The organism is Polyangium sp. 6x1 (genome assembly GCF_029946515.1).
Lineage (GTDB): Bacteria > Myxococcota_A > Polyangia > Polyangiales > Polyangiaceae > Polyangium.
The window spans coordinates 57,165-99,399 of the sequence record NZ_JARZHH010000044.1 but is presented as its reverse complement, the minus strand read 5'-3'; the positions used below and the strand labels follow the sequence as shown (position 1 = coordinate 99,399).

Annotated in this window: 39 protein-coding genes and 1 rRNA gene (1 of these 40 running past the window's edge); 23 read left to right on the top strand and 17 right to left on the bottom strand. The window is 69.5% G+C overall.

Annotated elements, in window-relative coordinates; translation table 11 throughout:
- Positions 1–125, bottom strand: a 16S ribosomal RNA gene (locus QHF85_RS32820); the annotation flags it as partial.
- A 727-nt stretch (positions 126–852) separates the two neighbouring features.
- Between QHF85_RS32820 and QHF85_RS32815 the strand changes: the two genes are divergently transcribed.
- Positions 853–1,986, top strand: coding sequence for a trypsin-like peptidase domain-containing protein (locus QHF85_RS32815; RefSeq protein WP_281331334.1), 1,134 nt, complete (start codon positions 853–855; stop codon positions 1,984–1,986).
- Between the two features lie 90 nt (positions 1,987–2,076).
- Here the strand turns inward: QHF85_RS32815 and QHF85_RS32810 are convergent, their stop codons facing one another.
- Both QHF85_RS32810 and QHF85_RS32805 read right to left on the bottom strand, forming a co-directional pair.
- Positions 2,077–3,186, bottom strand: a complete 1,110-nt coding sequence (locus QHF85_RS32810; RefSeq protein ID WP_281331333.1) for a POTRA domain-containing protein — start codon at positions 3,184–3,186, stop codon at positions 2,077–2,079.
- Positions 3,183–3,770: a SurA N-terminal domain-containing protein gene (locus QHF85_RS32805; protein ID WP_281331332.1), complete on the bottom strand. Its 588-nt coding sequence runs from the start codon at positions 3,768–3,770 to the stop codon at positions 3,183–3,185. Before QHF85_RS32805 ends, QHF85_RS32810 begins: the two co-directional genes overlap by 4 nt.
- Positions 3,771–3,801: 31 nt before the next feature.
- Here QHF85_RS32805 and QHF85_RS32800 point away from each other — a divergent pair, with 31 nt between their 5' ends.
- The 3 genes from QHF85_RS32800 (at position 3,802) to QHF85_RS32790 (ending at position 8,076) form a co-directional block, all read left to right on the top strand.
- The gene (locus QHF85_RS32800) at positions 3,802–4,572 is read left to right on the top strand and encodes a fumarylacetoacetate hydrolase family protein (RefSeq protein WP_281331331.1); all 771 of its coding nucleotides are present in this window, start codon (positions 3,802–3,804) and stop codon (positions 4,570–4,572) included.
- A gap of 70 nt (positions 4,573–4,642) precedes the next feature.
- The gene (locus QHF85_RS32795) at positions 4,643–5,800 is read left to right on the top strand and encodes an SUMF1/EgtB/PvdO family nonheme iron enzyme (RefSeq protein ID WP_281331330.1); all 1,158 of its coding nucleotides are present in this window, start codon (positions 4,643–4,645) and stop codon (positions 5,798–5,800) included.
- 176 nt (positions 5,801–5,976) lie between these two features.
- Positions 5,977–8,076, top strand: a complete 2,100-nt coding sequence (locus tag QHF85_RS32790) for an ATP-binding protein (protein WP_281331329.1) — start codon at positions 5,977–5,979, stop codon at positions 8,074–8,076.
- Here QHF85_RS32790 and QHF85_RS32785 read toward each other — a convergent pair.
- From QHF85_RS32785 to QHF85_RS32775, 3 genes are read right to left on the bottom strand one after another with little or no spacing between them, the layout of a single operon-like run.
- Positions 8,073–9,794, bottom strand: coding sequence for a hypothetical protein (locus QHF85_RS32785; RefSeq protein ID WP_281331328.1), 1,722 nt, complete (start codon positions 9,792–9,794; stop codon positions 8,073–8,075). The two genes, QHF85_RS32790 and QHF85_RS32785, sit on opposite strands and share 4 nt — an antisense overlap.
- Before the next feature lie 13 nt (positions 9,795–9,807).
- A complete protein-coding gene (locus tag QHF85_RS32780) occupies positions 9,808–10,632 on the bottom strand; it encodes a hypothetical protein (RefSeq protein ID WP_281331327.1) in 825 nt (274 codons plus the stop codon).
- Positions 10,629–11,231 (bottom strand): RNA polymerase sigma factor, encoded by a 603-nt coding sequence (locus QHF85_RS32775; protein ID WP_281331326.1) that lies wholly within the window; start codon positions 11,229–11,231, stop codon positions 10,629–10,631. The genes QHF85_RS32780 and QHF85_RS32775 overlap by 4 nt, the downstream gene beginning before the upstream one ends.
- 238 nt (positions 11,232–11,469) lie before the next feature.
- Here QHF85_RS32775 and QHF85_RS32770 point away from each other — a divergent pair, with 238 nt between their 5' ends.
- Positions 11,470–12,159: a hypothetical protein gene (locus tag QHF85_RS32770; protein WP_281331325.1), complete on the top strand. Its 690-nt coding sequence runs from the start codon at positions 11,470–11,472 to the stop codon at positions 12,157–12,159.
- Between the two features lie 389 nt (positions 12,160–12,548).
- Here the strand turns inward: QHF85_RS32770 and QHF85_RS32765 are convergent, their stop codons facing one another.
- A complete protein-coding gene (locus QHF85_RS32765) occupies positions 12,549–12,815 on the bottom strand; it encodes a hypothetical protein (RefSeq protein WP_281331324.1) in 267 nt (88 codons plus the stop codon).
- 92 nt (positions 12,816–12,907) lie between these two features.
- On the opposite strand from QHF85_RS32765, the gene QHF85_RS32760 reads away from it, so the two are divergent.
- The 3 genes from QHF85_RS32760 to QHF85_RS32750 are packed head-to-tail and all read left to right on the top strand — an operon-like array spanning position 12,908 to position 15,911.
- Positions 12,908–14,188 (top strand): radical SAM protein, encoded by a 1,281-nt coding sequence (locus QHF85_RS32760; protein WP_281331323.1) that lies wholly within the window; start codon positions 12,908–12,910, stop codon positions 14,186–14,188.
- A 44-nt stretch (positions 14,189–14,232) separates the two neighbouring features.
- Complete coding sequence (locus QHF85_RS32755; RefSeq protein WP_281331322.1) at positions 14,233–14,610, top strand: hypothetical protein; 378 nt, start codon at positions 14,233–14,235, stop codon at positions 14,608–14,610.
- Between the two features lie 53 nt (positions 14,611–14,663).
- Positions 14,664–15,911 carry a radical SAM protein gene (locus QHF85_RS32750; RefSeq protein WP_281331321.1) on the top strand — a complete coding sequence of 416 codons (1,248 nt, stop codon included), beginning with the start codon at positions 14,664–14,666 and terminating at the stop codon, positions 15,909–15,911.
- On the opposite strand, the gene QHF85_RS32745 is transcribed toward QHF85_RS32750, so the two are convergent.
- Positions 15,912–17,192, bottom strand: a complete 1,281-nt coding sequence (locus QHF85_RS32745; protein WP_281331320.1) for an alpha/beta hydrolase — start codon at positions 17,190–17,192, stop codon at positions 15,912–15,914. It lies immediately after the preceding gene.
- Positions 17,193–17,203: 11 nt separating this feature from the next.
- Here QHF85_RS32745 and QHF85_RS32740 point away from each other — a divergent pair, with 11 nt between their 5' ends.
- The 3 genes from QHF85_RS32740 to QHF85_RS32730 all read left to right on the top strand — a co-directional run bounded on the left by QHF85_RS32740 (position 17,204) and on the right by QHF85_RS32730 (position 20,620).
- On the top strand, positions 17,204–17,764 hold the full coding sequence (locus tag QHF85_RS32740) for a hypothetical protein (protein ID WP_281331319.1): 561 nt from the start codon (positions 17,204–17,206) through the stop codon (positions 17,762–17,764).
- A 159-nt stretch (positions 17,765–17,923) separates the two neighbouring features.
- On the top strand, positions 17,924–19,759 hold the full coding sequence (locus QHF85_RS32735; RefSeq protein ID WP_281331318.1) for a VWA domain-containing protein: 1,836 nt from the start codon (positions 17,924–17,926) through the stop codon (positions 19,757–19,759).
- 12 nt (positions 19,760–19,771) lie between these two features.
- On the top strand, positions 19,772–20,620 hold the full coding sequence (locus QHF85_RS32730) for a hypothetical protein (protein WP_281331317.1): 849 nt from the start codon (positions 19,772–19,774) through the stop codon (positions 20,618–20,620).
- Here QHF85_RS32730 and QHF85_RS32725 read toward each other — a convergent pair.
- From QHF85_RS32725 to QHF85_RS32710, 4 genes are all read right to left on the bottom strand, one after another.
- Positions 20,617–21,609 carry a Rieske 2Fe-2S domain-containing protein gene (locus QHF85_RS32725; protein ID WP_281331316.1) on the bottom strand — a complete coding sequence of 331 codons (993 nt, stop codon included), beginning with the start codon at positions 21,607–21,609 and terminating at the stop codon, positions 20,617–20,619. The two genes, QHF85_RS32730 and QHF85_RS32725, sit on opposite strands and share 4 nt — an antisense overlap.
- 1 nt (position 21,610) lies before the next feature.
- Complete coding sequence (locus QHF85_RS32720) at positions 21,611–22,744, bottom strand: NAD(P)/FAD-dependent oxidoreductase (protein WP_281331315.1); 1,134 nt, start codon at positions 22,742–22,744, stop codon at positions 21,611–21,613.
- 179 nt (positions 22,745–22,923) lie between these two features.
- Positions 22,924–24,177, bottom strand: a complete 1,254-nt coding sequence (locus QHF85_RS32715) for a pyridoxal phosphate-dependent aminotransferase (RefSeq protein WP_281331314.1) — start codon at positions 24,175–24,177, stop codon at positions 22,924–22,926.
- Between the two features lie 124 nt (positions 24,178–24,301).
- Positions 24,302–24,841, bottom strand: coding sequence for a chalcone isomerase family protein (locus QHF85_RS32710; RefSeq protein ID WP_281331313.1), 540 nt, complete (start codon positions 24,839–24,841; stop codon positions 24,302–24,304).
- A gap of 240 nt (positions 24,842–25,081) precedes the next feature.
- Here QHF85_RS32710 and QHF85_RS32705 point away from each other — a divergent pair, with 240 nt between their 5' ends.
- The 3 genes from QHF85_RS32705 to QHF85_RS32695 are packed head-to-tail and all read left to right on the top strand — an operon-like array spanning position 25,082 to position 28,650.
- The gene (locus QHF85_RS32705; RefSeq protein ID WP_281331312.1) at positions 25,082–25,342 is read left to right on the top strand and encodes a MoaD/ThiS family protein; all 261 of its coding nucleotides are present in this window, start codon (positions 25,082–25,084) and stop codon (positions 25,340–25,342) included.
- 9 nt (positions 25,343–25,351) lie between these two features.
- Positions 25,352–27,190: an aldehyde ferredoxin oxidoreductase family protein gene (locus QHF85_RS32700; protein WP_281331311.1), complete on the top strand. Its 1,839-nt coding sequence runs from the start codon at positions 25,352–25,354 to the stop codon at positions 27,188–27,190.
- Complete coding sequence (locus tag QHF85_RS32695; RefSeq protein ID WP_281331310.1) at positions 27,187–28,650, top strand: alpha-amylase family glycosyl hydrolase; 1,464 nt, start codon at positions 27,187–27,189, stop codon at positions 28,648–28,650. Before QHF85_RS32700 ends, QHF85_RS32695 begins: the two co-directional genes overlap by 4 nt.
- A gap of 59 nt (positions 28,651–28,709) precedes the next feature.
- Here QHF85_RS32695 and QHF85_RS32690 read toward each other — a convergent pair whose 3' ends face one another.
- From QHF85_RS32690 to QHF85_RS32675, 4 genes are read right to left on the bottom strand one after another with little or no spacing between them, the layout of a single operon-like run.
- A complete protein-coding gene (locus QHF85_RS32690; RefSeq protein ID WP_281331309.1) occupies positions 28,710–29,516 on the bottom strand; it encodes a hypothetical protein in 807 nt (268 codons plus the stop codon).
- A gap of 48 nt (positions 29,517–29,564) precedes the next feature.
- On the bottom strand, positions 29,565–30,956 hold the full coding sequence (locus tag QHF85_RS32685; protein ID WP_281331308.1) for an ABC transporter permease: 1,392 nt from the start codon (positions 30,954–30,956) through the stop codon (positions 29,565–29,567).
- Positions 30,953–31,651 (bottom strand): ABC transporter ATP-binding protein, encoded by a 699-nt coding sequence (locus tag QHF85_RS32680; RefSeq protein WP_281331307.1) that lies wholly within the window; start codon positions 31,649–31,651, stop codon positions 30,953–30,955. Before QHF85_RS32680 ends, QHF85_RS32685 begins: the two co-directional genes overlap by 4 nt.
- Positions 31,648–32,538: a ferritin-like domain-containing protein gene (locus tag QHF85_RS32675; protein WP_281331306.1), complete on the bottom strand. Its 891-nt coding sequence runs from the start codon at positions 32,536–32,538 to the stop codon at positions 31,648–31,650. Before QHF85_RS32675 ends, QHF85_RS32680 begins: the two co-directional genes overlap by 4 nt.
- A 179-nt stretch (positions 32,539–32,717) precedes the next feature.
- Between QHF85_RS32675 and QHF85_RS32670 the strand changes: the two genes are divergently transcribed.
- The gene (locus QHF85_RS32670; RefSeq protein ID WP_281331305.1) at positions 32,718–34,232 is read left to right on the top strand and encodes an HAD-IG family 5'-nucleotidase; all 1,515 of its coding nucleotides are present in this window, start codon (positions 32,718–32,720) and stop codon (positions 34,230–34,232) included.
- 57 nt (positions 34,233–34,289) lie between these two features.
- Here QHF85_RS32670 and QHF85_RS32665 read toward each other — a convergent pair whose 3' ends face one another.
- The gene (locus QHF85_RS32665) at positions 34,290–35,084 is read right to left on the bottom strand and encodes an SUMF1/EgtB/PvdO family nonheme iron enzyme (RefSeq protein ID WP_281331304.1); all 795 of its coding nucleotides are present in this window, start codon (positions 35,082–35,084) and stop codon (positions 34,290–34,292) included.
- Between the two features lie 77 nt (positions 35,085–35,161).
- Between QHF85_RS32665 and QHF85_RS32660 the strand changes: the two genes are divergently transcribed.
- From QHF85_RS32660 to QHF85_RS32625, 8 genes are all read left to right on the top strand, one after another.
- A complete protein-coding gene (locus QHF85_RS32660) occupies positions 35,162–36,265 on the top strand; it encodes a tRNA pseudouridine(13) synthase TruD (protein ID WP_281331303.1) in 1,104 nt (367 codons plus the stop codon).
- 99 nt (positions 36,266–36,364) lie between these two features.
- Complete coding sequence (locus QHF85_RS32655) at positions 36,365–37,174, top strand: MotA/TolQ/ExbB proton channel family protein (RefSeq protein WP_281331302.1); 810 nt, start codon at positions 36,365–36,367, stop codon at positions 37,172–37,174.
- Positions 37,174–37,635 carry a biopolymer transporter ExbD gene (locus QHF85_RS32650; RefSeq protein WP_281331301.1) on the top strand — a complete coding sequence of 154 codons (462 nt, stop codon included), beginning with the start codon at positions 37,174–37,176 and terminating at the stop codon, positions 37,633–37,635. The genes QHF85_RS32655 and QHF85_RS32650 overlap by 1 nt, the downstream gene beginning before the upstream one ends.
- Positions 37,636–37,710: 75 nt before the next feature.
- Positions 37,711–38,640, top strand: coding sequence for an energy transducer TonB (locus QHF85_RS32645; RefSeq protein WP_281331300.1), 930 nt, complete (start codon positions 37,711–37,713; stop codon positions 38,638–38,640).
- A 106-nt stretch (positions 38,641–38,746) separates the two neighbouring features.
- Positions 38,747–39,217 (top strand): cyclic nucleotide-binding domain-containing protein, encoded by a 471-nt coding sequence (locus QHF85_RS32640; RefSeq protein WP_136933370.1) that lies wholly within the window; start codon positions 38,747–38,749, stop codon positions 39,215–39,217.
- Positions 39,218–39,291: 74 nt separating this feature from the next.
- Positions 39,292–40,017 (top strand): hypothetical protein, encoded by a 726-nt coding sequence (locus QHF85_RS32635; protein WP_281331299.1) that lies wholly within the window; start codon positions 39,292–39,294, stop codon positions 40,015–40,017.
- Positions 40,018–40,131: 114 nt separating this feature from the next.
- Positions 40,132–41,595, top strand: coding sequence for an amidophosphoribosyltransferase (gene purF, locus QHF85_RS32630; RefSeq protein WP_281331298.1), 1,464 nt, complete (start codon positions 40,132–40,134; stop codon positions 41,593–41,595).
- A 52-nt stretch (positions 41,596–41,647) separates the two neighbouring features.
- On the top strand, positions 41,648–42,235 hold the 5' portion of the coding sequence (locus QHF85_RS32625; protein WP_281331297.1) for a hydroxymethylglutaryl-CoA lyase. It continues 372 nt past the right edge of the window; the window shows 588 of its 960 coding nt (coding positions 1–588); it begins with the start codon at positions 41,648–41,650; the stop codon falls past the right edge of the window.

Sequence of the window (42,235 nt, the reverse complement as noted above, 5' to 3'; positions counted from 1 at the left end):
AGGTTACCTACGTGTTACTCACCCGTGCGCCGCTTTACCGGGGCCGAAGCCCTTTCTCGCACGACTTGCATGTGTTAGGCGCGCCGCTAACGTTCGTTCTGAGCCAGGATCAAACTCTCCAGTTAAACTTGCTGGAGGTCACCTCGGTCCGGCTAAAGACCGGGCGACGGCTCATGCCTTATTGGCATGACGTGTTGCCTGAACCGTGCTTGCGCAGGTTCGAGGCGAGGGCCACGTCACCACACGTTATTGCGTGTTGCGTACAATCCAGTTTTCAAGGACCGAGCCGAAGGCTTTCGGCAGACAGTTCTGCCATTCCTTCGTTCTGTCATCTCGCCGTTCGTCCAGGTCGCTTTCGCGACGCCGTTCCTTGCGGCGAGGTCGGTTGTTTTAGAGCGTCTCGTTCGCCCTGTCAACCTTTTTTTTGCTTCGGCTACGCTGGATCTTCCATCCAGCTTTGCTTCGGCGACCCCTCTCGCTCGGTTTCGCTCACCTTATCGGCTTGCGATTTTCCTCGCGATCCAGCGCCTTCAGGGTTTGCCCTCCAGCGCGTCGGGGAGGCGGACTTTACTTACTGCGTTCCGCCTGTCAAGCACCCCGTTTCTTTTTTTTTCGTCCTGCCGTTCTCTCTAAGGAGGGACCGGCTGAGACGTTTGGCCCGGGGAGCCTGCCCCGTCTCGCCCTGGATCCGTCGTCCCGGGCGCGTCGGGGAGGCGGAACATACTCCCCCCCTCATGCCTGTCAAGGAAATCGTCCGGACGACCTTCAATCCCTGCTGCTCGGTTGCCCGCCACACCGGGCAGAGCCAGGATCTCGACCTCCCGCTCACCTCATCGCTTCCGCGAAGACCGCATGAAAACCGCATCCAAAGCCCTCGGAATCCTGCTCCTCGTCGCCTTTGTCTTCGGGATCGGTTTCTTCGTCGGGCGCTCGCGTCAGAGCCCGCCGCCTCCTCCTTACGAGCTCGGACCGCCCGCCGAACCCGCGCCTCCACAGCTTCCCATCCCCGAGGAGCTCACGGGCGACGAGCGCCGCGACATCGACGTCTTCCGCCGCGCTTCCTCGTCCGTCGTGTTCATCACGAGCATCGCCGTGCAGCGCAACCTCTTCTCCTTCGACGTCATGCAGATCCCGCAGGGCACCGGCACCGGCTTCGTCTGGGATGACGCCGGGCACGTCGTCACGAACTTCCACGTGATCCAGCAAGGCGACCGCTTCTCCGTGACGCTCGCCGATCAGTCGGAGTGGGACGCGAAGGTCGTCGGCACGGCGCCCGAAAAGGACCTCGCCGTTCTCCAGATCGAAGCGCCCAAGCAAAAGCTCGCTCCCCTGCCCGTCGGCAAGTCACGCGATCTGCTCGTCGGTCAGCGCGTCCTCGCCGTCGGCAACCCCTTCGGCCTCGATCACTCGCTCACCGTCGGTGTCGTCAGCGCGCTCGGCCGCGAGCTCACCTCGCCGATCGGTCGAAAGATCCGCGACGTCATCCAGACGGACGCGGCCATCAACCCCGGAAACTCCGGCGGCCCGCTGCTCGACTCGAGCGGCCGCCTCATCGGCGTGAACACCGCGATCTACAGCCCGAGCGGCGCGTCCTCGGGCATCGGCTTCGCGATCCCCGTCGACACGGTGGCCCGGCTCATCCCCCAGCTCATCGAGAAGGGCCGCGCTTCGGTCGCCGGGATCGGCGTGCAGGTGAGCCCGACGCTGGATCGCGCTGCGCGGCGCGCCGGGATCGAAGGCGTCGTCATCTACGACGTGGCCGAGGGCTCGCCCGCAGAGAAGGCCGGGCTCGAAGGCGTACGCGTGACCCGTGGCAAGCGCGTGGTGCTCGGCGACGTGATCGTGGCGATCGACGGCAAGCGCGTGCGCACGAACGAGGAGCTGCTCGACGCGTTCGATCACGTCGGGCCAGGCCGCCAGGTGAAGCTCTCCGTGATCCGAGAAGGAAAGGAGCGGGACGTGTCGGTGGAGGTCGTCGCGATGTGAGGAGCGATCAAGCCGAGGCGCGACGGCGTCGGCGACGAGGAGGCCGAGGAGGCCGAGCCATGAGGGCGCCAGAGGTCCACTGCGTCATCGCTAACGCCGCTGCTCGATCCGGACCTTCACGTCGACGGTCCCACGCGCCGCGTCGAGCTCGACCGAGGGGTTCACGTCGACGACGCTGCCGCGTGTCTCGTGGAAGGCGCGGATCCGCTCGATGTCCGTGGCGACGACCGTGCGCGAGAAGATCGCGCCCGACTTGAGGGTCCAGAAGTCGCGCTCGTAGGTCTTCACCGGGCCGATGAGGTCGCCCTCGAACGTGACCTTTCCGAGCCGAAACACCGGGCCCTCGGTCACGCGGAGGACGATCTCCACGGCGGCGCCGCCGTCGGACTCGATGATCTCGGGCTCTGCGACCGTCGTCGTGAGCCGACCCTTGTCGTAGCCGTCGGCCTGGAGCACGAGGACGTCTCGTTCGAGCGCTGGACGCTCGAGGGGCTTGCCCGCGGCCGTTCGCATCGCGGCGGAGAGCTCGCGCGCGCGCTCGGACGAAGGCCCCTCGAAGCGCACGGCGCGCACGATCGCGCGGGGCCCGGGCGCGGCTCGAAGGACGAGGGCCACGCCTCCATCACGCGGTGTCATCTCGAAGTCGACCGTGGCGTGCAGGTAGCCCGCGTCCTGCATCTCGCGGGTCGCGTCGGACGTCATGACACGGACGATCGCGGGATCGGCGACCTCGGGTCGTTCGAGCACCACGCCGGCCGGAAGAGCGCCCGAGGGATCCGCGCCCTGGATCTCGAAGGAGACGATGGGGGGCCGCATCCGCACCGCGTAGACGAGCACCGTGCGCGGGCCTTCTTCGCGAAAGACGATCAGGTCCTCGACGCGGCCGTCCGCGTAGAGCGCGCGGACGTCGTCGTCGACGCGTTGCTCGTCGAGTGATCTTCCGATCCCATGTTTCACGCGAGCGCAGAGCTCCGGAGGCACACGGGCGCCGTGGATCTCGATCCGCGCGATCTGATCGGCGGGCACGCTCTCGCGCGTCTCCGCGCAGACGAGTACGGGCTCCTGCGCGCGAGCAGGCTCGCTCTTCGCGCGTTCGACGCGGGCCGGCGTCGCCGCACGCGCCCCCTCGCCCGCGCCACCGCATGCTGGCGTGCCCAGAACGACGAGCGCCGCGAGGACCAAACCGGCGCGCGTGATCACAGCCTCACCTCGACGTACACCCCGCGCCGCATCTCGTCGATCATCGCGCGCGTCGCCTCCTGCATTTGCGCGTTGCTCATCTCCCCGCTCGTCTTCTCCTTCCCCTTCCCCGCGAGGTACACACGCAGGCATTTGAAGGAGAGGAGCTGGCTGTGGACCTCGTCCCGGTAGTCGGCCTCGGAGAAGCCGGCCGTGCGGGCCTCGGCGAGCAGCGCTTCCCGCGAGAGGTGGTTCGCCTGAGCGATCGAGTCGAGCGCGGTGTCGATCTCGCTCGCCGTCACGACGATCGAAGCCATCCGCGCGCGCCGCGCGATCAGCCGCCCGTCGATGAGCTGGTCCATGACCTCCCGGTACATGCGCGCTTCCGCGACGGGCCGGGTCGCCTCGTCGAGCGAGGCGAGCTTCAGCAGATGCGGCGCGGCGCGGCGGCGCAGCTCGACGAGCGTGATCACCTCGCGATCCACGACAGCGACGATCCGATCGACCACGACACGACGGACGGGCTCGGCCTGGACGGGCGTCGATCCCGAGAGCGCCACACCGAACACGAGGACGAGCGCAGAGGTGATCCGGGCGAGCGACATCACCTGCCATGCTACGCTCGACGGAGACACGATGACCACGTTTGCACGCATCGATCGAGGCCAAGGACGCGCGGCCTTCGCGCGTCTCGACGGGGACGGGCTCCGCTTGCTCGCAGGCGCGCCCTGGGAGCGAGCATCCGAGACGGGAGAAGAGGTGCCGCTCGCCGGCGCGCGCCTGCTCGCGCCGGTCACGCCCACCAAGATCGTGTGTGTGGGTCGGAATTACCGCGCGCACGCCGCCGAGCTCGGCAACGACGTCCCGGCCGAGCCGCTCCTCTTCTTCAAGCCGCCCTCGTCGATCGTCGCCGCGGACGAGGGGATCGAGCTGCCCGAGGAGAGCAGCCGCGTCGATCACGAGGCCGAGCTCGGCGTGGTGATCGGCGCGCGCTGCCGTCGCGTCTCGGCGGAGCGCGCGCTCGACTTCGTCTTCGGGTACACGTGCGTCGACGACGTCACGGCGCGCGATCTGCAGAAAAAGGACGGCCAGTGGACGCGGGCGAAGGGCTTCGACACCTTCTGCCCCACGGGCCCGCTCCTCGTCACGGGGCTCGACCCGAGCGCGCTCGCCGTGCGTTGCCGCGTGAACGGGGAGATCCGGCAGGACGGCAGCACGCGCGACATGATCTTCTCGGTCGCAGAGCTCATCGCGTACATCAGCGGCATCATGACGCTCGAGCCCGGGGACCTGATCGCGACCGGGACGCCGCACGGCGTGGGCCCCATCGCGGCCGGCGACATCGTGGAGGTCGAGGTCGAGGGCGTGGGCACTTTACGAAATCCGGTCCGCGCACGGCGAAGCTAGGCGCAGAACCGGCCGCCGCTCTCTTGGCCACGCGGCGGAGGCGTGGACACAATGAGCGCCGCGATCCGCGATGCCCCTCGATCCTCCCCGCCCCGACTCCGTGCCGCCGCTCGCCTCGACGCTCGTCGAGGTCCCGAGAGCGCCGCGCCCCGGACGGCGCGTGCAGGGCGAGGCGACGCTCGTGCTCCTCGCGCTCGGGACCGCCGCGACGCTCGTCCTCTCCGTCACCCTCCCTCCCGAGCGACGCCTCGAAGCGCGCCGGCTCGCCACGCTCGTCCCCGCGCCTCCGCCGCCCCGCACGCTCGCCCCGGACGATCTCGACCAGGAGCCCGAGACCCTCGACGAGCAACGCGCGCGCCTGCTCGACCGCATGCGGACCGGCCTTCGTTTGTCCGAAACGCAGATAGACGCCGTACGGACCCTCTTCGACGCCTCGCCCGTGCTCGGCCAGGGCAACCCTGCGATCTCGCGCCACCCGATGTCGCGCTCGGAGTGCCGGCGCGTCCGCCTCGAGGCCGGGGTCACGGAGGCGAACGTGCCCGCGTGCGGAGCGCCTTCCATGGTGCCGCTCTACGACCCTTCGTCCGGCCAAACCGAGCAAGACGCGCGGGTTTGCATCGACCAGCTCGAATTCCCGAACCTGCCGTGTGAATACCCGGTCGTGCACGTGCGCGCGAGCGAGGCGGCGGCGCTCTGCCGGGCCGTCGGCAAGCGCATCTGCGACACGCACGAATGGGAGGGCGCCTGCGCGGGCGCGGTCCGGACGCCGGAGGCCGAGTACGAATGGGGTCGGCCGCGCGCCGAGGCGACCTGGTACCACAACTACAAACGCGAAAAAGTCTGGGCCTACGGCGCCGCGAAGAACCACGCGCTCTGCGGCACGTCGAGCAGCCGCACCCCCGGTTGTCCGGGCGGCGGCTACGATCAGTGCGGTTCGAACACCTATCCCGCCGGCGCTTTCCCGGCTTGCAGGAGCCCGCTCGGCGTCTTCGACATGCACGGCAATGCCGCCGAGCACATGAACCTGCCCACGTTGCCCGAGGAGCTCGCCGCGAGCGGCGGGCTCGGCTTCACCGAAATGAAGGGGAGCTGGTTCGTGTTCGCCTCGATCGAGGCGCACGAGGACGATTGCCGCTGGCGCGCGCCGAGCTGGCACGAGACGCGCCTCGGCAGCGAGAACAGCCACGCGAATTACCACCTCGGTTTCCGCTGCTGCAAGGACCTCTGAAAAGCCGACAGCCTGCCGAACGAAGAATCTCCCGAATCGCGGCATTCCACTCCGATCCGATCCGGATCGCCCGCCTCGAGCGTCGACGTGGCGCAGGGCCCGCTCCCGAGTACACTCGACGGCACAGGGAACGGGACCGTTCCGAGGGATCCCTCGGCGCCGCCTGATCGGTTCAATTGCCGCCTCACAGGAAATTCGCTCTTGCAGCCGAGACGCCCGGGCGCGCGCGCGCCGAGCACACGCATCTGCGCATCCTGGCGAAAGCGGCAAGTCGGCTGGTCCTCTGCGACGAGCCGGCGGAGCTGCTCGAGTCGCTCTTCGAGGAGCTGGCGAACGATCTCGGCGTCGAGCTTTACTTCAATTACATGCTCGGCGACGCGCCGGACACCCTCCTCCTCGAGTCGGCCGGGGGGATCTCGTCCGAGGACAAGCTCCGATATCGGAAAATCGTGTTCGGCCAGTACATGTGCGGGACCGTCGCCGCGACCCGAAAACCCCTCATCGCCTTCGACCTCCAGCGCTCGAACCTCTGCAGCGGGACGGAGTTGAAAAAATCCGGCGTGCAGTCGTATGCGGGATATCCGCTCATGTCGCACGGCCGGCTGCTCGGCACGTTGGCGTTCGCCAGCACGAAGCGCCCGCGCCTCCGCGCCGACGAGCTCCAGCTCATGCAGCTGCTCAGCGATCAGGTCGCGGCGGTGCTCGAACGCAATCGCCTTGTCCGGAGCCTGCGGAGGAGCGAGGAGGCCACGCAGCGACACCTCGCGCTCCTGCAAAACGTCTATTCCACCGCCCCGGTGGGCCTCTGCTTTCTCGACCGGGACCTCCGGTACGTGCACGTCAACGAGACGCTCGCGCGCATCACGGGCAGGCCCGTCTCGGAGCACCTCGGACGCACGCTCGGCGACTTCATTCCGGACGCCACGCCGTTCAAGGAGCTCTGCCAGCGGGTCCTCGAATCGGGGCAGGCCGTCACGAATTGCGAGCTCCGCCATGCGCGGCCCGAGGGGGATCGGCATTGGCTGGTCAGCGTCCACCCCGTGCGGGACGAGGCGTCGACGATGCTCGGCATCAACGTGGTGGTGCAGGAGGTCACGGACCGAAAGCGGGCCGAGCAAGCCCTCCGCGAGAGCGAGCAGGCCCTCCGGGAGGCCGATCGCCGCAAGGACGAGTTCCTCGTGATGCTCGCCCACGAATTGCGCAATCCCCTCGCGCCGATTCGGACGGCCATTCAGGTGCTCGACATCACGGGGAGCGAGGCGCCGCACGCCGTCCGCACGCGCGAGATGATCCAGCGCCAGGTGGCGCACATGGCCCGGATGATCGACGACCTGCTCGACGTGTCGCGCGTGGCCCACGGCAAGATCGAGCTGCGCAAGGAGCCCTGCAACCTCGCGCGGATCGTCCGCCAGGTGGCCGACGATTACGGACCGGCCTTCCATGGCAATGGCATCGAGCTCCTGGTCTCCTTGCCGGACGAGCCCATCTGGGCGCTCGGCGATCCCACGCGATTGGCGCAGGTCATCGGCAACCTCCTGCACAACGCGCTCAAATTCACGGACGCGGGCGGGCAGGTGCTCGCTTGCCTCGTGACGGATCCGGCGACGAACAGCGCGACGATCGTGGTGCAGGATTCGGGGATCGGCATGGAGCCCTCGATGATCCCGCGCGTGTTCGAGACCTTCAGCCAGGCCGACAGCAGCCTCGATCGAAAGCGCGGCGGCCTCGGCCTCGGCCTCTCCCTGGTGCGGAGCTTGATCACGCTGCACGGCGGATCCGTCGAGGCGCACAGCGAAGGGCCGGGCCGTGGATCGACCTTCCACGTGCACCTGCCGCTCTCGTCCGCGCCGCCGGGTTTCATGGGACAATCGGTGCCCGCCCGGCTCGTCGCTCCTCCGCGGGAGGAGGCCTTGCGGGTCCTCGTCGTCGAGGACAACCGCGACACGGCGGACATCCTCAAGGAATTGCTCGTCCTCCTCGGCTATCGCGCCGAGGTCGCGTACACCGGCCCTTCGGGGCTCGACGCTGGCCGCAGGCTCGCGCCGGACGTCGTGCTCTGCGACCTCGGTTTGCCGGGGATGGACGGGTATGCGCTGGCGCGGGCGCTCCGGGCCGATCCGGCGACGGCGCGGGCGTACCTCATCGCGCAAACGGGATACGGCCACGCGGAGGATCGCCGCCGCGCGCGGGAAGCAGGCTTCGATCTGCACATGACGAAGCCAATCGACCCGACCGAGCTCGAGCGCGTCTTGTCCGCGGTCGCGACGCGCGCTTAGAACGTCCGCAATCCAATCGTAAAACCCGGCCAGCCGAGCACGGGGCTCGGGTCCGTCGGGTCCACGCTGGAGCTGTCGTACGGAGCGAGCAGGGCATCTTCCAGCGAACGCGCATTGACGAGGGTGTAACTCGGTCCCGCGAACACGCCGAGACGCGCGCCGATCTCCAGGGCGCCGACGACACGCGCCTGCGCGAGGAACGCGGTGGTCGAGAGGTTCGACGTCTCGTGCAGCGAATAGCCGAGGAGGTCGACGTCGACGGAGAACCGCTTCGAGACGTTCACGTGACCGCCGAGGCCCAAGCTGAGCACGAGGCGCCGCTCGGAGCCCACGACACGCGTACCGATGCCGTAGATGTTGTGGATGTAATCGCCGCCGTGCTCGATCCCGGCCATCACGATGCCCGTCTCCTGCCCCCAGAGATCGATGTGCAGGCGGCCGCGACGGACGATGTTGAGCAGGCCAAACGACAACGAGGATCGGTCCGCGTAATTGACGACCCCCAACTGCACGCCTTTCACCGGGCCCGTGGCCACGTTGACGACGCCGAGCTGGACGCCCGAAACCGCTCCCGCCGCGATGTTCAACGCGCCGAGCTGCGCGCCGACCACGTCGCCGGCGATGTCGAGGGCGCCCATCTGCACGCCGAAGACCGGACCCGCGGCGATGTCGATGCCGCCGATCTGCACGCCCCGCAGCGAGGTGGCGAGATTCAATCCGCCTGCCGCTTGCACGCCGCGCACGGGGCCGGCCACGATGTTCGCGACGGTGGTGAGCTGCACGCCGCAGGCGAATTCGCGCTCGATGTTCAACCCCAAGCCGACTTCGAGGCCGTCGAGGCCCGCGGCATACCCGGCGAACAAGTTCGCCGACACATTGTGCACGACGTTCGCTCCTCGGCTCGTCGACGTACCAAGCCAAAAAAGCACGTTCGCGCCGGCAAAGAACTGCGTGGCGTCGCGACGCCAGCAAGGCGCGAGCTCTTCGAGCGAAGGCGTCCGCGTGGGCGTCTCCGGAGGCCCGACCGCGGGCGCGGGAGGCGATGCCGACGCTGCCTTTTGCGGCGCGGGGGCGTTTTTGGGCGGCGCTGCCTTTGCGGGTGGTTCCTGCGCCGGAGGCTCGCTTTTCTCCACGACGGGAGGAGGCTCGGGCTCGACGGGCGCTTCCCTCGGCACCTCACTCGGAGCTTCATTCGGCGCGGCCGCGGGTTTGTCCTCGGGCCGTTTGCCAAGCAACACCGCGAGCTCGGCGGCCTCGTCACGTGCGAGGTTCCCCGCCAGCAACGCCAGCGTATCCGCCGCGCGCTCGGGGTCGTCCGGGAGATCGATCGTGCGGCCGACGATCGATCCCTCGCCATCGGCGTGGTACGTCAGCGTCACGCGCCGCCCGCCCTCGCCGCGCAACACGAACGAAGCCTTCCCGGCGGGCGCCGCGCCCGAAAGCACGACGGACTTGCCAATCTCGCGGCCGATCGCCGCGCGCACGACCTCCGGATCGACATCCCAGGGCAAACCTTCCACGACGAGGACGACCGCGCTCGCCGCCGGCTCCTCGGCGAGCGCCGCGCCGGTGACCGTCGAAATGGCGAGCGGGCCCGCGGCGAGCAAGGAGACGCGGAGCGCGAGGAGAATGGCGCGCGAGGCCCTCGAGGCGGCGTCGTTTCGGTTCATCGCGGACTTCGTGCCCGGAGGCGGCTCGTTCGTTCTTTCAGCACGCACGATTCGAAGGGAATCACGGCGTGGGGCCGCGCATCGCGTCGAGCAGCGCTTTCGCCTCGGCCTTGCGATAGCCGCCGAAGGAGCCCGATGCGAAAAGATCGAGCGTCCGCTCGGCCTCGACCGTTCGTCCGAGCCGCACGAGGCAAAGCGCGCGGTTGTAATGCGCCTCCGGCGCGAAGCGGCCGCGCGGCGCCGCCCGCAAATACGCGTCCCATGCCGCGAGCGCGGCGGCCGGATCCCGCGTGACGAAATGGGCCTGATGCGCGGCGCGATACAGCGCGTCGTCCGCGTCGACCTGCGGCGCAGGAGCCGCGGCGGCGGGCGCTGGGGCCGCCTCGCTCGGCTTCGGAGCCGGCGCCGCCGCAACCTTTGGAGCTGCAACCATCGGAGCTCCCACGATTTCACCGGCCACGACCTGCGGCCCGCTCGGCTGCGGAGCCTCGGGCGCGGGCTCGGTCGGCTCCTCCGCGGGCGCCTCGGCCTTGGCCGCAGGTGCCTCCGCTGGAGCCGCGTGCGCCATGTTTTTCGCGACAGACCTCGGCGCCGGCGGACTCGCGGGCGCCTCCGCAGGCGCCTCCTCCTCGTCTCGACCAAACCCCAAATCCTGTTTGAGCTCGTACCAGACGCTCGGCAATCGGTGCGTCGCCTCGGCCCACGCGACCGAGCCCACGAGCACGGCCGCGAGCGGCACCACCACGCGGATCACCGCGAGCTTGCGCGCGCGACGCGATTTCAGCGTGGCGAGGACACGCGCGCGCGTCTCGGCTTCACGGCCCTTCGATGCATCGGCCTCTTCGCGGAGCGCGCGGGTGGCGGCGCGGAGCACGTCGTCCTTCATCGGCTCTCCTCCTCGTCGAGCAGGGCCCTGAGCTTCTGCTTCGCGTGGAACAGGCGCGTACGCGCCGTGGCCTCGGGCACGCCCATGATCTCGGCGGCCTCGCGCGCGCTGCGATCCTCGACCTCGCAGAGCACGAACGCCACACGTTGCTGTACAGGAAGCTGATCGAGGGCGCGGTCGAGCGCGCGGGCCAGCGCGGCGCGGCTCACGTCCCGCTCCGGGTTCGGCGCGTCCGGCAAAGGCTCGCGACCGAGCCGCTCCAGAGCCACGCGGCGGCGCGACGCCGAGCGCAGGTGATGGCGGGCGTGGTTCACGGCGATCGAAACGAGGAACGTCTTCAGCGACGACTCGCCGCGGAACCGCTGCGCCGCGCTGGGCAGGCTGACGAACACGTCGTGGACGAGGTCCTCGGCGGCCGCGTCGTCGCCGGTGAGGCGGCGGGCGAAGGCGCGCACGGTGGCGTAGTGCTCGTCGTACACCTCGGCGATCGCGGAGCTCTCGCCGCGACGCAGCCGCTCCACGAGCTCTTCCTCCACCCGTGCGGCGCTGGCCGTGGGGCGCGAGAAGAAGAGAGGCGCAAGCAGATCGAGGGCCCTCATCGCCCCTCTTCGTGCCCAGAAAGATGGCGTTCGTTCAAGGCCCAACGTCGATTTCGTGCCCCCCCGAGCCGACCGGCACCGGGGACGGACCGGGCCGAGCTCCGGCCCGTGTTCTCTCGTACAAACGGAAAAACGATTGAACGAACGGCGCGGGACGGGGCACCCATGGACGAATCGACGGGAGGCGCGCGGGTGGCGAGCCTTCGTCGGACAAACCTACCACCGTTCGAGGTGACGAATGATGACGCGTCGCGCGGCCCACGCATGGGCTATCGGGTTGTTCTTGTCGATGGTGACGGTGACGGGCGGGTGCTACATCGAGCACGGAAACGGCCCGTGGGACGACGATTGGTCCGATGGGTCGGGCGAGTACGGGCCCGCCGGGATCTGCGCCGACATGTGTGGTCACCTCGCCGGCTGCGGGACCATCGACCCGAGCGCGCTGGATGCGTGCATCGATGGCTGCAATACCCAGCACGCGTTGACGCCTTATCTGGTGGAGACGGGCAGCATGTGCGTGATCGAGACGGGCTGCGTGGCGCTCAACGCCTACGATTGTCCGGGCGCGCCGCTGTCCATTGTCCCCGGCAACGACGGCGCCGGCGGCTACAGCAGCGTCGGCGTCGGCGCCGGCGGGTACGGCACCGGCGGCAACCCTGATCCGGGCGGCGTCGGCGGCAATGGCGCCGGCGGCGAAGGCGGCTGGGAGGCGGTCGAATGCGTGGCCGATTGTGATTGCCCGAGCGGCTCGTCCTGCATCGACGGCGCGTGCAAGGTCGCCTGCGCGGCGTCGTGCGAATGTCCGACGGGGCAGAGCTGCGTCGGCGGGCATTGCGAGGCGCCGCCCGCGCCGCAGATCCCTTGCCAGGTGGATTGTGATTGCCCGAGCGGCCAGGCGTGCAGCGCGGGGGTTTGCGCGGGGGACTGAATTACGAGTTTTTCTTGTCCTCGTCGTCCGGGATGACCCAATCGGGTGGCGGGGGGAACGCGGGACGCTGCGGCGGGACCGCATTCGCTGGCAGAGGCGGCGCGCCATAGCCCGGGGCGGGCGGCGGCGCGCCGCTCGATGGATCCCATGGAAAGGTCGGCGGGGGTTGCCAGGGCGCGGGCCCTTGCCCCGGCGGGGGCGGCGGGCTGAACTGATAGGGCGCCTGAGGGACGAATGCCGGCGGAGGCACGGGCGCAGGACGCGGCGCCTGTGCAACGGGCGCGGGCTGTCGAAAGTGACAATGCCTGCACACCTCGTCGGTCGGTAGATTGAGCCCACCGCACAGGGCACACGGCCTGGTCATCGACGACATCGCCTCCCCTCCTCCCTCAATCGGTCCCGGCGTCCTGGCCGCCCTCGGTGCCGCTCGCGGCGGCGCCATTCGACGCGTCGACCGGCGGACCGCCGTACGCGGGGCTCGGCGTGCAGCCCTCGGCCGCCGCGGACGCGATGCTCAGCCCGAGCAGGATCGCGGCCGCGCTGCGGAGCTGTGCGCCGCCCTCGGCCCGCAGACGCTCACCACAATGAGGGCAATCGATCTCGGTCGATCGGGCGTGGCACCGACAGGCCGAACACACGATGAGCTTGGAAGACATGGGCCTGATGGTTGCAGCGCACCGGCGGCTTCGTCAAGCGCGGGTTCGCGCCCCGCGACACGAAACCACGAAACGTGTACGTTCGGGCGCCCATGGCCGAGCTCCCGACCCCCACGACCCCCGCCCCCCGCGCGCGCAGGCCCGAGGACGGCGACGTGCCCATCCCGCTCTACGCTGTCTGGGAGCTGACGATGAAATGCGATCAGCCCTGCCAGCATTGCGGGTCCCGCGCCGGCCACGCCCGCGATGCCGAGCTCTCCACCGCCGAGGTGCTCGCGGTCGCCGACGGCCTCGCGCGCCTCGGCTGCCGCGAGGTCGTGCTCATCGGCGGCGAGGCGTATCTCCGCGAGGACATCCACGCCGTCGTCGGTCACCTCGCCGGCCACGGCCTCCGCGTCACCATGCAGACGGGCGGCCGCGCGATGACGGCCGAACGCGCGCGAAAGCTCCGCGACGCCGGCCTCGCGGTGCTCGGGGTCTCCGTCGACGGGACGGCGCCGATCCACGACGAGCTCCGCGGCAATCGTGGCAGCCACGCCGCCGCGATGCGCGCGCTCGACGCGGGCGCCGCCGCCGGGCTGCTCCTCACCGCGAATACGCAGATCAATCGCCTGAACATGGGCGTCCTGCGCGAGATCGCCGCCGAGATCCGCGCCCGCGGCGCGCTCGCGTGGCAAGTGCAGCTCACGGTACCCATGGGCCGCGCGGCCGATCGGCCCGAATGGATCGTCGAGCCGTGGCACGTCGTGCAGATCATCGACACGCTCGCGGACATCCAGCGCGAGGCGGCGAGCGAGGCGCAGGGCAATGGGTGGATCTTCGACGTCGTGGCGGGCAACAACCTCGGGTATTACGGCCCGCACGAGGCCCTGCTCCGCTCGCGGCCGGGCGGCGTGGAGGCCTACTGGACCGGCTGCCGCGCGGGGATCTCCACCATCGGCATCGAATCCGACGGGACCGTGAAGGGCTGCCCCTCGCTGCCCACGGCGCCCTACGCGGGCGGCAACGTGCGCGCGCTCTCGCTCGACGCCATCTGGGAGCACGGCGAGGCGCTGCGCTTCACCCGCGAGCGGACGGAGGACGAGCTCTGGGGCTTCTGCCGGACCTGTTATTTCGCCCCGTATTGCCGTGCCGGCTGCTCGTGGACGACCCATTGCACGCTCGGACGGCGCGGGAACAACCCGTTCTGTTATCACCGGGTGAAGGAGCTCGAAAAACGCGGCGTGCGCGAGCGGATCGAGAAACGAAAAAACGCGCCGCAGGCGCCCTACGACTTCGGCCTGTTCGAGCTCGTCGAGGAGCCGCTCGGCGCAGAGCCCGCCGGCCCGCCGGGCGACGCGCCGCGGCGCAGGTTGCCGATCGCTTCCGATTGACACGCGCTGCCCGCTGCGTTGTCCTTTCCCGAGGAGCACGCGCGATGCCTTCCATGGTCCTCTGCCCGTCCTGCAAGCGTCACGTCTTCCCGCGCGAGACCGCATGCCCCTTCTGCGGCCTCGGCATTTCCACCGAGCCCGGCGCGCCTCCGCCCGCCGTCGCGCCCGAGACGTCCCGCGCGCAGCGTTACCTCGTGGGCGCCGCGATCGCCGCGACCGTCGCCGTCGCCGCGGGGTGCACCTCGAAGCCCGCGCAGGATCCGAACGACGTCCAGGCGCAGGAGGAGCTCGCGAGGCAACGCCAGAGAGAGATCGAACAGAGGGAAGAGCGCCACCAGGGGGGCGGCCCCTGCATCGACAACAACTGCCCGCCTTATGGTTGCGTCTTCCCGGACGAGGCGTGCGACATCCTGCGCGTCTGACGGTGGAAGATCGTCCAAACGACCCGCTCGACCCCGAGAAACGCTCCGCCGTCATGCAAGCGTCGCGGCCCCGGGGTTTGCCGCTCTTGCCGCGCGCCGGGCAGATGGCGAGCGAGGCGCGTGGCAAGCACCTCCCGCTCGCGAGCGAGGTCCGCGACGTCGATCTCGAATGCCGCCCCATTTATGCGGTCTGGGAGCTGACGCTCGCCTGTGACCTCGCCTGCCGCCATTGCGGATCGCGCGCGGGCGCGCCGCGCCCGGACGAGCTCACGGCCGCGGAGGCCACCGATCTCGTCCGGCAAATGGCCGCGCTCGGCGTGCGCGAGGTCGCGCTCATCGGCGGCGAAGTGTACCTGCACGAGGCGTGGATCGAGGTTGTCCGAGAAATACGCCGCATGGGCATGCAAAGCACGCTCGTCACAGGCGGCCGCGGCATGACGCCGGAGCGCGCGCGCATGGCGAAGGAGGCCGGCGTCCAGAGCATCGCCGTCTCCATCGACGGCACCGAGCCCACGCACGACCGGCTGCGCGGGCTCTCGGGCTCCTACGCGGCGGCCGTGCAGGCGCTCCGCAATTGCCGCGCAGCCGGGATCCCGGTCGCCGTCAATACGCAGGTGAACCGCCTGAACCTCTGCGAGCTCCCGCAGATCTTCGATTTGATCCTCGACGTCTCGGCGCACGGCTGGCAAGTGCAGCTCACGGTCCCGGTCGGCCGCGCCGCCGACGAGCCGGACGTCCTTTTGCAGCCGTACGATCTCCTGGAGCTCTTCCCGCGGCTCGCCTCGCTCAAGGAGCGCGCCGACGCCGCGCGCGTCAAGATGCTCGCCGGCAACAACATCGGGTATTACGGGCCGTTCGAGCACCTCCTGCGCAGCTACACCACCGAAAAACACGCCGAATCGTGCAGCGCGGGGCGCTCCACGCTCGGCATCGAGTCGAACGGCGACGTCAAGGGCTGCCCCTCGCTGCCCACCGAGTCCTGGGTCGGCGGCAACGTGCGAAAGGCCTCGCTTCGCGACATCTGGGAGCGCTCGTCCGCGCTCCGCCACATGCGGGATCGCACGGAGGAGGAGCGCTGGGGGTATTGCCGCGGCTGTTATTACGGCGAGGTTTGTCGCGGCGGCTGCACCTGGATGGCCACGGCCCTCTTCGGCAAGCCGGGGAACAACCCGTATTGCCACCACCGCGCCCTCGAAATGCAGCGCATGGGCAAACAGGAGCGCGTCCACCGCGTCGCGCCGGCCGAGGGGATGCCCTTCGACCGCGCGTCGTGGGCCCTCGTCGAAGAGGACCTTCGCTGATCAGGCGGGCGCGAGCCCCTCGTGCGAGAGCCATTCGAGCATCGCGCGGAGGAGACCGTCGTCCCACACGCCGGCGCGGGGGTTCTTGAAGCTCTCTGCGTAACTGTCGTGCCTGCGCATGTCGTGCCCGACCTTGTCGAGGAGCACGAAACGCGACCGCCCCGGCGACGCGGCCGCGATCTCGTCCGCGATCATGCGCCCCTCGTCGGGCCCGGCGGCGTAATCGAAACCGCCGTGCAGCACGAGCACGGGCACGTTCGTCGTCCGCCAGAGCGCGGGGAGATCGAGCCGCTCGAGCTCCTGGAACAACGAGACATGCCGGCCGAACATCGTCTCGCCGTGGCACGACGTCCCTTCGAGCCACGCGAGCTCGGGCCGCCGCGCGAAGACGTCCCGCGGGAACATGCCTTCCCGACAAACGCTCGCGTGCATCTCGCTCCACGCGGCGACGTACCTTTCGAGCTCCTCGCCTTCCATCCCGGCGAGAATGCGCTGCCGCCGCGTCGCGCGCGCCATGCAATCGACCCATTTGAGCGAGGACGTGCCGAACACGGCGACGCCACGCGCCGCCGTCCCCTCCCCCGCGAGCAGCGGCGCGATCATGCCCCCGAGGCTATGACCGAAGATCACGATCCGCCCCACGAGCGGGTCGTTCGCGAGCGCTTCGAGCGCGGACCGATACGCATCCACCTCGAGGAAAAAACCCGTGGTTTGGCAGGGCGGACCCTCGCTGTCGCCCACGCCGCTCCGCTCGACGCGCATCGTGGCGATCCCCGCGGCAGCGAGGCCTTCGAGGAGCCGTCGCGTCGGGTCCTCCGGGTCCTGCGAGAGCTCGCAGGACGCCGTACCCAGGCCCGAGAGAAAAAGCACCACTGGGAAGGGCGGCTTTCCGGACGTCGGGACCGCCAAAAAGGTCCTTTGCCGCCACGATCCCCGCACGGTCACGTGTCCCAGACGAACCTCCGCGCCCGCGATACGCTCGACCGGCAGCGGCGTCGCCTTGCCGGGGAGCGTCACGCGCGCGCCGTCGCGCACGATCTCGAAATGGAGCGGCGCGCCGGGCACGAGGCCTCGCACCAGCGCGACGAGCGCGCGCGGCTCGGACACCGTCGCGTCGCCGAGCGCCACCAGGCGATCGCCCGCACGCACGCCCGCGAGCGCGGCGGCCCCGCCCTCGGCCACCCGCACGACCTCGAGGCCCTCCGAGGCGCCCTCCGCGGGCCGCGCCCGCAGTTCGAGGCCGAGGAAGGGTCTTCGGGGGAGCGCTTCGTCTTGGTACATTCCAAACCACGATGCCACGACGCGCCCTCGGGATCCACGCCCTCACCTTGCTCCTCGCGCCTGCGCTCGCGCGCGCGGAGCCGCCCGTCCCCGCGCTCGCGCCCGCGCCCCTGCCTGCGCCGAAAGCGCCCGATCCCGCGGCCATCGCCGCGCGCGAGGCGCACCTCGAAACGCAGACGCGCGCGATGACCGTGCTCACGAGCTGGGCCGTCGCGAGCATCGCCACGGGCGCCGCGCTCTGGGCCACGGCGGGCGACGACTACACCCGCTCGATCGGCATTCAGAACGTCGCGTGGGGCGCGGTCGACGGCGTCATCGCCGGGTTCGGCTACCGCGGCCTCACGAAGCTTCGTGGCCTCGACAAACCCGTTTCGTACTGGCAGGCCGAGGACCGCAAGATGCGCACGATCTTCCTCGTGAATGCGGGGCTCGACGTCCTCTACGTGACGGCCGGGGCCTTGATGGTCGGGTTTGGCAAGAACGACTGGGTCCGCGGCGCTGGCGCGGGCGTCGCCCTGCAGGGCAGCTTCCTCTTTGCCTTCGACACGGCCATGGGCCTCGGCGCCCGCTGACACACGTCGCGGCAGCACCGACAACGGCCGAGCCCGCGAGTTCCCGCTCCCCTTGCGTTCGAAAATCGGCGAAGATCATGGGCGCCGCTGTAGATCGTCCGCGGCCCTGCCTCGTCGAACCGCACCGGACACGACGTCTCGAGCCTGAGGGATATGACCATGTCGCGCATGTCGAAGAGCGGTACCTCGATGATCCTTACCGGCCTCTGCCTCGCAAGCGCCCTCGGCGGAGGTTGCAGCCTGCAGGAACGCAAGCACAACGCCAAGGCCTCGGAGGAGCCGCCCGCGGAGCCGAACACCCGCGCCAAGGGCGAACAAGGCGTCATGGCCCCCGTGGCCCCGGAGGCCCCCAAACTCGACATCCGCGGCGGCGACGGCGCGGGCTCCACGCGTGGACCGGGCGAGGCCGCCGCGGCCGACAAGAAGGCCGGCGGCGGCGCCGTGTCCCCGACCGAGACCGCGCTGATCCCGCCCGCCGCGAGCGACGCGCCCACGATCGACCCGAACGGCCGGTTTGCCACGACGTACCGCCCCGGCGGTGGTCACCTCGCCGCATTCGAATCCGCCGTCGCGCGCGGAATCATCCCCCCGGGCGAGCGCGAGCTCGTCTCGGACGTCGGCGCCCGTTACGTCACGGGCTTCGAGGTCCCGAAGGGCAAGGCGCTCGGCATCCAGTCCGGCCTCGAGCGCGGAAAGCTCCCGCCCTCGGGCAGCCCGTTCCACCTCCGCCTCACGCTGAAATCGAGCCCCGACAAACCCGCCGAGCGCCCGCACCTCTCCGTGCACCTCGTCCTCGACGTGAGCGGCTCGATGCAGGGCGAGTCGATCAAGCAGGCCCGCGAGGCCGCGAGCGCGCTCGTCGACAAGCTCGCTCCGACCGACGACTTTTCCCTCGTGACGTTCTCGACCGACGCCGAGGTCAAGATCCCCGACGGCCCCGTCGGCGCGCGCCGCGAGGCCATCAAGAAGGTGATCGCCGAGATCAAAGAGGGCGGCGGCACGAACATTTCGAGTGGCCTCGAGCTCGGGTATGCGCAGGCCGAGACGAAGACCATTCCCGAGGACGCGGTGAAGGTCGTCCTTCTGCTCTCCGACGGCCGCGCGAACAGCGGCATCAAGTCGGCGGGCGGCATCTCGAAGCTCGCGCTCGACGCGTTCCAGAAGGGCATTCAAACGAGCACGTTTGGCCTCGGCGCCGACTACGACGGCGCGCTCATGAGCGCGATCGCCGAGGACGGCGCGGGCGGTTATTATTACCTGCGCGACGCGGCGCAGATCGCCCCGGCGCTCGGCACCGAGCTCGACAAGCGGCTCGACCCGGCCGCGACGGCCGTCGAGGTCCGCGTGCGCCTGAAGAAGGGCTTCGATCTGCTCAAGGTCTACGGCTCGCGCCGGCTCTCGGAGGCCGAGGCGCAGCGCGTGCGGGCGCAGGAGGTCGCGGCGGATCAGCAAGCGGAGAAGCGCGACAACATCAAGCAGGACCGCAAGGACGACGTCGAGGGCGGCATGCGGTTCTTCATCCCGGCCTTCGCCGCGGGCGACAGCCACGCGCTGCTCTTCCAGCTCCGCGCGGGCGCGGGCGTCGGAAAGTCGCAGCTCGCGCTGGTCGAGCTCAAGTACAAGGACCGCATTTCCAAGAAAAACGTGACCGAGGAGTTCCCGATCGACATCGAGTGGGCCGACTCGGACGCGGCGAGCGGCGCGACGATCGACGGCTCCGTGGCCCGCACGATCCAGGGCTTTGCCGCGGGCGAGACGCTGGCGCGCGCGGCCCAGAACGTGGTCGGGGGCGACAAGCAGTACGCGATCAGCCTGCTCACCGAGCGCGAGACGATCCTGCGCGAGGCGGCCAAGACCCTCGACGAGCCGCTCTTCCTGAAGGACGCCGATCGCCTCGCCCGCATGCGCGAGCACGCGGCGCAGAGCACGGGCATGGGCGATCCGCTCCTCTTCGCCATGCTGCTCGAGACCGCGAGCCGCTCGCACCTGCGGTAGGCTGAGACGCGCATGTCCGACCCGATCGTCCTCGAGATCCCGCTCGACCGTCCCGCCGTTCACGTGAACGTGACGGCGGGACAAACCATCATCCTGCGTGGATTTTACACGTCGAAGCACGACGGCTCGATCCTCGACGCGGCCACGACGACCTGGCCGAAGGAGGCGCCCGGAGGCGCGTCGGTCGATCCGGTGGGGCTCGTCGAGGTGGAGGCGGGCGGGTTTCACCTGACGAAACGAAGCGTGGACGCGCACGAGGCGGAGCTCATCGCAACGGGCTCGGGCGCGGAGGCGTGCGCGGCGGCGGGCGTCGAGTCGCCGTGCCTCGTGGTGAACAAGCGAATCGCGCTGCAAAAGCGGCTCATGGGCTGGGAGGAGTTCAAGGGCTCGCTCGTCGGCGAGGGGATCGAGGCGGTCCTGCCGCCGCCGCCCGTGGTGGCGGTCGCGCCCGGCGTGATGCCGTATTTGCAAGCAGGCGCGGGCGTGGCGATCGCGGCGGCGATCGGCTTCGCCGCGTGGACGTGGAAAAAGAAGCGGGACGCCTCGCCCGCGGGGCAAATGCTTTCGCTCGCGCGGGAGCTCAAAGACAAGCTCCGGCGCGCCGATCCGGTGCTGGCGGCGCCGCTCGCGCCCGCGGTGGACGCCGCGATCCGGTCGTTAAGCGAGCGGCGCGTGGACCCGGGCTCGGCGGAGGGAAAGCGGGTCGCCGAGGCGCTGCGAAAGACCTCGGCGCGGCTCGATGCTTCGATGCGGGAGGAGCAGGCCGCGAAGGAGCAGGAGGCCGCGGACGAGCTCGTGCAGGAGATGGAAGCGGCGCTCGAAGCGGCCGACGAGGTGAAGCGCGCGCACCGATCCGTCTAGCCGCGGCCGCGATAGATCGACTCGATCCGTTTTCGCGCGAGGCCGAGCGGTTTGTCGAAGCGGCTCAAGGTCCGGCCGCGAAGCTCGGTTTTTTTGTCCGCGAGTTTGCCGAGGAGCGTGACGTCGCGCCGGAGCTCCAGCACGACGAAGGCGCGCGTCAGGAGATACGCGAAGGCATTGAGGCCGTAGCGCTCCCACGGAGGCGCGAGCGCGTACGAAATGGCGAAGATGTCCGTCTGCTCGGCCGTGACCGGCACGAAGAAGATCGCGATCCGCAGGGCATTCGGCCGCTGCTGCCGCGTCGCCGGATCGAGCCAGTATTGCTCGTAGACGGTGTAGACCGGCGAGAACCACGTGGTCCAGTCGTCGATGAAGATGTCCCCGGGCTCGATCTGGAGGAGCGTATAAAGCGGCCGCGGGAGCGCCTTTTGCGGGCCTTCGTTGAAAACGCGCACGCTCGACTCGGTGCTCGTCACCTCGCAGATGACCTCGGGCATGCGCTCGCGTGGATACCCGAGCAGCGCGTGGACCTCGGGCGTGTGCTCGACCTCGATGAAATTGTCGAGCGTGACCTCGAGCGGCGCGTCGGCCCGATGCCGCGTCTTGCCGACGAGGTGATAGCCGCTCACGTCGATCGTGGGGAACGTGGCCGAGGAGCCGCGGCGCTTGATCCAGATCAGGCCGAAGCGCTCGACCACATCGAAGGCGTCGGCGCAGGGGCGCGCCGCGGGCGTGGCGGGGCTTCTGCCCTCGCCATTCGGCGCGAACGACCATCCATGGTAGGGACAAACCAGCCGCCCAGCCTCCACGCACCCCTCGCTGAGGCGCATGCCGCGGTGCGGACACACGTCGGCGAACGCGCCGAGCGTCGCCTCGCCCTTCGAGGCGCGAAACACGACGAGCTCGCGATCACAGACGCGGACGGGCGCGGGCTTGCCGCCGAGCTCGTCCGCGAGGAGCACAGGGTGCCAGTGATCGAGCTCGGCCATTTCAACGTTTCTCCCCGGCGAGGTGCTCCGCGACGCGCTCGGCCTCGATCGCGATGTCGTGGAGCGCGCCGGTGAGCGGGTTCCGGAAGCCGATGAAGAAGAGCCCCGGCGCCCCCGGCACCGGCTCGCCGAAATAACGCGGATACCCCCGTTCGTCGAGCCAACCCTCCGCGTCCACGAAATACTCGGAGATCCCGGTCCGATACCCCGTGGCGAGCACGACCGCGTCGAACGGGCGCGTGGTCCCGTCGGCGAAATGCACCTCGCCGGGGCCGAAGGAGCGCACGTCCTTCACCACGTCGATCTGCCCTTGCTTGACGAGCTCCAGCGTCCCCACGTCGATGAGCGGAATCCGCTTCTCGAGGATGACCTGCGAGATCGGGCCGAGCTTCGGGCGCGTCAAGCCATACGGCGTGAGGTCGCCGAGGACCCGATCGAGCGCGAAGAGCGAGATCGCGTCGGCGATCTTGGGCGGCAGGCGCGAGAACAGGAAGAGCGAGCTGATCTGCGAGGGGACGCCCGTCAAATCGCGCGGCACGACGTGCACGGGGCCGCGGACGGAGAGGGCCGGCTTGGCGCCGTGCTCCCAGAGGTCGAGCGCGATCTCCGCGCCGGAGTTGCCCGCGCCGACGACGAGGACACGCTTGCCCCGCCACGGATCGCCGTTCTTGTAGCGGGAACTGTGCACGATCGGCCCGCCGAACGAGGCCTCGCCCGGCCAGGTCGGGACGTGGGGGACGCGGTTGTACCCCGTGGCCACCACGAGGCCGCGCGTCAGGTACTCGTTCGCCTCGGTGCGGAGGACAAACCCCCCGTCCACGCGCCGCGCCGAGCGGACGTCCTCGCCGAAGCGCGGGTGCAATTCGAATTCGTGCGCGTACGTGTCGAGGTAGCTGACCATCTGCGCGCGCGACGGATACGTCGGCGTGCCGGCAGGCCAGGGCATGCCCGGCAATGCGGAGAAGCGCTGCACGGTGTGCAGGTGGAGCCGCTCGTAATGGTTCCGCCAGGAGGAGCCCACCTCGGCCGATCGCTCGAGGATCTCGAACGAGATGCCGCGGGACCGCAAGCACGCCCCGACGGAGAGCCCCGACGGACCGGCGCCGACGACGATGACTTCGGTCTCTTCGCGCATGCGGCGCATCCTAGAGCATCGCTCTGGAAGATCACGAAGCGATCTTCCCTCGGGGGGTGAATCGGCCGGGCTTCGCCTGGCCGAGAGGGGGACGCGAGGCGTCCCCCTCGGGACGAAGGAGCCTGGACCGTCGAGCGGTTGCCAGACCGCTCGACGGTCCAGGCGATCCGCCGCGGCACTCAACCTTTCGCGACGACGCCGACGACGATCTCGATCGCCCTCGCGAAGATCTCCGGGCGCGGCAGCAGGCTGATCACGAGGAATCCATCGCGCTCCATGTCGAAGAAATACCCCGGATGCACGACGATGCCGTGCTCGCGCACGAGCGCCTCGACCCAGCCGTCCTCGTCGCGCGTCCGCGGCACTTCGAGGATCGCGTACCAGCCGCCGTCCGTGGGGAGGCGCCGGACCGCGGCGTCTTCCCCCGCGGCCGCGAGCGCGCGATCGAGCGCCGCGAGGTTTTCCGCGGTCCGCGCGCGGACGGGCCCTTGCACGGAGGCGCGCGCCGCGAGCAGCTCCGGGAGCGCGAGCTGCACCGGCGTCGAGGCCGAGAGGTACGTGTCCGCGACGAGCTCGAGCCGCGCGATCGCCTCGTCGCAGAGCGCGTCGGGGCCGTAGACGAGCGTCCAGCCGAGCTTGCATTGCGGCAAGAGCAGGCTCTTCGAGAGGCCGCCGAGCACGAACGTGAGCGCCTCGCGCTCGCCCGCGAAGCTCGGGAGCCGATCCGCGGGCAAGACGCCGTGCGGATACTCGGCGAAGACCTCGTCCACGATGAGCGCCATGCCGTGACGCGCGGCGATCTTTCCGAGCGCGTCCGCCTCGTCGCGCCGGACGAACGTGCCCGTGGGGTTGTTCGGATGCACGAGCACGATGGCGCGCGCGTGTCCTTGGGCCTCTTCGGCAGCGCGATCGAGCGCGTCGAGATCGATACGAAAACCCTCCTCGCGGACGAGCGGATACGTGGCGAGCTCGACGTCTTCGAGCCGGGCGAGGAACTCGAAGAGCGGGTACGAGGGCGCCGGGACGAGCACGCGATCGCCGCGCTCGCAGAGCAACTTGAAGAGCCACGTGTACGCCTCGCTGGTGCTCGCGCTGAGGACGACGCGGTCCTCGCGGGCGGGCAGGCCGCGCTCGTGGAACGAGGCGGCGACGGCGGCGCGGGCCTTCGGGTGGCCGAGCGGGAGCGGCGCGTAGGTCGCGCCGCGGGGATGGCCGAGCAGGGCGACGAGCGGCTCGGTGTCGACGATCCCGGCGCGCGTGGGGTTCGACTCCGTGAGGTCCGTGAGGTCGCGGCCCGAGCGCTTCGCGTCGGCGAGAAGGGTGGTCAGCGGGTTTTCGGTGCGATCCCAGTCGGTTCGCTGGGTGAAGGGGTTTGGGGCGCAGCTCGGCTCGTCCGAGCGTAGCCCCGAGCGTGGAAAAGGAGCGCGGGCCATGCGAAGCGCGGAGCTTGTCGCCGGGAGCCGCGGCGAGCAAGGACGCCCAGAAAAACGAAGGCCGGCGTCGTCTGTCGTGACGAGCAGCCGGCCTATTCGCGGAGCCTCGAGCGCCGCGTTTCGTTTACAGCTTGCTGATGAGCGCGTCGCCGAGCTTCGGCTGGTCGATCTTGCCGAACCAGATGGCCCAGACGCCCTTCATGAAGTCGACGCCCTCGACGGTCGCGCTGCCGCCGCCGCCCACGCTGACCGTGGTGGCCTTCTTCGCCGCGTCGTACACGATCGAGATCTTGGCGTTCTCCTTGAGCTCAGCCGAGAACGCGCCGAGGAACTTGTTGATCTTCCCGGCGTCCGAGTAGCCGTTCATGGCGAACGCGTCGCGCAGCGTCTGCACGACCTTCTCGTGGTCGACGTCGCGCTTCATCTTCCACTCGAACTTCTTGTCGATGTCGGCGTCGATCACGCCCTTCTTCGACTTCTCGCCGACCTCGCCCTTGATGAAGTGGGAGATCTGGTAGACGTTCACGTCGACGAGGACCACCGTCTTGACGCGGATCCCCGTGCCGGTGAGCTTCCAGTCGTCCGCGAAGGCGCCCGCGCCGAACAGGAAGAGTGCCGCGAGGATCGAGAGGAAGAGGGGAAGCTGTCGCCTTCGAAGTTGCATCGCGCTGACCTCCGCCGATGGGGGTGGTGGCTTTCTTGACCGCCCCAGCCCGCGAAAACGCGTGCGCGGGCTGCCGGAATGACCCACGGCCTTCGTTGGACGTGAAACCATGAGAAGCCACGCAACGTCAAGCGACGAATTTCCAAGGATGTTCGTGACGGGATGCGTCAAAAAGCGCGACGAGGAAAAACCTCACGGGATTGGAGGGGCGCGCGTGCGGTGTGCTGGTAGGTTTGCCGTGTGGTGACCATCGAGCTCTACGGCGTGGCCCGGCTGCGCGCCCGTCGCGAAGCGATCGAGGTCGCCGCGCGCTCGCTCGGCGAAGCGCTCGCCGCCCTGGGCGCCGCGTGCCCGACACTCGAGCCGTTGATCGTCGCGGGCGGACGTCTCGCGCCGGGCTGGCTCGTGGCGCTGAACGGGGCGCAAATCACGGCCGATCTGGAGACGCCGCTCGGCGACGGGGACGTCGTGGTGCTGGTATCCGCCGACGCAGGCGGTTAGAAACCGTGCATGGGGCGCGGCGGTTATTTCGAGCGATACCTCAGGGTCGACCTCGGCCGCCCGAGCGCCGAGCACGTGCCGCTGGAGGAAGCGACGCGGCGCGCTGTCGTCGGCGGCGTCGGGCTTGGCGCGCTGCTCCTCACGCGCGAGACGCCGCCGCGCTTCGATCCGCTCGGGCCGGAGGCGGCGCTCGTGCTCGCGTTCGGGCCGCTCGTCGGGACGCCGCTCACGACCTCGGCGAAGCTCGCGTTCGTGGCGAAATCGCCGCTCACGGGGCGCATCTCGGACGGGCTCTCGTCGTCGTCGTTCGCCATCGCGGGCAAACGCGCGGGGCTCGATGCGATCGTGATCGTCGGAGAAGCCGCGGAGCCGTCGATCGTGCTCGTCGACGAGGAGGGCGCGGAGGTCGTGCCTTGCCCGGATCTATGGGGGCGTGATGTTTCGATTTCGGAGGCGAGCGCGCGGCTCCGAGAGGCGTATCCGGAGCATCGATTCGCGGTGATCGGCGTCGCGGGCGAGCGGCTCGTGCGTTATGCGGGCATCGCGAACGAGGGGCGTCACGCGGGGCGCGGCGGGCTCGGGGCGGTGCTCGGCGCGAAGCGCGTGAAGGCGATCGGCGTGCGCGGCAGCCGGCCCGTGCCGCTCGCCGATGCGGAGGCGACGCTGCGCATCGCGAAGGATCTCGCGCGCCGATCGCTCGGGCCCGCGACGGAGAAGTATCGCTCGCTCGGGACCGTGGCGAACCTCTCGACGTTCAACCGGCTCGCCGCGCTGCCGACGCGTAATTTCCAGGCGAGCACGTTCGAGGAGGCGCGGCGGATCGAGGGCGAGGCGCTGCACGATACGCGCGAGCGAGGTCGGGGCTCGTGCAAGAGCTGCACGATCGGGTGCGAGCATTTCTTCGAGGTTCGTCCGGGCGAACGGCCCGTCAAAATGGAATACGAGAACCTCTTCGCGCTCGGGCCGCTCTGCGGGATCGGCGATCCGGAGGTTGTCTTGCGGGCGTCGTCGGCGTGCGACGAGCTCGGGATCGACACGATCTCGGCGGGCGGGACGATCGCGTTCGCGATGGAGTGCGCCGAGCGAGGCCTCTTGCCCGCGGGTCCGCTCGCCGAGGAGGCGCGGGATCTGCGGTTCGGCGCGGGCGAGCGGATGCTCGTGTTGCTCGAGGACATCGCGCGGCGGCGGACGGCGCTCGGGGACTTGCTCGCGGAGGGGAGCCGGCGCGCGGCGGAGAGATTGGGCGGGGAGGCGCCGTCGTTCGCGCCTCACGTGAAAGGGCTGGAGATCCCGGGCTACGAGCCGCGCGCGCTGCAAACGATGGCGCTCGGCTTCGCGGTGGGGACGCGCGGCGCCGACCACAACCGGAGCGGGGCGTACGAGGCCGATTTTTCGGGGAAGGTGAATCGGTTCGAGGCGAGCGAGGAATCCGCGGCGCACGCCGTGGCGGCGGAGGATCGGGCGGCGGTGATGGATGCGCTCATCCTGTGCAAGTTCCTGCGCCGGGCGTTGGAGGATTTTTTCGGGGAATCGGCGGAGATGCTGCGGGCCGTGACGGGGCTGCCGTTCGAGACGGAGGAGCTCGCGCGCGCGGCCGGACGGATCACGCTCGTGCGGCGGCTGTTCAACGAGCGCGAGGGGTGGACGCCCGCGGAGGACACGCTCCCCGCGCGGTTTTTCGAGGAGAAGCTGCCCGGCGGCGCCGCGAAGGGCGCGGGGATCGATCGAGAGGGGTTCGCCCGGTCGATAAAGGCGTATCATGCGCGGCGCGGCCTCGACGAACGTGGGTTCGTCCCGGCGGAGGTCGCGCGGGACATGGCGTCCCTGATCGGGGGGAAAAACCGATGATCCTTGGTGATACGAGCGTTCACAGTCCGGCCCTGTACGAGATCTTCGCGCGCATGTGGCTCCACGATCTCGGGCGTACGAAAGGCGCGCGCGTCACGCTCGCGGACGTGCCCGACGAGGAGCTCGATCGGCTCGCGCGGCTCGGCTTCGATTACGTGTACCTGATGGGCGTCTGGACCCTCGGCGCGATCGGGCCGAGGATCGCGCAGGAGACCGCTTCGCTGCGCGCCGAATACGAGCGGGCGCTTCCCGATCTCGAGCCTTCGGACGTGATCGGATCGCCGTTCGCGGTGGCGCGGTACGCGGTCGATCCGTCGCTCGGCGGAGACGAGGCGCTCGCCGTGCTGCGCGAGAGGCTCCGGGCGCGCGGGATCGGGCTCCTTCTCGATTTCGTGCCGAACCACCTGGCGCGCGATCACCACTGGATCACGGAGCGGCCGGAGCTCTTCGTGCGGGAGGCGAACGGGCGGATCGCGTGCGGGAAGGATCCGTATTTTCCGCCCTGGACCGACACCGCGCAGCTCGATTTCCGCGCGAAAGAGACGCGCTTTGCGTCCATCGAGGCGCTCGTCGACGTCGCTTCGCGTTGTGACGGCGTGCGTTGCGACATGGCGATGCTCGTGCTCTCCGACGTGTTCCGGCGGACGTGGGCCCACGCGCGGCGCGCCGAGGGGACGCGGGAGGCCGAGGGCGAGTTCTGGGCCGAGGCGATCGACGCGGTGCGGGAGCGATATCCGAATTTCGTGCTGCTCGCCGAGGCGTACTGGGACCTCGAATGGCGGCTGCAGACGCTCGGATTCGATTACACGTACGACAAGAGCATGTACGACCGGCTCTTGCACGGCTCGGCGCACGCGGTGCGCGGGCACCTCTCCGGGTCGTTCGATTACCAGGCGCGCTCGGCGCGATTCTTGGAAAACCACGACGAGCCGCGAATCGCGTCCGCGCTGCCGCCCGATCGGCGCAAGGCGGCCACGGTGCTGCTCGGGACCGCGCCGGGGATGCGGTTTTTCCACGATGGGCAGCTCGAAGGGCGAAAGGTCCGGGCGCCGGTGCAGCTCGCGCGGCGCGCGGACGAGCGCGTGGACGAGGCGAGCGTCGCGTTTCACCACGCGCTCTTGTCCGCGATGAAGCTCGACGTGCTCCGGCGCGGCCGCTTCGCGATGGTCCCGCCGCGCACCGCGGGGCCGGGGAGCACGAGCTTCGAATCGTTCATCGCCTACCGCTGGGATTCACGGGCGAGCGCCGTGGTCGTCGTGGTGAACTTCGGCCCGTCGCGCGGGCAATGCAAGCTGACGCTGGATCTCGCGGGGATCGCGGGGAGAAACGTGCAGCTCGTCGACCGCATCGAAGGCAAGGAATACCGGCGCAGCGGGGACGAGCTGCTCGATGATCGGCGCGGGCTCTACGTGGAGCTGCCGGCGTACGGCGCGCATCTGTTCGAGGTCAAAAAGAGGTGACGATGGGCTCGTTCGTCCCGCCACCCGAGCCTCAGGAGAATCCGCGGGGCGGGCGGTGATCAGCGGGGCTTTGCGAAGATGGTGCCCGCGGCGCCGCGGGAGAGCTTTTGCCATTTCGCGTAGGCGGCGACGGCGCGATCACGAATGAGGGTGGGAGGCGCATGCTCGCCGACCGCGGTGACGACGGCGTCGAGGACGTATCCCTCGGGGGCCATGAGCGAGCGGGTCATGAGCCACGTCTCCGAGCCCGCGGCGCGCAAGGCGGGGCCGAAATAAGGCTCGGAGTCGCAGGCGAGGACGAACGAAGGAACGGCACGGGCGCGCTCGTCAGGGTTTGGCGGGGGCGGGAGGCGCACGCCGTCCATCAGGCGGTTGTGGCCTGCGTAGCCGGCGACTGAAATGCGCTCGTCGCGATCTTTGTCGCCGTCGCGGAAATGAATTCGTCCGCCGCGGGTGGCGAGGCGCCAGAAGGCCTCGACGGCACGATCGATGGAGTCGCCGTGGTAGGCGTCGAGCACGACGATTTGCTCGCGGGTCTCGCCGGGTTTGCCGCCGAAAGGCTCGGCCGGGACGAGGCGGCGATAGATCACGCGTTCGAGGCGCGGTCCCTCGGCGGAGAGGATGGCGATGCGGGAAAAGCCGCTCTTTTTGCGATCGAAGTAGCGGCGGTGGCCAAAGGCAGCGCCCCAGTAGAGGTTCGTGTCGAGGCGGTCGGGATCGCCGGCGACGTTGCTGCCGCAATCGATCTGGGCATTCGAGCAAAGGGGGACGATGACTTGAATGACGAGCGGCTCGGCGGCCTGGGCCGAGGTCGCGGTGAAGAGAATCGTGGCGAGGAGGAGGAGGAATAGGAGGGATCGAGGCATGGCGCTGTCCCCTATCGGTGGAGACAGGCGAAGTGTGACGAAGCCGGTTTAGCTCCCCGCGAGCGCCCGCGCCGGATCGACCTTCGCGGCAGCCCGCGCGGGGCCGATGGCGCCGAGGACCGAAAACAGAATGGAAAAGCCCATGCCGAGGAGCCAGAGCCACCAGGGGAACGCGAAAAAGGTGTCGGGCTTGAACGGGAAGTCCGGGAGCTTCTCGGCGGCAGCCCAGTCGGCGAGGAATGCGAGGATCCGCGCGACGAGGAGGCCCACGGCGCCCGCGAAGAAGCCGACGACGGCCGCGAGCGAGACCGTCCACGCGCCGATCTCGCCCGCCGTGGCGCCGACCGCACGATACAGGGCGATCTCGGCGCGGCGCTCGAGGACGAGGGCGCGGAACGTCTGCGTGATGCTCGACGCGCTGACGACGAGGACGATGCCCGCCACGAGCGAGAGCAGCGCCATCACGCCCGAGACGAGGACGCTCACGTCGCGCGCGCGTGTGTCCTTCGGGGACAAACCCATGCGCGCGCCCGCGTCGATGATGCCCGCGACCTCGGCGCCCGAGCGCGCCTCGACGACGGCGCTCGAATACCGCTCGGCCGCGCGGTCGCCGCCGAACTCGCGGTTCCAGCGGCGAACGACGCCGAGCGGGAACGTGAGGCCGAGGTCGGTGGCGCTGCCCGAGATGCCGACGATGCGCGCCTTGATCGTGCGAGGGCTGCCCAGCTTGGCCCGCCCGAGCAGGCTCTCGCCGAGGCGAATCGTGAACGTGATGCCCTGCGCGCGGCCGAGGAGCGTCTCGCCGACGGCCGGAAAGCCGTGCGCAGGCGCGATGCTCTTGTCGAAGATCTCGACGAGGTAACGGCTGACGATCGCGGGTACGGGCGCCGAGCAGCGTCCCTCGGCCGCGCCTTCCGCGCGCTCGCAGTACGCGCCGCCGGCGCAGGCGGCGTCGTCGGTGCAGGCGGGGCCGGGCGTGTCCATCGGATCGACGAAGAGGCCGGGCTTCACGTCGTTCGCGGCGAGCGCGGGATCGATGCCGTCGCCGGGCAGCTCGCCGGCGCCGACGTCGTGGCCGAGGATCTCGCGGCCGCCGCGCGCGCTCGCGGGGAAGGCGAAGGAGAGCTTGGGACGAACGCGTGAGGCGCCGGGGAGCGCGGCGAGCTTCGCGACGTCGTCGGGCGAGATCCCCGTGGGCTCGCCGCCGCCGCCGAGGAGCAAGCCGAGCAGGCCCGGATCCTTGGCTTTTGGTGGTTCGAGCTCGATCCGATCGATGGGAAAAACCTCGCCGAGCAGAACGGAGCGCACGCCGAGGCCAAGGGCGAGGAAAAACACGAGCGTGGCCGTGCCCGCGGCGATGCCGAAGGCGCTGCCAGCGAGGGCGCGGCGCGCACGCGCGAGGTCGCGGCGCACGAGGCGGACCAGGGCGGCGAGCTTCATGCGGGCTCCTCGTTCGCGGCATCCACGCGGCCGTCGCGCAGGCGGAGGATGCGGCTCGCGGCGCGCGCGAGGCGCTCTTCGTGCGTGACGGCCACGATCGTGAGGCGCTCCTCGCGATGCAGCTCCTCGAAGAGCTCGATGATGCGCGCGCCCGTGGCTTCATCGAGGTTGCCGGTGGGCTCGTCGCAGAGGAGGAGCTTGGGTTTGCGGAGGAGCGCGCGCGCGATCGCCACGCGTTGCCGCTGCCCGCCCGAGAGCTCGGCGGGCGTGTCGCCAGCCCGATCGGCGAGGCCGAGCCGTTCGAGGAGCTCCTTCGCGCGGGCGACGCAACCTTCATCGTCGCCGCGCGGATCGAAAAGCGCGGGCGTCGTGACGTTCTCGATCACGGTGAGGTGATGCAAGAGGTGGAAGTGCTGAAAGACGAAGCCGATGCGCTCGCCGCGCAGGCGCGCGAGGGCGGCGTCGCTCATGCGGCCGAGGTCCTCGCCGAAGAGCTCGACCTGTCCCTGGTAGCCACGATCGAGCCCGCCGATCACGGCGAGCAGGGTGCTCTTGCCCGATCCGCTCGGGCCGAGGACACAAACGAACTCGCCCTCCTCGACGGAGATCTCCACGTCCGCGAGGGCCCGGCGCGCGTCGCGGCCGCCTTCGTGCACGCGGGAGAGGCCGCGGGTGCGGATGGCCGGGACGCTCACAGCGCCGTGACCGCGACGCGCTCGCGATCCACGGCGGCCTCCGCGGCGCGCACGCTCACCGCCGACGTGTCCTCGCCCTCGCGGAGCGCTTCGTCCGTGAGGCCGAAGAGCCAGAGCACGAGGCGCGGCGGATGCAGGCGGAGATCGTCCTCCTTCACGAAGAGGCGCGCGAGGTGCTCGGCGTAGCCGCGGCAGAGGACGCGGAACGGGATGTGATCGAAGGCCTCGGCGCGGCGGCGGCTCGCGTAGGACGAGAGCAGGAGCGCCACGAAGAGCACGTCGTGGATCACCTGCAGGCGCAGGCGCGAGGTGCCCGGGTTTCGCGCGAGGGTCTCGCGGAGAAAGTGCACGTTCAGCGGGACGTGGAAGGACTCGTCGCGCGTGAGGATCGTGAGCATGTGGCGCACGGCCGGGTGGCGCGCGCGGCGCAACGCGAGGCGGTAGGTCGTCGAGCCGATCGTCTCGAACATGAGGTTCGTGAGGACGATCGTCTCGATGCGCTTGGCCCGGCCGTAGAGGCGGTAGAAGGTGCCCGTGACGCGGCCCATCGGGCGGACCTCACCGCCAAGGTAGGCGAGGAACTCGGTGATCAGCTCGCGATGCCAGCCTTCTTCGTCGCCGTAGAGGCGCAGGCACTCGGCAAGCTCGGGATCCCACGAGGCGATCTCGTCGGCGAGCTCGTGGGCCTGGCGCAGGCCCGACTCCTCGGCGCGGAAGGCCGCGTTGAAGAAGGCGATCGCCGCCTGCCGCTCCGCCTCGGACGCCCACACGATGGGCTCACCGAGATCGAGCTTCTCTTCGTACATCCGCTCGGCCCGCCTGCGCAGCATGCCGAGCCACCACGACGTGGGGCGCCGCAGCGGGCCGCTCTCCCTGTTCTTCGTCATCGCTGCCTGGGGCGGAAGGTGCAGGCCGACGATAGCGCAAGGAGGCCGAGCGGGCACGGGCGGCTCGCGGAGAAGGCGGACGAGCGAGCGAAGAGGAGCGGGCTGGAACAAGAACGCACGCGTGCAACGTGGACGGCGCGCCTATGTGCTGCGGATGAGGTAGGATGGCTGTGGGTCCCGTGGCGTTCGAACAGCTCTCTCTACCGTTCGAGGGGCATCTCACCCCGACCGCGCCGGCGCGAATCCCGCGCACGCGTCGGGTGTTCGTGAACCGCAACCTGAAGATGGCGGGGATCGACTGGGTGGGGTTCGACATGGACTACACCCTGGCGATCTACAACCAGGTCGAGATGGACAAGCTGTCCATCGACGCCGTGATCCCCAAGCTCGCCAAGCGCGGCTACGACGAGGACGTCCTCCGCGGGATCACCTGGCCCATCGACTTCCCGATCCGCGGGCTCTTGATCGACAAGAAGGCCGGGAACGTCCTCAAGATGGACCGCTTCAAGGTGGTCCACAAAGGCTACCACGGCCTGCGTGAGCTCACGAAAGAGGAGCTCCGCTCGCTCTACCACCAGAAGCGCGTCAAGCCGAACACCGGCCGCTACCACTTCATCGACACGCTCTACGCGCTGAGCGAGGTCGCGCTCTACACGGGGATCGTCGAGGCGTTCGAGGCGCGTCGCATCGAGCTCGACTACGCGACGCTCTTCACGGACATCCGCGAGTGCATCGACGAGGCGCACCGCGATGGGTCCATCCTGGACGTGGTGCTCGGGGATCTGCCGCGGTTCATCGATCGCGACCCCTTGCTCGCGCCGACGCTGCACAAGCTGCGCTCGGCGGGCAAGCGCCTCTTTTTGCTGACGAACTCGCGCTGGCCCTACACCGAGCGGATGATGACGTACCTGCTCGGCGACGCGATGCCGGAGTACCCGAGCTTCCGCCACTACTTCGATCTGATCATCGTGGCGGCGCAGAAGCCGGCGTTCTTCCAGGAGCGCAGGCCGCTGCTCGAACGGGACGGAGAGAACCTGCGCCCCGCGACGTACCCGCTCGAACGAGGCGTGATCTACGAGGGCGGCAACCTGCACGACCTCGAAGCCGCCCTCGGCATCGGCGGCGACCGGATCCTCTACGTCGGCGATCACATCTACGGCGATATTTTGAGGTCCAAGAAAGAGTCGGCCTGGCGCACGGCGATGATCATCCAGGAGATGGAAGCCGAGGTGATCGCGCACGAGATGTGCCGCGAGGAGCACCAGAAGAGCGCGGAGCTCGAGCAGCGGCGGGACGAGCTCGAAGATCAGCTCCGGTACTACCAGCAGCGGTACAAGGACCTGACGCGCAAGATCGAGGACGCGGCGCAGGCGGCGAAGAACGGGCACGCGAACGGGAGCGGGAACGGCATCTCGTACGAGGCCGAGCGAGGGAGGGCGAAGCGCGCCGTGGAGCGGATCCGCGGCATGCTGCGCGCGGTGGACGCGGAGGCGACGAAGCTCGAGCGCGAGATCGATCAGCGCTTCCACCCCTACTGGGGCTCGCTCTTGAAGGAATCGATCGAGCCGAGCAGCTTCGGCGATCAGGTCGAGGAGTTCGCCTGCATCTACACGTCGCGCGTGTCGAACATGCTCGCGTACTCGCCGCTTCAGTACTGGCGAAGCCCGCGCGATCTCATGCCGCACGAACTCTGAAAGGGTATTCCCCAAGCTGCTGCGCAGCTCGCGACGCTTGGGGCACACCCTCTGGCTTCATTGGCAGCAGCGGAAGCCCGTCGAGTAGTCGTGGTACCGCGCGTTGTGCGCGGTCGTCTTGTAGTCGCAGCCGTCGCCGTTCTGGTGCGTGTCGAGGTAGTAGCCGCCGCGGAACGTGCCCGACTTCGAGGCGGTCCACTCGTGCAGGTTGCCGACCATGTCGAAGGCGCCGTAGCTCGACTTGCACTTCTTGTGCGCGCCGCTCTTCGCGAGCGTGCCCTTCATCTGGTTGAGGCGCTCGTCGTTCATGTTCGCGAACGTGTACGCCTCCTGCGGCGGCGGGCCGCCCGCGACGCCGTAAAGCGCGTTGAACGAGGAGAAACCGCCGTCGTTGCAGACGCCGGAGACGTGATCGCTCCCGTACGGGAACGTCGTGGGCTTCTTGCCTTTGCAGGCGCCGATCCACTCGTCGTCCGCGCAGAGGCGTTTGCCCGCGTTCTTGCACGCCTCCTCGGCCTGATCGCGGCTGATGTACGCCTGCGGGACCTTGCCCTTCTTGCTCACGGCCTTCACGCGGAGGCCCGCGATGGGCTGGTACGGCGAGTGCGCCTTCGTCTTGTTCTTCCCGACGATCTCGACGACGTGCGCCTCGTACGTGTCGATGCAGTACTTGCCGGCCACGCTCACCATGCCCTCGGCGCACTTCTTCCCCTTCGCCTCCGCCTCCGAAGGCGCGGGCAAGGTCGCCGCGAGCAGCGCGACGGCCGCGAGGCCCAGAGCCGGAGGAGAGCGGAAAAAGACGAAGGGCTTCATGGCGCCATGAAGGACGAGCGAGCCACCTCGTCGACTCATACCGAAAGCTTCCGGTCGGGGCAAATGCGCCGTGGTCGCTTGGACGGGCCTCGGTTTTCGGTCAACCTCTGCCGCCCATGCAGGCGCCCCTCCCGATCGCCAAGATCCGTACGAGCCCCGAGGACTTCGTCGTCGAGGAGATCCCCGCGTACGCGCCGAGCGGCAAGGGCGAGCACCTCTACGTCACCCTGCGCAAGACGGGAAAAAACACGCTCGACGTGGTGCGTGATCTCTCCCGCGCCCTCGGCGCCGACCCGCGTAGCACGGGCTTCGCCGGGATGAAGGATCGCAACGCGATCACCACGCAGACGATCTCGATCCAGGTGCCGATCGCAGAGGACGCCGAAGCGAAGCTCGCCCAGGTGTCGCTGCCCGGCGTCGAGATCCTCGACGCGAGCCGGCACGGAAACAAGCTGAAGCCGGGTCACCTCGTGGGCAATCGGTTCACGATCACGCTGCGCGGTCTCGCGCCGGAGGACGCCGCGCGGGTCGGCGAGCGCCTCGCGGAGACGGGCCGCGTGGGGGTGCCGAACTCGTTTGGGCCGCAACGATTCGGACGCGACGGGCAGAACCCGGCGCGTGCGCTCGCGTGGCTGCGCGGCGAGGAGCGGGGGCCGCGGGATCGGCGCGAGCAGCGTTTCTTGTTCTCGGCGCTGCAGTCGATGCTGTTCAACGAGGTGCTCGCGCGGCGCGTGGCCGCCGGGACCTGGGCCGCCGTGCTGCCGGGGGACATCGCGAAGAAGCACGACTCTGGCGGGATTTTTGCCGTGCCCGCGGAGGGGCGTGATCTCGACGATGCGAAGGCGCGGGCCGAGGCCGGGGCCATCTCGCCGACGGGGCCGATGTTCGGCGCGAAGATGCGCTGGCCCGAGGGCGCACCGCGGGAAATCGAGCGCGAAGTGCTCGCCACGGTGCTGCCCGACGCGAGCCGACTCGAGGCCTTCCGCGCCCTCGGCGAGGGCACCCGACGCCCGCTGCGGCTCATGGTCGCCGACATGCTGGTGCGTCCGATTGACGCATCCGGCGGGCTCACTGTTTCTTTTGTGCTACCGAAGGGTGGCTACGCCACAACGGTCCTCGCCACCGCTTGTCAGATCGCCGATGCGACGTTCCGAGGAAGCGACGCGGAGGGTGGCGAAGAAGGCGACGAGTCCTCCTCCGAGCCTTCCGATTCCGCTTAGCGCCGCTTCGCGCCCGCTTCGAGCCTCGTCGAGAGGGCGTGTGAACCACATCAAAAGCCCGGGCTGCAACGGCCCACGACTGAAAGGCACAACCGGAAGATGAATCTCATCGAGTGGCTGCAGCGCATCATGGTCGGCTTCGGCGCTGCCTGGGTCATGTGGCTCATGATCGGGCTCTCCGTGGTGAGCATCGCGATCATCCTCGAGCGCGCCTGGTTCTTCTGGTCGCTGCGGGACGACGTGGTCGTGCTGGCGCGGGACCTGCGTAACGCGCTGAGGGACTCGATCGAGGCTGCGCAGAAGCGCATGGAGGCCTCGCCCTCGGCCGAGGCGGCCGTCGTGAAGGCGGGCCTCGTCGAGGCCGATCGCGGGCCGAAGGCGGCCGAAGAGGCGATGGCCGGCGCGCTCGCGCTCCAGCGCATGAAGCTCGAGCGGCGCCTCGCCTACCTCGGCACCCTCGGCAACAACGCTCCGTTCATCGGCCTCTTCGGCACCGTCATCGGCGTCGTCGGCGCGTTCGACGCGCTCGGCAAGGCCGCCGAGAAGCCGCTCGCGCAGGCCGCCTCCGCGGCGATGGCGCCGCAGCAGGTCATGTCGAGCATCGCCGAGGCGCTCGTCGCCACGGCCGTCGGCCTCGCGGTCGCCATCCCGGCCGTCGCCGCGAACAACTTCTTCCAGCGCATCATCCGCTCGACGGTCGCGAACACCGACGCGCTGACGCGTGTCCTGCTCGCGCATCTGCACGGCGAGAAGGAGAGCGCGCTCGAGGAGGCGGTCGAGGACATCGCCCTCGCCGTGTCCGCGAACAAGAAGGCCGAGGCGAAGCCCGCGAAGACGAACGGCGCGCAGAACAAGAAGGCCGCGAAGAAGGGCGAGGACGAGGAAGAGTCCAGCGAGGAGAACGGCTGATGGCCGCGTCGAGCTCGAACAACGAGGAGAACATGGTCGAGGGGATCAACGTCACCCCCCTCGTCGACATCACCCTCGTGCTCCTCATCATCTTCATGGTGACGGCGAAGATCATCGTGTCGCAGGCCCTGCCGCTCGACCTGCCGAAGGCCGCGTCGGGGCAAGAAGTGCAGATGGTCTTCAGCGTCGAGCTCCGCGCGAACGGAGACATGGTCATCGACGGCAAGAAGCTGCCGAACGACGACGCCGCGCTCCCGCTCGCGAAGGAGGCGCAGGCGAAGACGCCCGATCTGCGCGCCGTCATCCGCGCGGAGCAGACGGTCCAGCACGGCCGCGTGCTTCACGCGCTCGATCTCTTGAAGCGTGCCGGGATCACGAAGATCGCCTTCGGCGTGACGCCCGTGCCCGCCGAGGACGGCAAGGCGGCTCCGGCCGCGCCGCCCGTGCCCGTGACGCCGTGATAGTTTCGCTTGAACTCGAGGGGCTCCGTCAGGCCACGCGGAGCTCCACGCCCGAACCTTGGAGATGAATCGATCATGAGCTCGGCGGCGAACAGAGTCGTGATGGGGGGAGGCCCGTTCCACAACTCCGCCGAGCGCGACCGTGATCCGCTTGCGCCCGTCGTCGCGCTCGGAGATCGCGCGGCGAAGACGGGCACGGCGATCGGGCTCGTGCTCGCGCTGCTCTCCCACGGCTACGCCTCCGCGCGCGCGATGACCGCGCTCTTCGACATGCGCCGCGCGGTCGTCGAGATGCGTCAAGGTCTGCACGAGTTCTTCTGGACCGAGTACGACATCGACCTGACGCCGAAGAACGAAGACAAACCGAAGCCCGAGGAAAAACCCCCGGAGCCCGAGCCGGAGCCCGAGGCCCCGCCGCCCGTGCCCCAGCCGAAGGCCGACAAGGCGCCGGACGAAGAGGTCCCCGACAAGAACCCGGAGCCTCCGCCGCCGCCCTCGCAGGCCGCGAAGGTGCTCACGCAAGAGCCGGACGAAGAAGAGCCCGTGGACATGACGGGGCAAGGCTTCGTGAGCGGCACCGGGGAGGGGCCGGGCTACGGGATGGTGAGCGCGGCGGGGACCGGGAAGGCCCCGACGTACAACAAGTCCGCCTCGCTCGACGGGAAAGAGGGCGGCACGGGCACGGGCAAAGGCGGTCCGCCGCCCGCGCCCACGGGGCCGGACATGTCGAAGGCCGCGGGCCTCGTCGGTAGCTCCGCCTGGGATTGTCCCTTCCCGCCGGAGGCCGACGCCGAGCAGATCGATCAGGCCGTCGTGTCGATCATCGTGACGGTGCGGGGCGACGGTTCGCCGCAATCCGTGAAGGTCGTCAACGATCCCGGCTACGGCTTCGGCCGCGCCGCGCGCCTCTGCGCCCTGTCGCGGCGCTACACGCCCGCGCTCGACCGGTCCGGGACGCCGATGGTGGCCGCCACGCCGCCGATCCGCGTGCGCTTCACGCGCTGACCCACGCGCACGCGCGGGCCTCGTTTCGCACGCGGGGCCGCGATCCGCCGCGGCCGAGTCGCCGCGCTTCCTTTCCGCGCGGCGCCTCATTATCCTCCGCGGACACGTGGACGTCGCCGAACGCATCGAGAAGCTCAGCAAGGTGCCCCTGTTCGAGGGGCTCACCACCCAGGCGCTCGAGCTGATCTCGCGCGTCGCCAACGAAGAATCCCACGCGCTCGGGACGAAGATCTTCCAGCACGGAGATCCGGGCGACAAGCTCTACATCATCCTCGAAGGCAAGGTGCGCATCAGCCGCGAGGTGCCCGGCATGGGCGAGGAGGCGCTCGCGGTGCTCGGGCCTGGCTCGGTCTTCGGCGAGATGAGCCTGCTCGACGAGGCGCCGCGCTCGGCCGACGCCCGCGTCCACGAGCGCTGCCGCCTGCTCACGGTGCCCAAGGACGCCTTCGAGGACCTGCTCTTTTTGCACAAGGACCTCGCCTACGAGGTGCTCTGGAGCTTCGTCCGGATGCTGACGCAACGGCTCCGCGAGACGAACGACAAGCTCACGTTCCTCACGGTCACCGGCAAATTCTGACGGCGCCGGCGCGAGGCGCGCGCCTGGGACTTCCGTCACCGCAGCCCTGTCGTGTACTGTCTGCCCTAGACAACATGGCTGCCAAGAAACACCTCGCTCTCGCCTTCGTTCTTGCCCTTTCGGGCGTCGCCGCGGCCTGCGGCGGCGGTTCGACGCCTCCGCCCGACACCGCCAACGATCAGAAGACGGACGGGACCTCGACCGACAAGCCCGCCGATACGGGCGGCGCGACCGACGCGAAGCCCGCAGGCGACGCGAAGCCCGCCGGCGACGCGAAGCCCGCGGACACGGGCTCGGGTGGGACGGCGGCGACGCCTCCGGCCGCGGCGGGCAAGCCCTCGACGAACATCCGGCAGAGCCAGATGCTCGAGGACATCAAGAAGATCGGCCTCGCCCCGGACAAACTCGCGGATCTGCCGAAGATCGCCCTCGCGCAGAAGAAGAAGCTGATGCCGCTCTTCCAGAAGGCGCTCGGCTACAAGGACTGCAACGGCTGCCACGTCGAGGGCGACTACAAGGCCGAGACGCGCAACATCAAGATCACGCGCGGCATGTGGAAGAACTTCGTCGTCGCGCTGCGCGACGAGAAGGGCGGCGCGGTCTTCTGCGACACGTGCCACGACGGCAACGAGCACAACCTCAACCACGCCGACAAGAAGGCGCTCGAGAAGTTCATGGACGAGCAGTACGAGGACAAGCTCACGCGCGCCGACAAGAAGGACATGGAGTGCGGCACGTGCCACGGTGACCCCTTCGAGGGCGACATCATCACGAAGGTCTGGGGCATCGCGAAGAAGTAGCGCTCGCCCGGGAGCGCGGTTTTCTCCTCGCCTTTCCGCCCTCTCCACCCCTCCCCGCCCCCGCGCGGCCACCTCCCGTGGCCGGCTCCTTCTTTCGTACTAAAGAGACGCCGCATGTGCGGTGTGTTCGGCATCTATGGCCACCCCGAGGCCGCCAACATCACCTACCTCGGACTGCACGCGTTGCAGCACCGAGGTCAGGAGGCGGCGGGGATCGTCACGAGCGACGGAGAGCGGCTCACGCCGCACAGGGCGATGGGCCTCGTGCAAGCAGGGTTCTCCCCGAAGGATCTCGCGGCGCTGCGCGGCGATCGGGCGATCGGGCACGTGCGGTACTCGACCGCCGGCGGATCCCACATCCGCAACGCGCAGCCGTTCGCCGTGGACTACGCGCGCGGATCGATCGCGGTCGGGCACAACGGCAACCTGACGAACTACGAGGCGTTGCGGGATCGGCTGGAGGCGCGCGGGAGCATCTTCCAGAGCTCGAGCGACACCGAGGTGATCGTGCACCTCATCGCCGCGAGCACGCAGGCGACCGTCGAGAGCCGCGTCGCCGAGGCGCTCGGGCAAGTCGAGGGCGCGTACTCGATCCTGTTCCTCACGGAGCGCGAGCTCATCGCCGTGCGGGATCCGATGGGCTTCCGCCCGCTCTGCATGGGTCGCCTCGCGCACGGCGAGACCGAGGCGATCGTCGTCGCCAGCGAGCCGACGGCGTTCGATCTGATCGGCGCGACGTACGTGCGAGACATCGAGCCGGGCGAGATGCTGATCGTGGACGCGAACGGGACACGATCGCTCCGGCCCTTTGCGCCGCGCACACGCAAGCTCTGCATCTTCGAGCACGTGTACTTCGCTCGTCCTGACTCGCTCATCGAGGGCGCGAGCGTGTACGAGGTGCGCAAGGCGCTCGGCAGGAAGCTCGCCGAGGAGGTGCCCGTCCCGGGCGGGAGCGACACGGGGGACGTCGTCGTGGTGCCCGTGCCCGACTCCGGGGTGCCCGCCGCCGTGGGCTTCGCCGAGCGCGCCGGCGCGCCGTTCGAGATGGGCCTCATCCGCAGCCACTACGTGGGCCGGACGTTCATCGAGCCGCAGCAGTCGATCCGGCACTTCGGGGTGCGCCTGAAGCTCTCCCCGAACCGCGCGGCGCTCGCGAACAAGCGCGTCGTGATCGTGGACGACTCGATCGTCCGGGGCACGACGAGCCGGAAGATCGTGAAGATGGTGCGCGACGCCGGGGCGCGCGAGGTGCATCTCCGGATCTCGAGCCCGCCGACGCGCTGGCCCTGCTTCTACGGGATCGACACGCCGACGCGGGCCGAGCTCATCGCCGCCACGCACACCCTCGACGAGATCTGCAAGTACGTGACGGCGGACTCGCTCGGGTACTTGTCGCTCGAAGGGCTGGTCACTTCCGTGCGCAACATCGAGCAGGCGGCGTCGCAGAACCCTCCGCCCTCACCGAACAACGGGGATGCGGCCGAGAACGGATACTGCGCCGCCTGCTTCTCGGGGGTCTACCCGGTGCCGTTCTCCCCGAGCCCGAAATCGAGGCATCTGAGGCTCGTCCACGGCTAGCGCGCGCGAGGCGCGTTGACGGCGCCCGCGCATGCCGAACAATGGTCACCCCATGACGGATCGCCCCTCGAGCTCGAGCGCCGCCCCGCACGATCTGTTCGCCCAAGCGCCCGATCGGGTGTCTCTCTACGAGGTGAGCCCGCGCGACGGCCTGCAGAACGAGGCCGTGGTCGTCCCGCTCGAAGCGAAGAAGCAGCTCGTCGGCGCGCTCGTCGCGGCGGGCGTGAAACGGCTGGAGATCACGAGCTTCGTGTCGCCGAAGTGGGTGCCGCAGCTCGCGGACGCCGAGGAGCTGGCGCGCGAGATGCGCGCGCCCGAGGGCGTGACGTTCAGCGCGCTCTGCCCGAACGCGAAGGGCCTCGAGCGCGCGCTCGCCACGGGGCTCGGCGAGATCGCGGTCTTCATGAGCGCGAGCGAGACGCACAACCAGAAGAACATCAACAAGTCGATCGACCGGACGCTCGGCGTGTTCACGGAGATCGTGCCGCCGGCGATCGAGGCGGGCCTGCGCGTGCGCGGGTACGTCTCGACGGTGTGGGGATGTCCGTACGAGGGCCCGGTGTCGGCGGAGCGGAGCATCGAGATCACGAAGAAGCTCCTCGAGCTCGGCTGCTACCAGGTGTCGCTCGGCGACACGATC

Bases quoted from the DNA above. Each gene is read 5' to 3' on its own strand.
- QHF85_RS32815 (WP_281331334.1), top strand. From the start codon at position 853: ATGAAAACCGCATCCAAAGCCCTCGGAATCCTGCTCCTCGTCGCCTTT.
- QHF85_RS32805 (WP_281331332.1), bottom strand. From the start codon at position 3,770: ATGTCGCTCGCCCGGATCACCTCTGCGCTCGTCCTCGTGTTCGGTGTG.
- QHF85_RS32800 (WP_281331331.1), top strand. From the start codon at position 3,802: ATGACCACGTTTGCACGCATCGATCGAGGCCAAGGACGCGCGGCCTTC.
- QHF85_RS32795 (WP_281331330.1), top strand. From the start codon at position 4,643: ATGCCCCTCGATCCTCCCCGCCCCGACTCCGTGCCGCCGCTCGCCTCG.
- QHF85_RS32780 (WP_281331327.1), bottom strand. From the start codon at position 10,632: ATGAAGGACGACGTGCTCCGCGCCGCCACCCGCGCGCTCCGCGAAGAG.
- QHF85_RS32775 (WP_281331326.1), bottom strand. From the start codon at position 11,231: ATGAGGGCCCTCGATCTGCTTGCGCCTCTCTTCTTCTCGCGCCCCACG.
- QHF85_RS32770 (WP_281331325.1), top strand. From the start codon at position 11,470: ATGATGACGCGTCGCGCGGCCCACGCATGGGCTATCGGGTTGTTCTTG.
- QHF85_RS32765 (WP_281331324.1), bottom strand. From the start codon at position 12,815: ATGTCTTCCAAGCTCATCGTGTGTTCGGCCTGTCGGTGCCACGCCCGA.
- QHF85_RS32760 (WP_281331323.1), top strand. From the start codon at position 12,908: ATGGCCGAGCTCCCGACCCCCACGACCCCCGCCCCCCGCGCGCGCAGG.
- QHF85_RS32755 (WP_281331322.1), top strand. From the start codon at position 14,233: ATGCCTTCCATGGTCCTCTGCCCGTCCTGCAAGCGTCACGTCTTCCCG.
- QHF85_RS32750 (WP_281331321.1), top strand. From the start codon at position 14,664: ATGCAAGCGTCGCGGCCCCGGGGTTTGCCGCTCTTGCCGCGCGCCGGG.
- QHF85_RS32745 (WP_281331320.1), bottom strand. From the start codon at position 17,192: ATGTACCAAGACGAAGCGCTCCCCCGAAGACCCTTCCTCGGCCTCGAA.
- QHF85_RS32740 (WP_281331319.1), top strand. From the start codon at position 17,204: ATGCCACGACGCGCCCTCGGGATCCACGCCCTCACCTTGCTCCTCGCG.
- QHF85_RS32735 (WP_281331318.1), top strand. From the start codon at position 17,924: ATGTCGCGCATGTCGAAGAGCGGTACCTCGATGATCCTTACCGGCCTC.
- QHF85_RS32730 (WP_281331317.1), top strand. From the start codon at position 19,772: ATGTCCGACCCGATCGTCCTCGAGATCCCGCTCGACCGTCCCGCCGTT.
- QHF85_RS32725 (WP_281331316.1), bottom strand. From the start codon at position 21,609: ATGGCCGAGCTCGATCACTGGCACCCTGTGCTCCTCGCGGACGAGCTC.
- QHF85_RS32720 (WP_281331315.1), bottom strand. From the start codon at position 22,744: ATGCGCGAAGAGACCGAAGTCATCGTCGTCGGCGCCGGTCCGTCGGGG.
- QHF85_RS32715 (WP_281331314.1), bottom strand. From the start codon at position 24,177: ATGGCCCGCGCTCCTTTTCCACGCTCGGGGCTACGCTCGGACGAGCCG.
- QHF85_RS32710 (WP_281331313.1), bottom strand. From the start codon at position 24,841: ATGCAACTTCGAAGGCGACAGCTTCCCCTCTTCCTCTCGATCCTCGCG.
- QHF85_RS32700 (WP_281331311.1), top strand. From the start codon at position 25,352: ATGGGGCGCGGCGGTTATTTCGAGCGATACCTCAGGGTCGACCTCGGC.
- QHF85_RS32695 (WP_281331310.1), top strand. From the start codon at position 27,187: ATGATCCTTGGTGATACGAGCGTTCACAGTCCGGCCCTGTACGAGATC.
- QHF85_RS32690 (WP_281331309.1), bottom strand. From the start codon at position 29,516: ATGCCTCGATCCCTCCTATTCCTCCTCCTCCTCGCCACGATTCTCTTC.
- QHF85_RS32685 (WP_281331308.1), bottom strand. From the start codon at position 30,956: ATGAAGCTCGCCGCCCTGGTCCGCCTCGTGCGCCGCGACCTCGCGCGT.
- QHF85_RS32675 (WP_281331306.1), bottom strand. From the start codon at position 32,538: ATGACGAAGAACAGGGAGAGCGGCCCGCTGCGGCGCCCCACGTCGTGG.
- QHF85_RS32665 (WP_281331304.1), bottom strand. From the start codon at position 35,084: ATGAGTCGACGAGGTGGCTCGCTCGTCCTTCATGGCGCCATGAAGCCC.
- QHF85_RS32660 (WP_281331303.1), top strand. From the start codon at position 35,162: ATGCAGGCGCCCCTCCCGATCGCCAAGATCCGTACGAGCCCCGAGGAC.
- QHF85_RS32655 (WP_281331302.1), top strand. From the start codon at position 36,365: ATGAATCTCATCGAGTGGCTGCAGCGCATCATGGTCGGCTTCGGCGCT.
- QHF85_RS32650 (WP_281331301.1), top strand. From the start codon at position 37,174: ATGGCCGCGTCGAGCTCGAACAACGAGGAGAACATGGTCGAGGGGATC.
- QHF85_RS32645 (WP_281331300.1), top strand. From the start codon at position 37,711: ATGAGCTCGGCGGCGAACAGAGTCGTGATGGGGGGAGGCCCGTTCCAC.
- QHF85_RS32635 (WP_281331299.1), top strand. From the start codon at position 39,292: ATGGCTGCCAAGAAACACCTCGCTCTCGCCTTCGTTCTTGCCCTTTCG.
- purF (WP_281331298.1), top strand. From the start codon at position 40,132: ATGTGCGGTGTGTTCGGCATCTATGGCCACCCCGAGGCCGCCAACATC.